Annotated in this window: 59 protein-coding genes, 2 tRNA genes and 1 rRNA gene (1 of these 62 running past the window's edge); 32 read left to right on the top strand and 30 right to left on the bottom strand. The window is 52.8% G+C overall.

What is annotated here, in order from left to right; genetic code table 11:
- A protein-coding gene (locus IGNI_RS00320; protein ID WP_052569713.1) for a hypothetical protein crosses the window boundary here: on the top strand, positions 1–532 show its 3' portion. The gene continues 5 nt to the left of window position 1, outside the view; only the last 532 of its 537 coding nucleotides appear in the window; the start codon falls outside the window, past its left edge; its stop codon occupies positions 530–532.
- A gap of 30 nt (positions 533–562) precedes the next feature.
- On the opposite strand, the gene IGNI_RS00315 is transcribed toward IGNI_RS00320, so the two are convergent.
- Positions 563–1,282 (bottom strand): peptidylprolyl isomerase, encoded by a 720-nt coding sequence (locus IGNI_RS00315; protein ID WP_011998094.1) that lies wholly within the window; start codon positions 1,280–1,282, stop codon positions 563–565.
- 46 nt (positions 1,283–1,328) lie between these two features.
- The gene (gene lysX / locus IGNI_RS00310; RefSeq protein WP_011998093.1) at positions 1,329–2,174 is read right to left on the bottom strand and encodes a lysine biosynthesis protein LysX; all 846 of its coding nucleotides are present in this window, start codon (positions 2,172–2,174) and stop codon (positions 1,329–1,331) included.
- Between the two features lie 264 nt (positions 2,175–2,438).
- On the opposite strand from lysX, the gene IGNI_RS00305 reads away from it, so the two are divergent.
- Positions 2,439–3,086, top strand: a complete 648-nt coding sequence (locus tag IGNI_RS00305; protein ID WP_274377267.1) for a mechanosensitive ion channel family protein — start codon at positions 2,439–2,441, stop codon at positions 3,084–3,086.
- On the opposite strand, the gene IGNI_RS00300 is transcribed toward IGNI_RS00305, so the two are convergent.
- Positions 3,070–3,801: a DUF432 domain-containing protein gene (locus IGNI_RS00300; protein ID WP_011998091.1), complete on the bottom strand. Its 732-nt coding sequence runs from the start codon at positions 3,799–3,801 to the stop codon at positions 3,070–3,072. The two genes, IGNI_RS00305 and IGNI_RS00300, sit on opposite strands and share 17 nt — an antisense overlap.
- Before the next feature lie 45 nt (positions 3,802–3,846).
- On the opposite strand from IGNI_RS00300, the gene IGNI_RS00295 reads away from it, so the two are divergent.
- Genes IGNI_RS00295 through IGNI_RS00285 form a run of 3 tightly spaced genes read left to right on the top strand, consistent with a single transcriptional unit; the run spans position 3,847 to position 6,962 of the window.
- Positions 3,847–4,293: a hypothetical protein gene (locus tag IGNI_RS00295; protein ID WP_052569711.1), complete on the top strand. Its 447-nt coding sequence runs from the start codon at positions 3,847–3,849 to the stop codon at positions 4,291–4,293.
- Between the two features lie 20 nt (positions 4,294–4,313).
- A complete protein-coding gene (locus IGNI_RS00290) occupies positions 4,314–6,074 on the top strand; it encodes a helicase C-terminal domain-containing protein (protein ID WP_011998089.1) in 1,761 nt (586 codons plus the stop codon).
- A 21-nt stretch (positions 6,075–6,095) separates the two neighbouring features.
- The gene (locus IGNI_RS00285; RefSeq protein ID WP_187145971.1) at positions 6,096–6,962 is read left to right on the top strand and encodes a CDP-alcohol phosphatidyltransferase family protein; all 867 of its coding nucleotides are present in this window, start codon (positions 6,096–6,098) and stop codon (positions 6,960–6,962) included.
- Here IGNI_RS00285 and IGNI_RS00280 read toward each other — a convergent pair.
- The 5 genes from IGNI_RS00280 to IGNI_RS00260 all read right to left on the bottom strand — a co-directional run bounded on the left by IGNI_RS00280 (position 6,934) and on the right by IGNI_RS00260 (position 11,141).
- Positions 6,934–8,091, bottom strand: coding sequence for a class I SAM-dependent rRNA methyltransferase (locus IGNI_RS00280; protein ID WP_011998087.1), 1,158 nt, complete (start codon positions 8,089–8,091; stop codon positions 6,934–6,936). The genes IGNI_RS00285 and IGNI_RS00280 overlap by 29 nt on opposite strands.
- Complete coding sequence (locus IGNI_RS00275) at positions 8,088–8,822, bottom strand: triphosphoribosyl-dephospho-CoA synthase (protein ID WP_011998086.1); 735 nt, start codon at positions 8,820–8,822, stop codon at positions 8,088–8,090. Before IGNI_RS00275 ends, IGNI_RS00280 begins: the two co-directional genes overlap by 4 nt.
- Positions 8,822–9,607 (bottom strand): hypothetical protein, encoded by a 786-nt coding sequence (locus tag IGNI_RS00270; RefSeq protein ID WP_011998085.1) that lies wholly within the window; start codon positions 9,605–9,607, stop codon positions 8,822–8,824. Before IGNI_RS00270 ends, IGNI_RS00275 begins: the two co-directional genes overlap by 1 nt.
- Positions 9,583–9,978, bottom strand: coding sequence for a hypothetical protein (locus tag IGNI_RS00265; RefSeq protein WP_011998084.1), 396 nt, complete (start codon positions 9,976–9,978; stop codon positions 9,583–9,585). The genes IGNI_RS00270 and IGNI_RS00265 overlap by 25 nt, the downstream gene beginning before the upstream one ends.
- 65 nt (positions 9,979–10,043) lie before the next feature.
- Positions 10,044–11,141 carry a cytochrome c biogenesis protein gene (locus IGNI_RS00260; protein ID WP_011998083.1) on the bottom strand — a complete coding sequence of 366 codons (1,098 nt, stop codon included), beginning with the start codon at positions 11,139–11,141 and terminating at the stop codon, positions 10,044–10,046.
- 67 nt (positions 11,142–11,208) lie between these two features.
- On the opposite strand from IGNI_RS00260, the gene IGNI_RS00255 reads away from it, so the two are divergent.
- Positions 11,209–11,631, top strand: a complete 423-nt coding sequence (locus IGNI_RS00255) for a PIN domain-containing protein (RefSeq protein ID WP_011998082.1) — start codon at positions 11,209–11,211, stop codon at positions 11,629–11,631.
- On the opposite strand, the gene IGNI_RS00250 is transcribed toward IGNI_RS00255, so the two are convergent.
- Entirely contained in the window at positions 11,580–13,622 is a 2,043-nt protein-coding gene (locus tag IGNI_RS00250; RefSeq protein ID WP_052569704.1) for a hypothetical protein, read from the bottom strand. The genes IGNI_RS00255 and IGNI_RS00250 overlap by 52 nt on opposite strands.
- 97 nt (positions 13,623–13,719) lie before the next feature.
- On the opposite strand from IGNI_RS00250, the gene pyrB reads away from it, so the two are divergent.
- Genes pyrB through IGNI_RS00235 form a run of 3 tightly spaced genes read left to right on the top strand, consistent with a single transcriptional unit; the run spans position 13,720 to position 15,781 of the window.
- The gene (pyrB, locus tag IGNI_RS00245) at positions 13,720–14,637 is read left to right on the top strand and encodes an aspartate carbamoyltransferase (RefSeq protein ID WP_011998080.1); all 918 of its coding nucleotides are present in this window, start codon (positions 13,720–13,722) and stop codon (positions 14,635–14,637) included.
- Between the two features lies 1 nt (position 14,638).
- The gene (gene pyrI, locus IGNI_RS00240; RefSeq protein WP_011998079.1) at positions 14,639–15,112 is read left to right on the top strand and encodes an aspartate carbamoyltransferase regulatory subunit; all 474 of its coding nucleotides are present in this window, start codon (positions 14,639–14,641) and stop codon (positions 15,110–15,112) included.
- Between the two features lie 6 nt (positions 15,113–15,118).
- The gene (locus tag IGNI_RS00235) at positions 15,119–15,781 is read left to right on the top strand and encodes a ferredoxin reductase domain-containing protein (protein WP_011998078.1); all 663 of its coding nucleotides are present in this window, start codon (positions 15,119–15,121) and stop codon (positions 15,779–15,781) included.
- A gap of 352 nt (positions 15,782–16,133) precedes the next feature.
- On the opposite strand, the gene IGNI_RS00230 is transcribed toward IGNI_RS00235, so the two are convergent.
- The 3 genes from IGNI_RS00230 to IGNI_RS00220 all read right to left on the bottom strand — a co-directional run bounded on the left by IGNI_RS00230 (position 16,134) and on the right by IGNI_RS00220 (position 18,507).
- Complete coding sequence (locus IGNI_RS00230) at positions 16,134–17,027, bottom strand: carbohydrate kinase family protein (protein ID WP_011998077.1); 894 nt, start codon at positions 17,025–17,027, stop codon at positions 16,134–16,136.
- Entirely contained in the window at positions 17,021–18,265 is a 1,245-nt protein-coding gene (gene ahcY, locus IGNI_RS00225; protein WP_011998076.1) for an adenosylhomocysteinase, read from the bottom strand. Before ahcY ends, IGNI_RS00230 begins: the two co-directional genes overlap by 7 nt.
- 74 nt (positions 18,266–18,339) lie before the next feature.
- Complete coding sequence (locus IGNI_RS00220; protein WP_011998075.1) at positions 18,340–18,507, bottom strand: chromatin protein Cren7; 168 nt, start codon at positions 18,505–18,507, stop codon at positions 18,340–18,342.
- Positions 18,508–18,748: 241 nt separating this feature from the next.
- Between IGNI_RS00220 and IGNI_RS00215 the strand changes: the two genes are divergently transcribed.
- The 5 genes from IGNI_RS00215 to IGNI_RS00195 all read left to right on the top strand — a co-directional run bounded on the left by IGNI_RS00215 (position 18,749) and on the right by IGNI_RS00195 (position 25,114).
- Complete coding sequence (locus tag IGNI_RS00215) at positions 18,749–20,563, top strand: ribosome biogenesis/translation initiation ATPase RLI (protein ID WP_011998074.1); 1,815 nt, start codon at positions 18,749–18,751, stop codon at positions 20,561–20,563.
- 5 nt (positions 20,564–20,568) lie between these two features.
- Positions 20,569–20,928, top strand: coding sequence for a hypothetical protein (locus tag IGNI_RS00210; RefSeq protein ID WP_011998073.1), 360 nt, complete (start codon positions 20,569–20,571; stop codon positions 20,926–20,928).
- A gap of 162 nt (positions 20,929–21,090) precedes the next feature.
- On the top strand, positions 21,091–23,031 hold the full coding sequence (locus IGNI_RS00205; RefSeq protein WP_052569702.1) for an anaerobic ribonucleoside triphosphate reductase: 1,941 nt from the start codon (positions 21,091–21,093) through the stop codon (positions 23,029–23,031).
- Between the two features lie 70 nt (positions 23,032–23,101).
- Complete coding sequence (locus IGNI_RS00200) at positions 23,102–23,761, top strand: hypothetical protein (protein WP_011998071.1); 660 nt, start codon at positions 23,102–23,104, stop codon at positions 23,759–23,761.
- Between the two features lie 138 nt (positions 23,762–23,899).
- Positions 23,900–25,114: a hypothetical protein gene (locus IGNI_RS00195; RefSeq protein ID WP_011998070.1), complete on the top strand. Its 1,215-nt coding sequence runs from the start codon at positions 23,900–23,902 to the stop codon at positions 25,112–25,114.
- Here the strand turns inward: IGNI_RS00195 and IGNI_RS00190 are convergent.
- Complete coding sequence (locus IGNI_RS00190; RefSeq protein WP_011998069.1) at positions 25,111–25,599, bottom strand: ASCH domain-containing protein; 489 nt, start codon at positions 25,597–25,599, stop codon at positions 25,111–25,113. The genes IGNI_RS00195 and IGNI_RS00190 overlap by 4 nt on opposite strands.
- The gene (locus IGNI_RS00185) at positions 25,596–25,985 is read right to left on the bottom strand and encodes a hypothetical protein (protein WP_187145970.1); all 390 of its coding nucleotides are present in this window, start codon (positions 25,983–25,985) and stop codon (positions 25,596–25,598) included. Before IGNI_RS00185 ends, IGNI_RS00190 begins: the two co-directional genes overlap by 4 nt.
- A gap of 81 nt (positions 25,986–26,066) precedes the next feature.
- Between IGNI_RS00185 and rrf the strand changes: the two genes are divergently transcribed.
- Together rrf and IGNI_RS00175 are read left to right on the top strand one after the other, a co-directional pair.
- Positions 26,067–26,173, top strand: a 5S ribosomal RNA gene (rrf, locus tag IGNI_RS00180).
- A 60-nt stretch (positions 26,174–26,233) separates the two neighbouring features.
- Positions 26,234–26,818 carry a hypothetical protein gene (locus tag IGNI_RS00175; RefSeq protein ID WP_011998067.1) on the top strand — a complete coding sequence of 195 codons (585 nt, stop codon included), beginning with the start codon at positions 26,234–26,236 and terminating at the stop codon, positions 26,816–26,818.
- Here the strand turns inward: IGNI_RS00175 and hisH are convergent.
- Complete coding sequence (hisH, locus tag IGNI_RS00170; protein ID WP_083756968.1) at positions 26,815–27,405, bottom strand: imidazole glycerol phosphate synthase subunit HisH; 591 nt, start codon at positions 27,403–27,405, stop codon at positions 26,815–26,817. The genes IGNI_RS00175 and hisH overlap by 4 nt on opposite strands.
- Positions 27,389–27,697 (bottom strand): phosphoribosyl-ATP diphosphatase, encoded by a 309-nt coding sequence (hisE, locus tag IGNI_RS00165; RefSeq protein WP_011998065.1) that lies wholly within the window; start codon positions 27,695–27,697, stop codon positions 27,389–27,391. Before hisE ends, hisH begins: the two co-directional genes overlap by 17 nt.
- A 139-nt stretch (positions 27,698–27,836) precedes the next feature.
- On the opposite strand from hisE, the gene IGNI_RS00160 reads away from it, so the two are divergent.
- Positions 27,837–28,076 carry a hypothetical protein gene (locus IGNI_RS00160; RefSeq protein WP_011998064.1) on the top strand — a complete coding sequence of 80 codons (240 nt, stop codon included), beginning with the start codon at positions 27,837–27,839 and terminating at the stop codon, positions 28,074–28,076.
- Between the two features lie 83 nt (positions 28,077–28,159).
- The gene (locus tag IGNI_RS00155; protein WP_011998063.1) at positions 28,160–28,492 is read left to right on the top strand and encodes a hypothetical protein; all 333 of its coding nucleotides are present in this window, start codon (positions 28,160–28,162) and stop codon (positions 28,490–28,492) included.
- Between the two features lie 41 nt (positions 28,493–28,533).
- Here IGNI_RS00155 and IGNI_RS00150 read toward each other — a convergent pair whose 3' ends face one another.
- The 4 genes from IGNI_RS00150 to IGNI_RS00135 form a co-directional block, all read right to left on the bottom strand.
- Entirely contained in the window at positions 28,534–28,950 is a 417-nt protein-coding gene (locus IGNI_RS00150) for a hypothetical protein (RefSeq protein ID WP_011998062.1), read from the bottom strand.
- A 539-nt stretch (positions 28,951–29,489) separates the two neighbouring features.
- Complete coding sequence (locus tag IGNI_RS00145) at positions 29,490–31,304, bottom strand: aldehyde ferredoxin oxidoreductase family protein (RefSeq protein ID WP_011998061.1); 1,815 nt, start codon at positions 31,302–31,304, stop codon at positions 29,490–29,492.
- Positions 31,305–31,338: 34 nt separating this feature from the next.
- Complete coding sequence (locus IGNI_RS00140; protein ID WP_011998060.1) at positions 31,339–31,713, bottom strand: hypothetical protein; 375 nt, start codon at positions 31,711–31,713, stop codon at positions 31,339–31,341.
- Between the two features lie 52 nt (positions 31,714–31,765).
- Complete coding sequence (locus IGNI_RS00135; protein WP_011998059.1) at positions 31,766–32,467, bottom strand: hypothetical protein; 702 nt, start codon at positions 32,465–32,467, stop codon at positions 31,766–31,768.
- Between the two features lie 181 nt (positions 32,468–32,648).
- Between IGNI_RS00135 and IGNI_RS00130 the strand changes: the two genes are divergently transcribed.
- A complete protein-coding gene (locus IGNI_RS00130; protein ID WP_052569693.1) occupies positions 32,649–33,134 on the top strand; it encodes a PUA domain-containing protein in 486 nt (161 codons plus the stop codon).
- On the opposite strand, the gene IGNI_RS00125 is transcribed toward IGNI_RS00130, so the two are convergent.
- Positions 33,115–34,269, bottom strand: a complete 1,155-nt coding sequence (locus IGNI_RS00125; RefSeq protein ID WP_011998057.1) for a nicotinate phosphoribosyltransferase — start codon at positions 34,267–34,269, stop codon at positions 33,115–33,117. The two genes, IGNI_RS00130 and IGNI_RS00125, sit on opposite strands and share 20 nt — an antisense overlap.
- Complete coding sequence (locus IGNI_RS00120) at positions 34,266–34,691, bottom strand: secondary thiamine-phosphate synthase enzyme YjbQ (RefSeq protein WP_011998056.1); 426 nt, start codon at positions 34,689–34,691, stop codon at positions 34,266–34,268. The genes IGNI_RS00125 and IGNI_RS00120 overlap by 4 nt, the downstream gene beginning before the upstream one ends.
- 57 nt (positions 34,692–34,748) lie before the next feature.
- On the opposite strand from IGNI_RS00120, the gene IGNI_RS07845 reads away from it, so the two are divergent.
- On the top strand, positions 34,749–35,459 hold the full coding sequence (locus IGNI_RS07845) for an ASCH domain-containing protein (protein WP_011998055.1): 711 nt from the start codon (positions 34,749–34,751) through the stop codon (positions 35,457–35,459).
- Here the strand turns inward: IGNI_RS07845 and IGNI_RS00110 are convergent.
- The 3 genes from IGNI_RS00110 to IGNI_RS00100 are packed head-to-tail and all read right to left on the bottom strand — an operon-like array spanning position 35,445 to position 41,836.
- Complete coding sequence (locus tag IGNI_RS00110; RefSeq protein WP_011998054.1) at positions 35,445–36,548, bottom strand: 3-dehydroquinate synthase; 1,104 nt, start codon at positions 36,546–36,548, stop codon at positions 35,445–35,447. The genes IGNI_RS07845 and IGNI_RS00110 overlap by 15 nt on opposite strands.
- Entirely contained in the window at positions 36,532–39,585 is a 3,054-nt protein-coding gene (locus IGNI_RS00105; RefSeq protein WP_011998053.1) for an MSCRAMM family protein, read from the bottom strand. Before IGNI_RS00105 ends, IGNI_RS00110 begins: the two co-directional genes overlap by 17 nt.
- Before the next feature lie 19 nt (positions 39,586–39,604).
- Complete coding sequence (locus IGNI_RS00100; RefSeq protein WP_011998052.1) at positions 39,605–41,836, bottom strand: hypothetical protein; 2,232 nt, start codon at positions 41,834–41,836, stop codon at positions 39,605–39,607.
- 74 nt (positions 41,837–41,910) lie between these two features.
- Here IGNI_RS00100 and IGNI_RS00095 point away from each other — a divergent pair, with 74 nt between their 5' ends.
- From IGNI_RS00095 to gatB, 3 genes are read left to right on the top strand one after another with little or no spacing between them, the layout of a single operon-like run.
- Positions 41,911–42,552, top strand: coding sequence for a hypothetical protein (locus IGNI_RS00095; RefSeq protein WP_148202178.1), 642 nt, complete (start codon positions 41,911–41,913; stop codon positions 42,550–42,552).
- Positions 42,531–42,935 carry an ArsR family transcriptional regulator gene (locus tag IGNI_RS00090; RefSeq protein WP_011998050.1) on the top strand — a complete coding sequence of 135 codons (405 nt, stop codon included), beginning with the start codon at positions 42,531–42,533 and terminating at the stop codon, positions 42,933–42,935. The genes IGNI_RS00095 and IGNI_RS00090 overlap by 22 nt, the downstream gene beginning before the upstream one ends.
- Positions 42,883–44,337 carry an Asp-tRNA(Asn)/Glu-tRNA(Gln) amidotransferase subunit GatB gene (gatB, locus tag IGNI_RS00085; RefSeq protein WP_011998049.1) on the top strand — a complete coding sequence of 485 codons (1,455 nt, stop codon included), beginning with the start codon at positions 42,883–42,885 and terminating at the stop codon, positions 44,335–44,337. Before IGNI_RS00090 ends, gatB begins: the two co-directional genes overlap by 53 nt.
- Positions 44,338–44,362: 25 nt before the next feature.
- Here gatB and IGNI_RS00080 read toward each other — a convergent pair whose 3' ends face one another.
- Both IGNI_RS00080 and IGNI_RS00075 read right to left on the bottom strand, forming a co-directional pair.
- Entirely contained in the window at positions 44,363–44,797 is a 435-nt protein-coding gene (locus IGNI_RS00080; protein WP_011998048.1) for an archease, read from the bottom strand.
- The gene (locus IGNI_RS00075) at positions 44,775–45,299 is read right to left on the bottom strand and encodes a MogA/MoaB family molybdenum cofactor biosynthesis protein (protein ID WP_011998047.1); all 525 of its coding nucleotides are present in this window, start codon (positions 45,297–45,299) and stop codon (positions 44,775–44,777) included. The genes IGNI_RS00080 and IGNI_RS00075 overlap by 23 nt, the downstream gene beginning before the upstream one ends.
- A gap of 25 nt (positions 45,300–45,324) precedes the next feature.
- Between IGNI_RS00075 and IGNI_RS00070 the strand changes: the two genes are divergently transcribed.
- The gene (locus tag IGNI_RS00070) at positions 45,325–45,756 is read left to right on the top strand and encodes a hypothetical protein (RefSeq protein WP_011998046.1); all 432 of its coding nucleotides are present in this window, start codon (positions 45,325–45,327) and stop codon (positions 45,754–45,756) included.
- Between the two features lie 10 nt (positions 45,757–45,766).
- Positions 45,767–47,725, top strand: a complete 1,959-nt coding sequence (locus IGNI_RS00065; RefSeq protein WP_011998045.1) for a beta-CASP ribonuclease aCPSF1 — start codon at positions 45,767–45,769, stop codon at positions 47,723–47,725.
- Positions 47,726–47,729: 4 nt separating this feature from the next.
- Here the strand turns inward: IGNI_RS00065 and IGNI_RS00060 are convergent, their stop codons facing one another.
- Positions 47,730–48,545: a WD40 repeat domain-containing protein gene (locus tag IGNI_RS00060; protein ID WP_011998044.1), complete on the bottom strand. Its 816-nt coding sequence runs from the start codon at positions 48,543–48,545 to the stop codon at positions 47,730–47,732.
- A 54-nt stretch (positions 48,546–48,599) separates the two neighbouring features.
- On the opposite strand from IGNI_RS00060, the gene IGNI_RS00055 reads away from it, so the two are divergent.
- Genes IGNI_RS00055 through IGNI_RS00045 form a run of 3 tightly spaced genes read left to right on the top strand, consistent with a single transcriptional unit; the run spans position 48,600 to position 51,734 of the window.
- On the top strand, positions 48,600–50,573 hold the full coding sequence (locus IGNI_RS00055; protein WP_011998043.1) for a DNA topoisomerase I: 1,974 nt from the start codon (positions 48,600–48,602) through the stop codon (positions 50,571–50,573).
- A gap of 38 nt (positions 50,574–50,611) precedes the next feature.
- Positions 50,612–50,992: a hypothetical protein gene (locus IGNI_RS00050; RefSeq protein WP_011998042.1), complete on the top strand. Its 381-nt coding sequence runs from the start codon at positions 50,612–50,614 to the stop codon at positions 50,990–50,992.
- 22 nt (positions 50,993–51,014) lie between these two features.
- The gene (locus IGNI_RS00045; protein WP_238374093.1) at positions 51,015–51,734 is read left to right on the top strand and encodes a radical SAM protein; all 720 of its coding nucleotides are present in this window, start codon (positions 51,015–51,017) and stop codon (positions 51,732–51,734) included.
- On the opposite strand, the gene IGNI_RS00040 is transcribed toward IGNI_RS00045, so the two are convergent.
- Positions 51,673–52,251 (bottom strand): hypothetical protein, encoded by a 579-nt coding sequence (locus IGNI_RS00040; RefSeq protein WP_187145969.1) that lies wholly within the window; start codon positions 52,249–52,251, stop codon positions 51,673–51,675. The two genes, IGNI_RS00045 and IGNI_RS00040, sit on opposite strands and share 62 nt — an antisense overlap.
- Before the next feature lie 19 nt (positions 52,252–52,270).
- Positions 52,271–52,347 (bottom strand) — tRNA-Ile (locus tag IGNI_RS00035).
- A gap of 71 nt (positions 52,348–52,418) precedes the next feature.
- Between IGNI_RS00035 and IGNI_RS00030 the strand changes: the two genes are divergently transcribed.
- From IGNI_RS00030 to infB, 4 genes are all read left to right on the top strand, one after another.
- Positions 52,419–52,841, top strand: a complete 423-nt coding sequence (locus tag IGNI_RS00030) for a hypothetical protein (protein WP_011998039.1) — start codon at positions 52,419–52,421, stop codon at positions 52,839–52,841.
- Positions 52,842–52,851: 10 nt separating this feature from the next.
- Entirely contained in the window at positions 52,852–54,153 is a 1,302-nt protein-coding gene (locus tag IGNI_RS00025; RefSeq protein ID WP_011998038.1) for an FAD-binding oxidoreductase, read from the top strand.
- Between the two features lie 33 nt (positions 54,154–54,186).
- A tRNA-Thr gene (locus tag IGNI_RS00020) sits at positions 54,187–54,277 on the top strand.
- A gap of 33 nt (positions 54,278–54,310) precedes the next feature.
- Positions 54,311–56,140, top strand: coding sequence for a translation initiation factor IF-2 (gene infB, locus IGNI_RS00015; protein ID WP_011998037.1), 1,830 nt, complete (start codon positions 54,311–54,313; stop codon positions 56,138–56,140).
- Positions 56,141–56,282 lie beyond the last annotated feature (142 nt).

The following is a 56,282-nucleotide window of genomic DNA, read 5'->3' as shown; positions in this document are numbered from 1 at the left end:
GACGATAGTGAGGATACCTTTGGATGTAATCTGCGTCAAGACCGGAGTCCTCTGTCCGAGCTGTCAGAGAAAGGTGGATGAAGGGATAGTAAAACCCATAGAAGTAGACATAATGAGGGTGCTACTGAATTTAGAAAACGAAATAAAGGAACTGAGAAACGCGACGTACGAGAAAACCTACCAAGTTGACAATACATTGATCGTAGTGATAAAAGTTGACAAAGCCTCCAACGAACTCGCTAAGAAGATCCGACAAGCGCTGGTCAAGGAGTTAGGCCGCGACTACCGAATAAGGGTGTTGTTAAAGAGCGAGGAGGACCCGAGGCAGTTAGTCTCCCAACTGTTGATCCCCCTGACAGTAAAGGGAATAAACATTATGTGGCTACCCGACGGGACGCAGAAGTACGTCGTTAACGTTAGAGGCCCTCTGAGGAGGCTGGCGATACCTAAGGAACAAGTGGAGAAGATTCTGGAAGAGATACTAGGCGCCCCGGTAGAAATACGAGTGGAGACACCGAGGAGAAGTTTTTAAATTACAAAAACGCGTGGATCGATCCTAGTCTTAGCTTTGTGTCCCCTCTGACTCTTGCTCCCCTTCGGGCTCCCCTTCGGGCCTCTTTATCGGTTCTACGAACTTCACTTCCTTGACCTCTGGTACCCACTTGAATATCTCGTCGGCCAACACTACCTTCACCGCTTGGATGTTGTCAGCCAATATATACTTGAGGGGCAATGTTATCGTGACTGCCCCATCCTCGTATTTCATCTCGGCCTCGGGCAACCTTCTCTTGATCAAGTACTCTACTTTGTCCTTGGGCTCTTTGACTATCTTTATTACCTTAACCCGGGCTTTGATGGTCTTCCCGGCATAGGGGTTGTTGAAGTCTACTCTAACCCTCCCCCCGTCGACGCTCCTAACTATGCCCAACTCGTTGCCTATTCTAACAACCATGCCAGGGTAAACGTTCTTCACGCCGGCCTTCTTAAACTCCCTCAAGCTGTATACCTTAACTTTCGCCGGGTCCCTCTCGCCGTACGCCTTGGAAGGCGGTATTTCTATTTCCTTCTCTTCGCCTTCCTTCATCTCGACGACTGCTTCCTCTAGCCCGGGGAGTAAGCTCCCCTCGCCGACAACCACTATTACTGGCTCATACTTCTCGCCCTCCTTGTAGATGCCGGCCTTCTTGGCCTCTTCTTCGGAGGTAGTAGTAATTACTTCTCCTGTATCAGCCAGTCTTAAGGTGTAATCTAAGACAACTATGTCGCCCTTGTTCAGGGTCACTCCCTTCCACCACTCAGCCCGCAGTTAAGTGGCCTATTTAAGGACCTCAACGTTTTACTAAAGACAAAGCATAGTCTATTATGGCTTCTCCCATATCAAAGCCTGTAACCTTGTATGTGTTTTTAAAGTCCACGTTGGAATTAACCTCAATCACTAAGTAGCCCCTCTCTGGATCTTCGACCACGTCCACGCCCAACACGCCGCCTCCCACAGCCCTAGCCGCCTTTATGGCAAGTTCCTCGAGCTCCTCGTCGACTTCTGCCTTCTCGGCCCTGCCCCCAAGGGCCGTGTTGGTCCTCCACTCCCTCTCGGAGATTCTATATATAGCTACTGGAACGGAGTCCCCTACTACGAACACTCTGATGTCTCTATTAGGCTTGTTTATATATTCTTGAAGGTAATGGACCTTGAACTGGGGCGAAGGCATGGCTTCCCTATGCTCTATTATGGCCTTTAGGGCGTCCTCGTCCTTTACTAAGGCTTGAAGCCTCCCCCAACTCCCCTGTAGGGGCTTAACGACTAGGGGAAAGCCTAACTCCCTAGCGGCCTCTAAGGCGCTCTCCAAGTCGTACGCGATGAACGTTCTGGGCCGAGGCACGTTCTCCTTATTGAGGGCCGAGTCTGTCAACACCTTATTATCGCACACCAGCTGTGTATGAAGAGAATTAACTACCGGAACGCCCATTGACTCCATGTGCGCGGTGAAGGAAATCGCCCTAGCGCTGCTCACAGCCCTTTGAACCACCACGTCCGGAAGTTCGCTGGAGACGCCTATTTCGAACGAACTATGTCTGAGAGGATACTCTATCACCTCGTGGCCCCTAGACCTCAACAGCTCGATTATGTGTTTCTCCTCCCACCTGGGATGGTCGTAGGCTATCCCCACCTTCATTCTTCATCCGCCACTTCGAATGACCATTTACTCTTTAAGCCTCGGTGCACGGCCTCGTCTCCTCACGAGTTCGGCTGAAACACGGGTCCTCATCGGCTTTTACGACCCTGGCACACGCGTCTCGTCGGAAGTAAAGCGTTGACGCCCGTGGACGTTCTGAGTATTGTAGTGTTGCTGTCGATATATCTAATCATCAGAAAAGTTGGAGAGGACAAGCTGAGTGAACTCTTGGTCAGAAGCTTAGGCGACGAAAACCTAGCGTTTATGGGCGTTCGCATAATAACGTACCTCATTTACGCACTTTTGATAATGGCTTTCTTGTCGGCAATAGGAGTCCCAATACAAAACTTGCTGATGGCAGGTGGTATATTAACCTTGGCTATTTCGTTCGCAGCTCAAACAGTAATATCAAACGCGATATCCGGCCTATTCCTAATGATTGAAAGACCCCTAAAAATAGGGGACTTTGTCGAGCTCAAGAATAGCGGCATCAGCGGGAAAGTCCAATCTTTCAACATATTTTCTACTATGCTACTCACCATAGACGGCGAGTTAGCGCGCATACCTAACTCAACCTTCTTCAATGACATTATAATCAATAAGACTGGAACTGTTGCAAGACGCCTCCAAGTACGGGTCGGCGTAAGCTATTCTGACGCGTTGAAGGCGTTAGACGTCTTTAGGAGTTACTTCTCCAAACACCCCGACGTCTTGCAAGTACCCGAGCCAGAGATATTCATCGAAGATTTCGGCGACTTCTACGTCCTAATAAGGCTTAACTTGTGGGTGCCCACGAAGAAGTGGTATGATATGTACAAATCAATCCGTGAGGAAATATTCAAGGTGTGCCAGAAGTACAACATTGAGATACCGTTCCCTATACACGTAGTCTACCTCAAAGACCAAAAATAGCCACCCACCTAGGAACCTTCCCCGTGTCCGGGACTTCCACGTAACCTTGCTTTCTGGGTGTGTCCCTCAGCCTTCTGATCGTAGCCACGCCCCTCTCTATCTCAACAGCTATCGGGGAGACGTCCACTTTGCCGCTGCCGGGTACGAAGAACAACTTGGGTAACAGAGTCGGAAAGACTATTCTCTTCACCTTTTCGACCCTTTGCGTATTGTTGAATATATAAACTTCCATTGGGGCTTCTTTCAATATAAGCCACGAACCCACTTTGGCCTTATAATAGCGGGCGAGTATCCCCCTCTCCGGACTTCCATAGAGGGCGTAGGTGACCTTGGAGAGCGGTATCCTGTCTACCTCATATTTGCGCTCCTCTACCCACTCCTTGCCCGTGCTAACATCCCTAAACATGAATCTCTTAATCATTACAACTCTGATAGCTATCGGTACGCCCACAGTAATCATGGTCTCGGAGTCCGGAGCTAACAGCAGTTCTCTTTCGAGATCCAAGTACAAGTAGTAGACGTTCTCACCGCCGTAGATGTCCGGGTAGAGCCGAAGCTCGTCCACCCCTCCGAGTATCTCTTCTACGCTCTCGCCCGTCTCCGAGGACTGTCTTCTATAGATACAGTTGCCCTCCTTACTACAACGCAACTCAACGGTCCACTCGCCCTCCTTTATTGAACTCCCGGGCGACAAGATACCGAAGTAGCGAAACACGGCCTTGACGACCTCATCCCTTAATCTAACCCCGGGGCGTATGTAGTGATGGGTAGCACGGGCTTGCCGCGAGAGGTCTCGAGAGTTAGTGGTCAGAAGGCCTTCGAGTTATTTGAAAAAGCTAAGACCGCCCTCGCAAGGGCTATGCTCTCGAGCAAGGTCGTCGACCCGGATAAAGTGACTGCGATACGCTATGACGATGATTCTGTGCTATGGATCTTTGAGTTAGAAAACGAAGATAAGGCCAAGGGCTTGGTGAACTGGGTCTACAACACATTGACAGCTCTCAAAGATATGATGGATATAGAGAAAGTGACGAAAACTAAAGTCGGGAATAAAGACGTTATAATGGTCTATACTACGTATCCCAACTTCAAAGAATCCTACCCCTCAGCCTTCTGGAGCTCCGGCAACAAGTTCTTCTGGCTGGAGAGCGGTCACGACACCGAGAGCTTCGAAGAGCTCCTCTGGGAGTTATTAGGCCGCAGCTGAGCCCCTCCGCGGATTTCCAGATGCTAAGGCCTTGGCAACAGTACTTCGTGAACCGTTCACTCGAAGAGCTGAAAGAGGGCAAGAAGGTCATTGCAATCAACTCCCCCACTGGAAGCGGTAAGACCCTAACTGCCCTCAAGATAATCGAAAGTGCTATAGAGCTCGGGATAGCTAAGAAGTCCTTGTTCGCAGTGAGGACAGTAACCCAGCTCCTCCCCCCGCTCAGGGACGTAGAGAGGTTCGGGTTACGTCTGAAGGCCGTCCCGCTGATAGGGAAGGAGAAGGCTTGTCCAGCCGGCTACGCCGGGGTGAACTTGTGCCCTCAGTGCTCTTGGAGGGACAGGGTAGGTGAGCCGCCCGCTTCGTGGACGGAGGTTTTCTCATGGATTGAGAGTACTATAAGGTCCTTCAAATGTCCCTACGTAACATTGAAGGAGCTCTCCAAGGACGCAGACTTAGTGGTGTTAAGTTACCAGTACCTCTCCCCGGACATCTTGCCTAAACTAGGAACGGACCTCAAGGAGGCCCTAATAGTCGTCGACGAGGCGCATAACTTGCTGAAGTTTGTAAGGGAGAGGAAGTTCAAGCTTGATAGAGCGATAGGCTTGCTGTCCTCCTACCCCAAACTCTTCAAGTCGCTAAACAGTACTGAGGGAGTGAAGGAGGTTGTCGAGGTTATGAAGACTTTTTCCACAACTATACTCTCGTTGATCAACGTGCTCAGGAGGTTGAAAGGTTTCAGTGTGGTGGAAAGGCCGCTGAGAGTAACTAACTTCTTCGAGGTGTCGACCTCAGAAATAAAGATAATAGTGGAAGCGCTAGAGAGGGCATTACCCAAATTAGTCTTAGAAGCCCACCCAGCCGCGGACTTGGCCGTACAGATTAGGGACGTCTTGGAAGCCTTCACGCTCTTAGAGAGCGGGCACGGGGCGGCTTACCTGGAGGGAGATTCCCTCGTTATCAGGGAACTTAAGCCTTGGATCTCCAAGTACGTCAATGAGAGCAAGGGGTTAATACTCCTCTCGGGAACCCTACACTCCAAACAGTTCCTCGAAACCGTTCTGTCGGCTGAAGTGGTTTACTTAGACTTGTTCGATAATGAGTATTTGAGGAATTCTTACTTTAACTTGTTTAACCCAAACAACGTAATGTATTTGTTTATTACCGACTACAGCAGCAAGTACAAGCTTAGGAACGACCCCGTAATGATGGAGAGGCGTAAGAGGATTGAACTAGCGTGCTACCGGATGGTCGCGAGGAGCGGAGGGACTTGCTTGATGGTTTACCCCTCTTACAGCGCGCTCTCCTTAGCTAAACCCCACTTGTCAGAGCTCTCCGAGAGGGGCGAAGTCAACGTGATAGTGAGCGAGAGGGGGTTGGGCCATAAGGTCTTAGAAGCGGCCAAGAGGGGCGCGTCACTCGTAGCCGCGGTCGCCGGGGATCAGTTGACTGAAGGAGTGGAATTAGTTGACGAAGGGGGCTCTAGCATAATAAGGGCGGTCGCCGTATTGGGTGCTCCCTTCCCGTCGCCCAGCCCTTACCTTGAGGACTTCTCAAAGGCGGTCTCAAAGGGAGACTGGAAGAAGACGTTGGAAAAGCTCTACGAGGAGGAAATGTTAGTCAAAGTAAAACAAGCCGTCGGGAGGTTGGTGAGGAGTCCCTCCGACAGCGGGGTCGTAATACTTGCAGACACGAGGTTCTTGAACTATAAGGAAGTCCTAGCTAAGTGGTACCCCAAGCGCTTCTTGAGCTCAAGCGAGTTATTAGAAATGGTCTCTTGAGGCCTTGAGGAGAGGGGATTGATGGAAAAACTGAGGGGTCGCACAGAAGGACTGCTCAAGCTCGCGGCTAGGCCCTTATCCAAACTCTCGCCAAACGTAATAACTTTGCTCAGCATACCCTTCGCAGCCACCTTCACTTACCTCGTCTGGAAAGGAATGGTCCTCGAAGCCCTCCCTTTCCTCTTGTTGTCAACGTTGTTCGACGCTTTAGACGGGGCAGTAGCCAGGCTGACGGGAAAGACTTCCAAAGCCGGGGCGTTCTTGGACTCGGCCGTAGACCGCCTAAACGACACCATAATCTTCTACTCGCTCCCCGCGCTCGGCGTCCCGTGGACTGTTACATACCTATGGATTACGGGCTCCATAATAATCTCGAGCGTAAGGGCCGCCGCCGAGAGCGAAGGCGTAGCGCTGGCGGGAAAGGGCATTATGGAAAGGGGCGACCGCTTACTCGCGCTCTTTTCTTTAATCTTAGTCTACTTGATAGAGCAACACTTTACCACTATGGAGAACTTTAGGTACGTACCCGCCGTAGCCGCGGGCATCACCGCGCTCATCTGGTTAACAATAGCGCAGAGGCTGTACTATAGCAACTCGTTGAGGTCATTCTGGGTCGGCTTTAACTTATCTGCAATAACGATTGTGCTGTTCTTCTACGGTTGGTGGGACCCCGTAGGGACCTTGGGCGTGAGCGGCGGACTGGCGCTCGTATACTTGATATTGAAAGTGACTGCCTTAGGCGAGAAGTTTCCGCTATCGAAGGCAGACTCTGTCATTGATTCCGCAGCTCTACTCTCGTTCATAGTAGGGAAGGGACTGGCGAGCTGGCTCTTGTGGTTCGTGAGGTGTTGTTACTATTTCAAAATACTGAGAGGGCGGCGAACTTGAGGTATTCCATGTAAGTGGAGCCGGGAGGAAATACGTGGTCCCTTGAAGCACCCCTAACCGCGAAGACTCTAGACTCCCTATTACTGAAGTAAGAGGCCTTAGCTATCGTCCACAAGAACATGTCCCTCGTAAACGGTTGAGAACAAGACGACAACATCACCACACTCGAGGGGTCCGCGAGCTTCAAAGCGTAAACGTAGAGCCTCATGTAGTCTCTCATCCCCTCCTCCAACTTTTCCTTGGTGGGGATGAACGCCGGTGGGTCGTAGCTCGCGACCTCTGTGGTTTCCCTCCTCTTGAGTCGAGCTCTCAGATAACTCCAGATGTCCTCCCTAACTACTCTCACCTTCCCCTCGTCGAAGTTGTTCAGCCTCAAGTTCTCCCTCAGAACCCTCAAAGCCCAAGGGTCCTCGTCCACGAAGGTTACTTCCCTCGCGCCGGCCTTCAAGGCGTGGAGGCCGAAGCCGCCGGTGTAGGAGAAGGCGTCCAAGAACTTAGAGCCGGAAGAGAACCTCTCCGCGTAAACCCGGTTCTCCCTCTGGTCCAAGTAGAGCCCGGTCTTCTGCCCCTCTATGCTCACCTTGAACTTCACCCCCTCCTCGTCCACCACGGTCTCCTTCTTGTTGCCTATCAAGAGGCCCTCCCTAGGGGGCAAGCCCACCTTGGCCCTGACCCTCTGGGAGCTCTTCTCGGCCACCGCCTCCGCCCCGGTCACGTCCTTCACTATCTTCGCTATGGTCATTATGTGCTTGTCTATAGCTAGGGAGGAGGACTGGAGGACGGCCAAATCCTTGTAGACGTCAACTATTAGGCCGGGGAAGGAGTCGCCGTCGCTGTTGACTAGCCTGTAGGCCTCCCAAGAGGCCGAGCCGTTCGCCTCCCTAGTCCTATAAGCCCTAATTAAGGCCTCTCGAATGGCGTCCTCCACCGATCCCGGGCACTCGTGCCAGAACAGCACTCTGAGCCTCACGGGGCCGGTCTCGTCCCAGAGGGCGCAGAGCTTCCCCCCTTCGCCTTCGACCTCAACGAGCTCGCCTACTTCGGCCTTCCCCTTAACGTGCTTTTGATATATTACCGGCCCGACTAGCTTAGCCTTCCTTATTGCCTCAGACGTCACTTCCACCTTCATCTCGCTTCCTCAGCCAGCGCCAGAAGTATTGAAACGGCTATTATGTCAGCGGCGGTCCCCGGGTTTATCCCTTTATCCTCGATGTACCAACTGTGGTAGCCCTCCTTGGCGGCCCTATTGAGCCCCAAGGCCACCCTGTAGCCGTGCTTGCGAGCCACCAAACTGTCTATAATGTTAGAAAGCACGAAGCGCTGCAGCCCTTCGAGCGTGCGCTTGGAATAACCCTCCCGAATTAGTCGGAGGGCGCCTTCCAAGCTTAACGGATATCCTTTAACTATCTCTCTAAACAAGTCGTCAAATTTCGACAAGTAGAGGAAGAGGTCCCAGAGGTTTCCCTCGAATGTCCACCACTCGTCGGCGTCGACGAAGCCTTCTACCTTCTTGTAGTGGCTTAAGCCGGTTTCCGAGAGGGACTTCAAGAAGAGCTGTGCGTCGTAAACCTTACTCGCCTTCAGATCTTCCAAAGCGCGCTTAGTCGCATCCAACCCCTTCGACAAGTGTCTCATTAGGGGTACCGCTAATATGACATAACCCGTAAGGGTACTCCGCTGAGCCCCCAAGGCCTCGCGGTAAACCAGTCCCAGCGGGGCGCCCCTTTGAGAGAGGCGACACGCCCACTGGAGCTCGAAGGCGTCCACTAGTATGTCGGGATATGAGAAGCTTCCGGCCCTCTCCGGACAGACGTTCCCGGGCTTACATATGCCGGCCTCCAGAGCTACTGCCAGGGACACTAAGGAGCAAGTATCTCTAACCTTCCTCCCGGAGGTAAGGATACTCTCACCCCGTCCGCCCTCACCTCTAGGATTCCTTCGATAACGACCTCATAACCCCTCGGGAGCTCCGCGTGCTGGAGACGCAAGCTCTCGACCACCGTTCCGTCGTGCAGCACTATTTGGGTGGGCGTATAGGGGTCTGAGCGAACGACGACGCCTCTCCTAATGACTTGGGCCACCGCTACGGGCCTCCTAGGAGACCTAGGCCCCTTAACAAGCCTTATGGAATAGGGTATTCCCTTCCAAACCCCCTCCAACACGGAATACTCCTTCCTCTTGCGCCTCGCCCTCGGGCCAAGGGCGTCCCACTTACCCTCGTAAGGGCCTATCTCGCCTTTAGCCTTGAGTTCCCTTAAGGTTTCTATAACGTCGTTGAAGCAGCTCTCGTCGTAAACGACTAAGTCGACGTCCCCTCCTCCCATTCCCAAAGCACGAGAGCCCGTCAGTCCGACCTCACACGGGAACAGGGAGGCGAAGTCTTTAGCCGCGGGGTCCGCCTCGAGCAAGTGTCTAGGGTCCACGAGCTCCGTCTCGCCTAGGGGGAGTAAGGGGACCGGTCTGGGAGCGCAGTCCGTAAGTTCTAAGGCGCTCCGAACTAAGTTATCCACTACGTCCTTCTCTAGCTTCCTCCCCTTAAGGTCATAACGGGGGTAAGCTATTACGCCTTCCTCACAGACGTCAACCCCTTTGACCACCCAGACGAAGCCCCGATACACCGCTAGGAAGCCTTCGAGCGGCGACATTCCGGCTCCTCAGGGTTAGGGACCTTTTTCCTTAGAAGCAAACAGTACCGCGTGGTCGGCGAAAAGTAAAGACAATCATAACAAGTGGGGGGCTCTTCCCCCTTCTTGGGGTCGTAGAACCTCTTTGCCTTGACTACCTCCTCGTTGACCATCTTTTCCAAAGGTTCGTCGCTTTCCGCTTCCTTGCCCGTCGGAGCTATTAGCTCCGTCTCTTTGGCTCCCTCTCTGTGCTTAAACTCCTCATAAATGGGACATCGCTCGTAGTTGCCGCTTAGGCACGGGTACTTCTTGTGGTTCACCTCGCTACCCAGCAGCTCGCAGATTACTTTCTTCCTGAAGATGCTCTTTACCTTAGCGTAAGGGCACACCATCCCTCATCACGCCCGTTGAGCGCCCCCTTGAAGGGGTCCCTAGGGCAGCGTTAGAAATACGTCCATTAATAGGCGATCTCTCTGGGCAACACGTAAGCTAAAATCAAGAAGCCTATAGCATAGATGAACAAGGTCCAAGGTATACAGAAGGGATTGAGGGCCACCGCCCTTTCGTTTTCAACCTTGACCAAGTGACCTAGCGCGGTAGGCCATAGCTCCCGACCCTCGTAGTTAACTGTAAGGTTACTCCCCTTAGCGAAGCCCGGCACGGTCACGAACTCTGGTTTGGGCAGGCCTTCGGTGTCCTTTACAACTACCTTTATCTTCTGTCCATTGTTGTTTATTACGAGCTCCAAGCTTCCCTTTATCTTAATTTTCTCTCCCTTGTATATTGCAGTCAACTCAGCAGTTCCGCTTTGGAGCTTGGCCTCCACGACCCTCCCAGTGAGCCCCCACGGGTAAGCGAGAGCCGCGCCGACGAGCAGTATCGCCGCTGTCGCTACAGCCGCCTTAAAGAACTCCCTCGAATATCCCATTCCTACGACAACCGGTATGAGAACCGCCTCTATAACCGTCAGCAGTACCTTAGCAAAGAAGAACTTCGACACTTGAGGTTGTGTTATGAAGCCTTTGGTAGCCTGTAGCGTCGGGTGTAAGGAGCCTTCCATCACGTAGGGCATTATGAAGCTTATGGGGACTGTCGCGAAGGCCGCGATTGAGTAAACTGCTGATATCGTCGCCCGGCGGTCCGGGTCTTGAACGCTCTTCCTGATCGCTACGTATACCAAGTACGCTATGAAGAGAATAAGTACGCCGGTCTCCCTAGGGTCCCAGTTCCAGAAGCTCCCCCAAGACTCTTGGGCCCAAGCGCTCCCCGTGGCTAACACCATGAAGGCGTATACCAGAGCAGTGTAGACGAAGAGCGCGGCGTACTTGTCATACTTCTTGTCTTGCGTAACTAAGTACAATATCGAAAGTATGAACGCTATGATGAAGAGGACGTATGTAGCCCACGCTATCGGCACGTGGAGGTAAACGTTCCTATATGCCATCGGGCTGCCCAGGGGGACTGCCGCGGGATAAGGCGCTCTCAACGCGATGTAAGAGCTAAGGATGCCATCTGCTACCATCAGTAGGGCCAATATGTAGACAAGCGCTTTCACGTTACGTACCCGCGCCCGTTTACTCACATGGAGTTTTTACCTTGTTGAGGTAGAGCCGTCGCGGGTCATGAGGGTCCTCGACGAGCGTGAGCTCGAGCGCCTCAAGAGGAGGCTAGTAATAGCCGATACGTCGGTACTATTACTCATAGCTGAGGGGATAGACGTTATAGGCCAGATAGAGGAAATGGGTGGTTTGTGCGCCGTCACGCCATCGGTCTTGCGAGAGCTGGAACGGATCTCCGAGGAGCAGAGCAAGAGAGGGAGGGCGGCGAGGCTCGTCCTTCCTATAGTCTTGGAGCAGTGTCCGATCCTCAACGCCAACCTCGAGAGGAGGACCGACGACGACATAGTTTCGATTGCCCTAAGGTATGGCTTAGCCGTGGCCACGGCTGACAAGGGACTTCGGAGGAGGCTGTTGAGAAAGGTGCCCACAATCTATTATCGCGAGGCGCAGAGGAGGCTGTACAGCGAAGACTTCTTCGCGTACTGAAGCAACCACTCCTCCAAGCCGACCTTACTGACCGGGGTGATCGGGGTCCCGTAGACCACATTGCCTTCATAATAGTCATTAATAAAAACGACGTTTTTAGGGTGAACGACCGCGTACCGGGTCCCGTTGGAGAGGACCTTACCCGAGTGGGTCTTATCTATAAGAAATATCACGGGTAACCCCCTCTCGTCCCTCAAGTAGCTTATCGGACACCTCATCTCTTTCCAGATAACGTTTACTGCCCTAGAAGCGTTAGCTTCCTTAAATATATCGTTCAACCTCTTCGATGTCTCCAATATCTTCATATTCAAGTAATATGGGGTGGCTCTGAACGCCTCATTCAAGACTTCGGTAACGTTCGTCCCGGGCGGGGCGCTGGCGTGACCGCTCAAGTACTCTTCGACGTCGTCGCTTATTACGACCAGCCAAGCAAAGGGCATCCTTTCGCTGACCAGCGCGAAGAGCCAAGGGACGTACTCGTAGAGCCTATACCGGTCGAGCGTGAAAGGGAACACTACGTAACTGAAGCCGTGGTCCTTGAGCCACTTCACCGTTTGTAGTGCGAGGGGATAAGTGTACTCCCAGTAAGCTGTGGCGCCGGGAAGGCGAGCGTAGTCGCCGCTCCTAAAGCCGTTGAAGGGGTTCAACCATATCCAGACGACCGCTCCTCTAGCGTTCACGAGCTCCCCGTGGACCCCCGCGACCCTTTGAACGTTGCCCCCGATCGTTACGCTGTTTAAAACGAGAATTAAGTATATTACATAAAGCAAAGCGAATCTCCTTATCCCTATCCTTTCTCTCAAGATATAGAATAATATCGTGACTATGATAAGATGATAGAGCACCAATGCGAAGAGGCCCACAAATCCCGAGAGGTTAGAGAGCCAGAGGCTAGACCTATACAGAATGACTATGCTCGTCCCCAACTCGTTCAACGCGTCTTCCGGTAAGTAACCGAGCACGGAGTAAGCGGTCCCTAAAAAGGCGTCCACTAGTGTGGCCAGCAAACCCATTAGGTACATAAAGCTCGATGGAACACCCAATATCATGAAGATAACTAACGGAACCAACAAGTTCTGAGGACTAACGACCTTACTGAAAAGGATGAAAGCAAAGGACGATATAACTAGAGATCTCGCGAATCTTCCCCTATACGAAATTATAAAGGAGTATATCATGGCTGAGGCGAGGGCTGCGGTGAGGACCAGAGACCCCCAACCGCTCCTAGGCACGGGCTTACCGAAACACGGCGCTACCAAGTTAGCTATGTGGAAAGTGGCCAAGTCGCCGGCTACAGTGATTAGAGGGATTCCCGTATACCCCAGCGAGGCTGGAGGCCTGCTCCCGTGAAATGTTAAGACGTTATCTATGAAACCTTGAGAAATGAAAGGCACTACTATCAGAGCGGCTAACGCGAAGCCTTTGATGAGGTCCTTGTAGAGCCTCAACCTCAAGGCGAGGCCGACCAAGGCCGGTATAACTATCCACGTCGTCTGCTTCGTCGTTATTGCCAACGCAAAGAATGCCCACCAATAGCGACCCTTGCCGTTCAACTTGTACAGTGCCTCGAGCAGCAAAGCGGCAGCTAGAACGTCTATCATCCCGTGGACGGCGGTGACGAAGAACACTAAGGGATTTTTTATGAATACGAGGCCGCTTCCCTTCCGGACCTCTTCTAGACGCTTCGCTATCCAGAAGGCCGAAAGCAATAATATTATCTTAAGTATTATTCTAAACGTCATCATATTTAGTAATCCTAACTCGTAAAGGAGGAAGGAGGGGACCGAAAGGGCTATTAAACCGAATGGAGGGTAAGCGTACCACTGCGGGTAAGTCACGGGGTTCGAATAGATCCACGGAGCCGTAGAGTTCACGTCGTACGGGCTGACGCCCATTAGCATGAGCAGAACGGAGTAATAGAAGACCGTGAAGTCGTAGTGGTGCTGGGTAAACAGAGATATCAGCAGATACGGTACCAGCCACTTCATCACTTCCCTCGGTTCCTTCGTGGAGATCTGAAGGGTCTTTGAAAGCTTGACGAAAAATCGCGTTTTTCTACCTCCCATCCCAAGGCAGTCCGGGCGTTAGTTGCCAGACGTCGTAGACGTCTTGGATTTAGATAAGAAAGACATGATCAAAATATTCGAACTCGCTGAGGACATAGAATATAAGAAACTTCATAAGTCGAAGTGGTGTGCCCTTGAAAACAAAACAGTGTCACTCCTTTTCGTCGAACCGTCCACTAGAACGAGACTTTCGTTCGAAGAGAGCGCCAAGAGGTTGTGTGCCCACACGCTCACAATAGTCGGCGAGGAAGCCAGTTCGTTCGTCAAAGGTGAGAGCCTATACGACACTATAAAAGTCTTAGACAAGATTAGCGACATAATAGTGATCAGACACAACTTGGACGGCTCTGCGAAGTACGCAAGCGAGGTCGCCGCAAACCCAGTAATTAACGCAGGCGACGGCAAGAACCAACACCCAACGCAGTCGCTCATAGACCTCTACGTAGTCAGAAAGAGGAAAGGGGGGCTCGAAGACCTTCGTTACGCTGTCGTGGGGGACCTTCGGTACGCTAGGACGGCGAGGAGCTTCCTGTTGGCGTTGACTAAGTTTAAACCTAGGTCAGTCTACCTAGTAGCCCCCGAAGTTCTCAAACCCTCAATCAAGTTCTTAGAAGAGTTAAAATCTATGGGTCTCAACGTTTTTGAAGTAGATAGGTTGGAGGATGTCATTCCTAACGTCGACGTAATATACGTAACCAGAATACAGAAGGAGAGGTTTCCGGACCCCTCAGAATACGAGAAGGTTAAAGGTAGCTACAAAATAACCTTAGACCTGATAAAGAGGGGGAAGGGGGACTTGATCGTCTTACACCCGCTCCCCCGTGTGGACGAGTTGGACGTGAGAATAGACTCGACCCCCCACGCAGCTTACTTCGACCAAGTGGCTGCTTCCGTGCCAGTGAGAATGGCAACGCTCGCTTGGAGTGCGGGGGTGGTCTGAGGTGAAGGAGCTAAAAGTAAGCAAGATCAACAACGGCACCGTAATAGACCACTTGCCTCCCGGAAGGGCACTAAAGGTCTTGAGGCTCCTCGGCATAGACGGTAGCGAAGGCTTTATGGTTCTCATAGCTATGAACGTCTACTCAAAGAAGTTGGGCGGGAGAAAAGACATAGTTAAAATAGAGAACGTTTACCTAAGCGACGAGCAGACCAAGGCGTTGGCCTTAATAGCGCCCACCGCGACGATTAACATAATAAGGAACGGAGAAGTAGTGGAGAAAAGAGGCGTCACGCTTCCCGACGTGGTCGAGGGTATCTTAACTTGTCCTAACAGTTCGTGTATTTCCCGGTCTAAGAGGGAGCCTATAAAGTCTAAGTTCTTGGTCGTCTCGAAGAGGCCGCTCAAACTGAAGTGTCACTACTGCGGAGAAATAATAGAAGAGAAAGAGGTCTCTAATTACATAAACTTGAGGTGACATAGCATGAGCTTCAAGGTAGAGGAGGTCTTGAGGAGTCGTAAGCTCGCGAAGGGAATCTACGAAACGTTCGTGAGCTATCATGGAGAAGCTCCCCCTCCCGGGACGTTCTTCATGGTGTGGGTTCCCGGCCACGAGGCGATTCCCCTTTCGGTGGCGGGCTACCGCGGCGACGCGGTTCGCTTCATAGTAGAAGTTAGGGGAAGGACCACTGCGGCCCTCTACACGGCCCATAAAGTAGGACTCCTAGGCCCCCTAGGCCGCCAAGCTCCCGTCCCTTCGGGCAAACCCCTCCTCGTGGGAGGCGGGGTAGGAATAGCTCCCTTACTTTACATGAAGGAGCTCTGGGGAGGTGAACTCCTCTTCGGTGCCAAGAGCGCCGAGAAGGTGCCGAAAATCGATGGAATAGACGAAGTGGCCACCGAAGACGGGAGTTTGGGGTTCAAGGGTACGGTTGTGGACCTCCTCAAGCTTCGCCCCCAGAAGAGGGACGTCTACGCTTGTGGCCCACCTTCTATGATTTCGTCACTCAAGGTACTGGCAAAAGAAATGGGGCTGAAGGGCTACTACAGTACCGAGAAGATGATAAAGTGTGGAATAGGCATATGCGGGTCGTGTGTCCTAGAGGGTAAGCTGCTCTGCAAGGAGCCGTGGCTTAGGTTGGGCTGAGGCCGGGAGACCTCGGACCCATCCGCCCACCAGCGCACAGCGGGCGTAAGGCCCGAGGTACTCGGGAGGTCAGCGAATGGAGGATTATTAATCTATCCCTTGGTTAAGGCGCCCAGAAGAGAGGATGATGTATACGCCATCGGCCGAAGGGTGAGGAGAGCTCGCCCCCTGATCAGCCTTTCTTGAGCTTGTAGTCGACTATTACGGCGACGACGGCTCCCACAAGCGCACCTAATACTATGGCCTTAACCAAATTGTCCGGGGTCGGCGGAAACGGGCCTCCCATCCCAGAGCTACCGCGCGACCGGCGTAACTTCGGGTTTTGAAAGGATCGGCCAGCAGCCCCTTCTCCTCACCCCTCAGGGGTCGGACTCTTCCTCATCTCCCTCACTCCGACCTTAGAGGCCGCGAGCTTCAAGCTCTGGACATCTAGCATTATCTGACCTCCGGGAACGGTTACCGCGAGCGCGCCGGCCGCGCTGGCAGCCTTGGCCGCCTTGATTATATCGCCTTCAGTGAGATACGTAACCAAGAAAGCCGCTGCGTACACATCGCCGGCCCCAGTAGTGTCTACTACTTCCACCTTCAAGCTCTCAACGTAATATGCCCTCCCCCCTCTGGTATATACCAGACTGCCCTTGCCACCAAGCGTAATAACGAGTGCCTCCCTCGGGAGGACTTCGGGCTCGGGGTACAGCCCCAACCTCATTGCTTCGGACTTATTTAAGAATAGAAAGTCAACCCTTCCCACGAGTCGCTTGACGGACTCGGTCTCTTCGAAAGCGTAAGTTCCGGGCGAGTAACTGAGTCTCTCAGTAGAGAGATACTTCTCCACAAAGGAGGGAGGCTTGGTAGCAACGTGGACTACGTCCGCACCGAACCTCTCGGGCAGCTCCTCTGGCCTTAGCGAGTGGGACACGCCCTTCAGCGAGTACATGACTTTTCCTTTCGGAGTGGAAGCGATGAACACCATCGACTGTTCGCCCTCTTTCAGAGGGCCGAAGACTTTGACTCCGGCCCTCTCAAGCTCCTCCACGACTTTTTTAGAGAAGGTGCCGGTCCCCACGGCGGCGTAGAGTTCTACGTCGGCCCCTAAGCTACGGGCGGCGACTGAGAAGTTGGCCCCGGAGCCTCCTGGGAGCACCCGCCAGTCCTTAGCTTCCCTCCCCTCATCTATTGAGGGGAGCTCGTCCAAGAAAGCTATTATATCTATGTTAATGTTTCCAATTACAACGATCCTTACCATGAGTTGAGGTACCTCACCTGTTCTTCCGTTAAGCTGTCTATTTTAATGCCCATTGCTTCCAGTTTACGCCTTGCCACTTCTTCGTCGATTTCGGCGGGAACCTTGTAAACCTTAGGCGCCAGTTCGCCAGCTTTCTCTAATAAGTACTTAAGGGAGAGGAACTGGTTAGCGAAACTCATGTCCATTACCTCGCTGGGGTGGCCTTCCGCCGCGACCAGGTTTACGAGACGTCCTTCAGCGAGCAAGTATATCCGCCTACCGTCCGGGAGCTTGTACTCGTCGACGTAAGGCCTTATCCTCCTCTTAGATATAGCTATCTCCTCAAGCGCCTTCACGTCGATTTCTACGTTGAAGTGGCCCGCGTTTGCGAGGATTGCGCCGTCCTTCATCTTGAGTATGTGTTCCTTTCTAATTACGTGTATATTACCGGTAGCCGTGACGAACAGGTCGCCTATCTTGGCTGCGTCGTCCATCCTCATAACGTCAAACCCGTCGTGAACGGCCTCGAGCGCCCTTAACGGGTTCACTTCAGTAACCACTACGCGCGCCCCCATGCCTCTAAGCCTCATAGCTATTCCTCTCCCTACCCATCCGTAGCCCGCGACCACTGCGACCTTGCCCGCCAACAAAATGTTAGTCGCCCTCAGTATACCGTCTATGGTGCTCTGACCGGTTCCATAGCGGTTATCGAAGAGGAACTTCGTAAACGCGTCGTTTACGGCTATCACTGGGTACTTCAAGACACCCTCTTTTTCCATAGCCTTTAGCCTTATTACTCCGGTCGTAGTCTCCTCAGTTCCACCAATGATCTTCTCAGCCAGTTTCGGATACTCCTTGTGTATGGTAGCGTGGAGGTCGCCGCCGTCGTCTATTACAAGGTCTGGGTCGCCCTCTTCGATGATTTTCTTAATAGCCCACCAGTACTCTTCTTCCGTCTCGCCCTTCCACGCATAGACGTTTATGCCTTCTTGTGCGAGGGCTGCCGCTACGTCGTCTTGTGTGCTCAGAGGGTTGCTGCCCGCTAGGTACACTTCAGCACCGCAAAACTTGAGGGACCGGACGAGGGCTGCAGTCTCCTTGGTAACGTGGAGTACTGCAGAGATCCTCTTACCTTCGAACACCTTCTTCTCCTCGCAGAGCTTCCTGAGGCCCACTACCACTGGCATGTGATTTTCTGCCCACTCGATCTTCAGCTTCCCTTGGTCGGCCAAGCTTATATCCTTGACTTTGAAGCCCATATACCGAAACCCTGGCCAAGTTTTGTTTAAAGGTGAAAAAAGGGTTATGTTGAGCGAGGATCGTTGGCGATCCCTTAGGCTGCCTCCTTCTTCGGAGGAGCTTCGCCCACCTTCGCCCTGAAGTAGTGCCCGTTGGGGCACCTGAAGAGGCCTATTATCACTCCTTTCCTTCCCTTGGGAGCCAACACCCAAGTCTTGATGGGCTCCTTAACCTCCGCGCCGCACTTAGGGCACTTGGGCATTTCCTCTCACCTCCCCTCTTCTCTTTCCCACTATTCCTTCTGGCTCACCGTGCTTATAAATTATTTCTTGAGACCTTTAAACTAGCATTACATGAATCCTTAAGATTCCTTAGGTTGTAGCATCAAAAAATCCTAAGCTCGAAATATTAGGCGATGTGAGTATTTTCCGTGACTTACGTGAGGTTAGAGCCCGCGCCCTCCATCGCCCAATTTTAAAAATGCTCCTTCGTGGGGCTCGAGTTTGGAGAGGACAGTGCCTAGGGTAGCAGTAATAGACAAGGAGTTGTGCAAGCCGGACAAGTGCAATTACGAGTGCATAAGATTCTGTCCAATAAATAAAACCGGGAGGAACAAAGCGATCGAGCTCGGAGAGGACGGGAAGCCGATAATACACGAACTAGTGTGTACTGGGTGCGGGATTTGCATCAAGAAGTGTCCGTTCCAAGCGATTCACATAGAGAACTTGCCAGAAGAGGTGGAAGAGAAGCTGGTCCACAGATACGGCAAGAACGGTTTCGCGCTCTACGGCTTACCGGTCCCCAAGAGGGGACAAGTCACGGGCATCATAGGGAGAAACGGCGCCGGCAAGTCCACTTCGCTGAAGATCTTGAGCGGTCTCTTGAAACCCAACCTAGGCAAGGAAGAGGCCTCTTGGGACGAGGTCCTAAAGAGATTCAGGGGGACCGAATTATTCAACTATTTGAAAGATTTGGCTAACGGGAAGATAAGGGTTGCGTACAAGTTACAGTACGTAGCGGAGGCCGCTAAGCTGCTGAAGGGGACGGTAGGCCAACTGCTCGCGCGGGTGGACGAGAGGGGGATCGCGAGGGAAGTAGCGCAAGCGCTAAACATAGCCCACCTATGGGAGAGGGACGTAAGGAAGCTCTCGGGCGGCGAGCTCCAGAGGTTCCTAATAGCAGCGGTCCTAAGTAAGGACGCTGACCTTTATGCGTTCGACGAACCCGCGGCTTACCTCGACGTAAAGGAGAGGATAAATATGGCCAGAGCGATTAAGAAGTTCGTCCCACCCAACCGATACGTGCTGATAATAGAACACGACTTGGCAATCCTAGATTACTTGTCCGACTTGGTTCACATCGTATACGGCGTGCCGGGGGTTTATGGAATAGTATCACAGCCCTATAGCACGAGGGTGGGGATAAACCATTACATAAGGGGGTTCTTGCCCAGCGAAAACATGAGGATAAGGGACAAGCCTATAACGTTTGTTAACCCAGAGCTCAGGGAGAAGGTAGTCTCAACTGAAGTATACTTGGAGTGGCCGTTCATGACAAAGAAGTTAGGCGACTTCGTCCTAGAGGTAAACCCTGGCGAGATTCATCGAGGGGAAATAATAGGTATATTGGGACCTAACGGAATAGGTAAATCTACCTTTATCAAACTAATAGCTGGCATCCTCAAGCCGGACAATGCCGACTTCGTGCTCCCGCAGTTGAGGCTCGCGTATAAGCCCCAGTACGTTACACACGAAATGTTCGGAAAAAACGAGACCGTTAAGGACGTCCTCAGAAAGGTTAGAAGCGACTTCTTGGACACCTCCAGTTGGTACTACGTCGAAGTGGTGAAGAGGCTCGGGTTGAATAGATTGTTGGAAAAGGAGGTTAAGCACTTGTCGGGCGGAGAGCTCCAGAAGCTCGCCGTGGCCGTTACTCTAGGAAAAGAGGCCGACCTATACTTGCTGGACGAGCCCTCCGCGTTCTTGGACGTCGAGGAGAGGCTCGCGGTGGGCGACGCAATAAGACACATCGTAGAGGGTTCCGGGGCGGCGGCCTTCGTCGTAGACCACGACTTGGTGATGATAGACCTAATAACGGATAGGGTAATGGTGTTCAAGGGCGAGCCCGGTAAGCACGGCGTCGCAGAGCCCCCAACCAGCTTGAGGAGGGGTATGAACGAGTTCCTAAAGGAGCTCGGAATAACCTTTAGGAGGGACCCGGAGACGGGGAGGCCTAGAGTAAACAAAGAAGGGAGTCGCTTGGACAGGATGCAGAAATCCATAGGCGAGTATTATTACACTCTGCCGGCGAGGGAGTAGCGGCCATGGGTGTAGATGAATACGTAGAAGCGTCCGAGAGACAAAGCGAACTGTTGGAAGAACTCAAGAAGATAATTAAGAGTCTAGAAGAAGCTCCAGCAGACTTCGAACTCAACCAGCGGATAAGGGAAATCTTAGATGAGCTCGGGGTCCTCAGAAAGAAGCTCCTAGAGCTCTCTAAGTTAGAGCCAGTAGGGGACGCCGCGCTCCTCCAAGAGTTCTACAAGCTGGTGGGCGTCTTCGACGAAAGGGACGCTTTAGAGGAGCTGTTGAAACTAGCCTTGAAAGGAAAGGTGGACGTCTCTCCGGACGAGATAGCTTCACACATCAAAGAGATCAAAAAGTTTGAAAAGAGCTTAGAATGAAATTAAATATGAGAGGGTTTAGCAAGACTTTCGACATTCTCAATCTTATCTCGAGAAGGCATTAAGCGTACTACTGCTACCTCTTTAGCCTAGTATCACGCAAGTAACGCACGCTATTTATTGATTCGTCCAAAGCATTCTAACACTAAACGGCGACCGCGAATGGCTAGGGTAGGCGACCACCTAACCACTCTCGGGTTTACAAACGTCAAGAAGCCTAGAAACGTACTCGAAGAAATGATGGGTAGGAGCGTCAACTCCAACGAGTACCAGGGTCCCAACAAACTGCTGCTAGAAGCGGCCGAGAGGTACCTCTGGGAACACGTAGTAGAGGACGTTATGCCCAAGGACATGATAAGCGCTCACAAAGAAGGTGTAGTGTACGTACACAAACTGCCCCAGAGCGTCTTCCTCCCCTACTGCAACGGCAACGACTACTCCAGAGTACTGAAGAAGGGCTTGAAGACCCCCACCATAGTGGCGGGCCCGGCGAGGCACTACCAAGTAGCGATGGCCCACGCTGCTAACTTCCTAGCTATGATGCAGCAGTACTGGACCGGCGCCCAAGCGTTCGGCAGCGTGGAGCTGTGGGTAGCGCCCTTCATAGCCAAGGAACACCTAAGCGACGAGGAAATAAGGCAAGGGATCCAGACGCTCTACTACGAACTCAACTTGCCGTGGAGACCCGGGATGCAAACGCCCTTCACGAACATCACTGTAACCTACACCGAAAGCAAGTACATGTTAGACCAACCCGTAATAATAGGTGGCGCCTCCACCGGAGACCTCTTGGGAGACTACTTAGACGAGGCCCGCAGGTGGCTCATCCAGCTGGGCAAGGTCCTCCAGAGGGGCGACTCGCTCCGGCAGCCGTTTACCTTCCCCATACCGACGTTAATGCCCACTGCCAAGGACTTCTACAACGACGCCGAACTCTTCGACGCCATCTTCGTGACTGCTGCAAAGATGGGAAGCTACTACTGGCTCAACACCAAGGTTATAGACCCTGACTCCGCGTTCGCGATGTGCTGCCGCTACGTAGTAAAGAAGGACGAAGTCAACAAGGCATTCATGGGAGGGTTGAGGCTGAAGAAGTTGGAAGATCAAAGGAAGGAAGAGCTAGAGAAGTTGGCAAAGGGCAGGCTGGGCGGAATGTGGGCCATACCCGACATAACTGGCAGCATCGGCGTGGTCACCGTTAACCTGCCCAGAATAGCCTTGGACGCCAGGGGAGATGTGGAGACCTTCTTCGAGATACTGGAAGAGAGAGTAGAGCTGGTGGCCAAGTGGCTGAGCTGGTGGAGGAACCACTACCTAAGGCTGATGAAGACGTATAGGAACTTCTACAGCATGGTGTGGGAATACAGCCCCGAGTGGACGAGAACCCACTTCAACACTATAGGGGCAATAGGGATGCCGGAGGCCGCGGCGATCCTATTAGGAGATCCCGAAGTGTGGACCAGCGAGGACGTAGGCGCGAAGGAGAAGGCAATAGAACTGGAGGACAAGATGATAAAGACTATGGCTGACATAGCCTCCAGATTAACCATCGAAATGGGCGAGCCGTTCAACGTTGAGGAAGTACCCGGAGAGACCGCCGCGGCAAAGTTGTTCTTAAACGACTTGAAGCATTACCCCGAAGTAAGGGAATACGTGCCCGAAGGGGTCGACATGTATTCCACCAGCGTAGTGCCCTATTACGACCACGGCATAACTCTATGGCAGAGGATAAAGTGGGAGGGCAAGGTCCAACAGAGGTTCACCGGAGGAGTAATGATGCACATATTCCTCGGCGAGCAGCCGGACCCGGAGGCGCTCGCGAAGCTAACCCAAAAGATCATGGACGCCGGAGTGGTCTACTGGAGCTATACGCCGGCCATAAGCGTCTGCGAGAACGGCCACAAGACTGTGGGCCTCTACACTAGGTGCCCGAGGTGCGGAGCCAAGACGGAGATATGGAGCAGAATAATAGGTTACTACAGGCCGGTGAGCAACTGGAACCCGTTCAGGCAGAAGGAGTTCCGCATGAGGACCCACTACGACAACAGCTTAAACAAGGGCAAGCTCGCTGTGTACAGCCTCGAGGACGGTAGGCCTATGTAACGAGGTAGCTCGTCATCCTTTAAATTATATTTTTATATTTTCTCCTGGTCCCCAGCCTCTGGGTAAGGGAATGCCTGCGGCCGGCGGAATCGGCGCGCTAGCCCTACTAGACCCAGCTACGCTGCTCCAGCTAGGCCTCATAGTAGGTATAGCTGAACTCGTAGTGGCGATACTAGCCTTCTGGCGAGCAAAAGTGCTAGGGCTCGACTGGCTAAGGCTCTTCGGCTTAGGCGTCCTACTGCTGTCACTTGCACAGCTCCTATGTAAGGTCATAGCGAGAGGGATCTTCCACTTGCCGTTCACGTATCCCGTAGGGGTACCCTTCAAGACGGCCGGCCTGATACTCGTGTTGTACTCTATGTTGAGAGCAATAGACCATCCAAAGACTAAGCTGCTGACATTGCTTGGTTTGGGAGCCGGCGTTTACTTCTTCGTAGGCTCGATGATAGCGTTCATGTACAGGCTGAGGTTCGAGTGGTGGAGCTTCCACGTCCCACACTTGCTCTTCCTAGTGGCGGGACCACTCATAATAGGCTACTACATCTTCAAAGCGTACCTAGAGACCCGCGACAGATCGGCACTGTTCTTCGCAGTGGGTCTGTGGATATACGCCGTGGCCAGCTTGGTGGTTATAGTCGGTGTCCAACTGACGCACATCAACGTAGCCTTGTCATACACGTTGATAGCGAGGGCTATAGCAATGATAATTATACTGCTAGGGACGGTCTGAGGCGGTCAACTTCATAAGCCTTTTTTCGTACGTCTCGCGACCCTGCCTCCCTCACGCCGCAAGGGGCGGCGGGTGAGGGGAGAGCCCGTCGGGCGCCTTACACCTTTAACCTTCCACATAAAAAGGCGCGGGTGGACCATGGCGAGCAGCACGAGAGGGGCCTTGATAAGGAGCGCACAGAGCATAGACATTGAATCTATGGGCAAGATAGTTAAGAGCTACCTCAAGTGCAGGATCCTAGAGAAGTCGTGCGGTGCGAATCACTTGTACGTGGGACCGCCCGGAATAGGTAAGAGCGAAACAGTCGTGGAGGCGGCCAAGGGCGCGGCCGAGGAAGCCGGCTTGAAGTTCTGGGAATACGAGAACTCTGCCGAGCCCGAGGACTATAACAAGGCGTTCGTTATGGTATTGTTTAGGCTAGACATGGTCAAGCCCGAGGACTTGAGCGGCTTCCCCCTTCCAGATAAGAATGATAAGAGCTTCGATTACGCGATACCTCGCTGGGCAAAAGTATTGAGGAAAGCCAAGGCGGGGCTGGTAATTCTGGACGAATTTACGAACATAAACGACGATACCGTACTTAGCGCTGCCTACGACATCGTTCTGTCAGAAAAGGTTAACTTGTATTACTTTAGGAAGCCTGTCATAGCCTTGGGTAACCCCCCCGAGTACAGCTCCATAGCCAGACCCTTACCGCTCCCGCTCTTGAACAGGTTGGCAGTCTTTAACGTTAAGGAACCATCTGTGGACATGTGGTGCAACTACATGCAGAAGCGCTACAACGACTCGTGGGCTAAGGAGGTCTGCGCGTTCCTCAAGTCCTTCAGAGACTACTTGATCAAGCTCCCAGAAGAGACGGAGCTCTTAGAGCCCTACCCCACGCCACGCTCTTGGTCGAGCTTAGCCTTGGCCTTGTATAACGCGTACCCGGACCTCTACGACGCTTTGCGGAGTGGTAACAAGGAGCTCAGAAAGGAGTTGACGACGTTGGTCAGTGCCTATGTCGGCCCAGAGGCCGCTCACGCCTTCGTGAGCTGGGCGTTCTCGAAGAGCATCTCTGTAGAGGAGCTAATAGAAAAGCCTGACCTAGTGTTACAGCTGAGCGAGGACCAGGCTGCCCTCGTGCTCCAAGCCTTGGCCCACTATTCGCACCCTCATTGGAAGTCGCGCACCACTAAAGTTGTAAAGCGTTTGTTGGAAGAGCCTGGAGGGACCAGGTACGTCGCGATGCTATTGAGGTTTATGGAACCTTCTAGGAGAAACGAATTTATAGACTATTTAAAGTCCAAGAACAAAATGTTACTATACGAAATTAAGAAGAAAATCGGAGGTAAGGAGTTGTTTGAGGATTAAGGTATCTCGGAAACCTCTCTGACGGGTTTAATTACCATCTCCCAGAGGGGGTCGCCGGTGCCGAGCAAAGTGTGGCTCATAGGGGGGAGCCAGCCGGGTATTATCATTCTTATCTCCTCCAATTTGGGCGGCCTCTTGTACACCTTAGGCTCCAACACCTCTAGGGCCATGGCCTTCTTCGCCCTAGCTATGTAAAGGTAGTCCTCTTCCCCTACGCCGGTCTTCTCCTCTCCCCCCTCTTCGATCAAGCGCCCCCAGACGAACTCGGGCCTGCCCTTGTAAACCTTCCCTACCCTGAACTCACCAACTATCGCCTTCACGTTGCCCGAAGCGTACATCACCACTAACATACCGCTGTAGAGGTTCAAGCCTATCCAAGTTCTCAGCTCGAACTTCTTCATGCCGCTGAGGATCCTCTGGGCGTACCTAGGCTTTATTGATAGCAGTACCACCGGGGTCTCCGGGTCCTCCAGAGGCTCTATCACCTCAGCCCCACCGCCGTTAGCGTAAAGTTGCCCAACTCATAAAACAAGTCCGAAGCGGGGAACGCGTTAGAAACGAACATCGCGGCCCTCCCTACAGCCCATACGAACTCTCCCAAACCGGCGGGCGGTGGGTTTGTAATTACGAAATACGTAAACATGACTAAAGTCCACCCAGCCAGTACTGAGGTAGGGGGCTCTACGCCTAAGAGGTTCCCCAGAGCTTCGAAAGTACAGTTGACGAGGGCGCCCAATATCGCTACTAGGGCGGACAGTATAGCGCCATAAGGTAGGAAGCCCAACGCGTTGAAGTCTACCAAACCCCAAGCTAGGGACAAGGCCGTCCACAACGTTAACAGTGCAACACCATAGCCGACGGACAAGACCAAACAATACTTCACCGAGGCCCGGCCTCCCTAACCAACACAAAGTTTAATAACAGCCCTGCGTGCTGGGACACGGCCCGGCCCGGCCACAGCGACCGGGCAACACCCGGACCCATTTCGAACCCGGAAGTTAAGCCGGTCGCGCGGGGTCCGGCAGTGGCGTCCGAGAGGCGCCGCAGCCGCCCCGTGCTGGGACCGGGCCTCTAACCGTTTAACTCCTCCCCCTCACAACCCTCTCGGGGCTACAAGGAGTGTGGGCCTCAGAGATCCTCCGGAGAATAGAAGTGAAGGAGGACATAGCGTCCATAAGGAGGGATTTAAACCTAAACGAGTACGAGTTCCGCGCCGCAATCAGGACGCTAAAGAGCTTGGGCCTCCCCTTAGTGAGGCGAGGCAAATACTACGAGATAGTGGAGAGGGAGCCGCAGAGGCTGTCGTACAAGGGCGTCGTAGACCTCTTAATAGTGATGAAGGAGACCGTCAAAGTGCTTAGGTTCCTCTACGGGGACGACGTCCGCTACCTCTGGCCCAACAAGGCCCTAAAGGGGAAAGAGGTCCTCATGGAAGTTTCAGAAGACGAAGTATTCCACAACCTCCCCTCGTACGTGTATTCCCTCATAACTGTCAGAGCTAACGCCTCCCTTAAGAGGAGGAGAAGGTTCTCAGAGGTCATCAAAACTCTGAACGCCTTGCTGTACGCTGAGGAAGTATCAGTGAGGCTAAAGAGGGGAGACGTGTTGAACGGAAAGATGACCAACATAGACATCGGCGGCTACGCCCGCATGGGCGCCCTCAGGCTGAGTCCGGAAGAGGTGGAAGAGGTCTTACCGCTCTAGCGCCTCGCATACGTGTAAAAGTTCTTCAGCAGTCGTACCCCGTTAACGTAGCTCTTCTCGGGGTGGAACTGGGTCGCGCAGACCTTCCCTGAACAGACAAGCGCCGTTATCTTGACTCCCTCATAATCGCTGACCGCTTCCTCCTCTTTCCTCCCCTCGTACTCTTTGTAGTAGCTATGGGCGAAGTAGAAGTACTCGCCGCTCAAGCCCTCGAGCAGAGGCGACTCCCCCACTACGGTGTTCCACCCCATATGCGGGACTTTGGGAACTCCTCTAAGCCTAATCACCTTTCCCTTCAAGATTCCGAGGCCCTTGAGCCCGCCCTCTTCGCTCTCTTCGTAAAGCAATTGCATGCCCAAACAGATCCCGAACTTGAAGTTGTCAACTTCTTTGATTACGTCAACTATACCTAACGAGGTCATGTTAGCAATGGCGGCCTTGTGGGAGCCCACTCCCGGCAACACTATTACGTCGCTTCCCTTCAAGACCTCTTTGTCGTTAGATACTACAACTCTGAAGCCCGCCCTCTCGAAACCTTTCTTAACGCTAAATAAGTTCCCTATTCCGTAGTTAACTATTGCCGCCAGCACCGCTCTTCGCCCTTGACCTCCTCTCTAGCTCCTTGATAACCTCAGCCCAGTCCACCCCTCTCAAGGCTAACAACACCATCAAGTGGTAGATTACGTCAGCGGCCTCGTAGATTACGGAATCCCGAGGCTCCGAGAGAGAGGCGACGATGAGTTCTACGCTCTCTTCGCCGAACTTCCTAGCAGCGAAGGGTAGACCTCTCTTCACAATCTCGGCTGTGTAGGAACCCTGAGGTTTTTCTTCTATCCTTTTCTTTATTACGAGCCACAATTCGGACAGGAAGTCGCTCACGTCAGACCTCCCGCGAGCACGGAGATAAAAGGTCCTTATTCAACCGCTGAGGTGGTGGCCCGTATCACTCCGTTGCTACGCGGAAAAGCTTACATTAACTTATAATTGAGAAGCGTGCACAAGGTCAGTGGGGATGTAAATGGAGAGAGTAAGAGACGCGTTAGTGAGGGAAGTAGTGGGCAAGAAGGTCGTGAACGACAAGCTCTACAAGTACACCTACTACACCTTGCCGCTTAACATATACATACCCAAGCACGTAGTGCACAAGTACGGAAGGGAATATATCGTTATAATAAACAGCGAGACCGGTGAGATAAGAGCGATGCCCAAGGCGCTCTACGAACAAAAGCGGAATAAACAGCGCGTCCAAGAGGAGTAGGAACGGGAATGACCTGAGAATCCGGGTAGGACCGCCAACGACATTTTGGGGATGACAAGAGGCCTGTATGGGGACCCCGACCCTTGAAGCCGGACTTCTTGAGACAAATATTCAACGTAGTGCTCGCGTCGCACCTACTAGACGAGAGGACTACGAAGGAGGCGCGGAAGCTGGTCTGGGCCGCGGAGAACAAGTACAAGTTCTCCTCGTTCGATAACCCGGACCCAACAGAAAACTTGAAGAAATACTTAGAGAGCAGCGACTTCGACGAGGTCCTAAGGTTATTGAAAAGAAAGAAGGAGGTAGTAGAAGACCTCGTCACTGCGATAGAGACGTACTATGGAACCCAGCTGGCGGAAATAGTGCGCCGCAAGCTAGCTGAGCTAACACAAGAAGGAAGCGAAAGCAGTTCGTAGACTATAGGCGGAGCTTCTCGAGCATAAGCTTCATTTTTCTTTTAGAATTCCTCGTCGAACTCTAACTCCTCTAGTTCTTCCTCCTCTTCCTCGCCCTCCACGTTTTCCAACACGTCTTCTATGAGTTCCTCGTCCTCTACCGTGGAGTATATATCCTCTACGTCGATCGCTGTATAAGTGCCATCTTCCAACTCCCTTATGCGTCCCTCTTCCAAGAGTTTCATCAACGACCTCCTGAGCCGGTCCTCACCGGCCGTTGCCGAGAACACCTCCTTCAGTTCTTTGAACTTCATCGGCTTCTCCTTGAGAATTTCCAGTAATAATTTTTCCAGTTCGCTGTCGTCCGGGGCCGCGAACACTTCTATCTCTTCGTCTTCGTATATTTTTTCAAGCTCCTCCATCACTTTCTTGTGAGTCTCCTCCACCACCTCTTCCCGGACTTCGTCTTCAGGAGCCAAAACTTCGGTCCCCCGTCATTAACTTCTCGTATCGCGCGCTTTATTAGCGATTCTTACAATCCCGTGTTACTAACCCCTACCCTTCCACTGGAACCCACTCTTTTCCCACCTAAGTTTTTCTCCAAACCTCTTTTTCCGTGATACTCCGGTGCTTAGTGGAGAGAACTTCCCCCGGTGCTTCCTCTGGAAAATCACTCTTACTGAAAACAACACAACAGTTTTGTCTAATAATCTATTCACATAGTTTGTAACAAAATAGTGTATTTCTATTGCATCTAAGCATCGATCCTTATAGGGCAAAATCAAGGAGAAACGTAATAAAACGTGACTGATTTCTATCTAATAGATTATGAAAAATTTTACAAGAGTGATGGTTGAAGTTTAGAGTAGCGCGGGAGAGGGGGAGGGGTGCTCGTTCCTTCTCCAGAAGAAACTACCCCTCCTTTACACGTGCGTATAACTTGAGGGAGGTCGAGGGCGTGCTTCTTACGCGAAAGCGTGTTGTGGGAAAAGAGTGGGTTCCAGTGGAAGGGTAGGGGTTAGTAATACTCGGGTTCTAGCTTTCTCAAGAGGAGTTCGGCGTCTTCCACTGCGAAGTGAAGGTCTAGCGACTTGAGGGTGGAAGGGAGGGGAACTCCTTCCCGAGGGCTCCAACCCCTCCTCTTGTAATACTCCCTCTTAGAGACCTCTAAGTCTTCCCATGAGATGAAGGCTTTGAGGCCGGCGTTGGGGCCCTTGGGCACGGGCTCCATCCAGCGGGGCGGGACGGTGTCGTCGTCGCTAGTATATCCGACCTTGAGTGCCCACAATCGCGCTAAGCTCTCCGTCCTTTGGGAGAGCTTCCTAAGCTCCTCCGTGTCGTAATCCAAGCCGTATACTACCTTCAACAGCTCGCTCCAGTCCGGAAAGTCGTAAGCCAAGAACACGCACGTACCCATGTGATCAGCTACGCTGGTCTTGTCCCTGTCGTACAATAAGGAGTCAAGCGCCTTTAGCGCGCTGTCCGTGGGAGGTCTATGGGGGCGGGGCCAGCCTCTCAAGTGGCTGGCCCCCACGTCTGCAGTGGCGTAGCTCAGCCCGAAGCCCAACAGTCCCCTGGGGTCCCAAGCGGGGGCCTCCAACCCTTTGACGTGGACTGCCCACTCCTTCCCGAAGCCCAGTATTTCGGAAGCCCTCTTGACCCCCTCCGCGAGGACTGCGCCTATGCCCTTTCTGTACGCTATTTCCTCTAGCAGCTTTCTTTGCTTCTCGCCGTCTCCCCACTTCATTACGCCGTTGAGCAACCCCTTCTCCTCGCTCTCTGCGGTCCAACCTATTACGTTGCCAGAGGATATGCTATCTAAGCCGAGATCGTTCACTATTTTGATCGCTTTGAGAACGTCCATTAGCTTGTATATCCCGTCTGCTGCGCCCAACATGCCCAAGTGTTCGTACTCGCTTTTGATACCTTCATCCTTTACCACTTTTGAACACTTTATGGGGCACATGTAACCGAAGACGGACTGGTCCTCTACTTCGTGAGGACCCTTCGCGAGCTTTACGACGTTCTCGCCCTTAAGCTCGCCTACGTCCCCCAGGTGAGGGTACTTGAAGTTGTAGTGCGGGGCCATACCTAACTTGTCGGCAGTCACCAAGCCGTTGTTTGTTCCGTACCTAGAGAAGCTGGAGCCCAACGCTTGGAACTTCTTGTATAGCTTGGTGGCCACTTCCCTCCACGCCTTCCTCCCCAGCGCCGGCTCTGGGAGGGGCTTGGCTGCCTTGACTACAACAGCCTTCAAGCCTTTGCTCGCCCAGATGGCCCCTATCCCTCCCCGCCCCGCGGCCCGGTGGTAGTCCACTATCACCGAGGCGTACCTAACCTTGTTCTCGGCGGCGGGTCCCACGACGGCTACGCTGCTCTTCTTTCCGTGTCTCTCCTTGAGTACCTTCGTCGCCTTTGAGGTGCTATGACCCCATATGTCGTCGGCACTTAGGATCTCGGTCCCCTCCTCAGTTACGTAGATGTAAACTGGCTCTTCGGACTTCCCAGTGATAACTATTGCATCGTAGCCGGCCATCCGGAGCTTGGGGCCTAACACCTCTCCCGCGTACGAGTCGTGAATCAGTCCGGTGAGAGGACTCACGGCACCGAAGCAAGTCTTCCCGGACGCCGGCGCGTAGCCGGCCAGCGCGCCGGCGGCGATCACAGCTACGTTTCGAGGCCCGTAGGGGTCTGCACAAGGCTGCGCGTACTTATATATAAAGTAAGTACAGAAACCCTTCCCTCCTAGGAATCTAGTATGAAGGTAATCGTCAACCTCTACTTCATCTATCCTAGTTCTAGAAAGGTCTATAAACAAGATTTTCCTTTCCAAAAACGCTTCCCGGGTACTGTCCCAATCACAGAGCTTATGTCGATGCCGTTACCCCTTCGGAGCTCCAAATTAGTTGGGCAGCCGCGGCGTAAACGTCTTCCACTATTACCGGCTCCGGAAGCTTCTCTCTCAAGAGCTCCGCCAGCCGCGCTAGGTTACACCAAGCGTCGGGGTCCTCCGGGATCACGCCCTTCAAGCCCACTGCGCAACTCCCGTTCCTGCTCCAAACGAGGAGCAGCGCCTCCTTAGGACAGTAGGTCGCGCTACCGCGCACTTCACAGTCCGACAGCGCGCCTACGAGGTCGTCCTCGCGGAGCTTTCTAACGCTCTTACCTTCTACGATCCACCAAGAGCCGTCGTAAGAGGACCTCATCACGACGACTGGCTGAGCGAGGGTGGGGTTACACAAAGCATATCCCGTTTTTACTCTAGTAAGTTTTAGAGACTAATTCAGAAAGGCGCTACGGTAATACTACGCCGTACTTCCTTTCTATCAGCGAGAGGATAGCCCTCACCACCTCTCTAGTCTCTTCGGAGACTTCAGGCTTCATTGCGACTTTTTCCAAGCACTCTAGGTCGTCGAGCTTGAGGGCTAGCACCCCTTCGACCCTCAGCGACTTCGGTAGCAAGTACTCACAAGTAGGAAGGGCGTTTCCGTTAGCTCTGCACTCGACGAACCTTACTAAAGCTTGGAAGTAGAAGAATTCGTTCATTAGAGCCATCTCACAGAACTCATCGTTTAAGTTCAGGCCAAACTTAAGGCAATACTTGTCCAAGGTCTCGGTTATTTTGCCTTGGGGCACTACGAACAACCTATTTACGGTATCTTCTATGTACTTGAAATCACTCGACAATTCTAGTATCTTCTCACGCGCCTCGCTAAAAGTTTTCGCTCCCAGAGCTTCCAAGATCCTAAGCTCCGTCGCCCGCGGGCCTTCTTGAAGTAGTGGTAAGTTACACGCGGAGGCCAGCTCGTTAAGGCTCTTATACGATATGCCCCTTAAGAGGAAGGCACTCTGAACGAGTCCCCCGCACTCTTTCAAGTCCTCACACTTGAGGTAGTCCTTCAACGCCTCCAGTGGTATAGAAGCTATGTGACATACTTCGGAGCCGTACCTCTCCAACTCCAAACACTCAACGCCTTTGGTGTGTGCGGCCTCCAACCCGAATCACACGGTGTACCCCATAAAGTTAAGGCTAAAAGTCGGCGCGTCAAGGTTCGGGCCGTTGTTAAGCCGTTATCGACTGGGGGTCGGTAGCCGGAGAAGAATACTTCTACATCAAGTCGTTCAGTCGCCCAACGGCTCTTCATCCCCAGAAGGGTTACACCCCACGGTTAAAGGCATGAGGTTGTTAAGGAGGCCCCTCTCGAAGAAGGAGAAAAAACTCCTCTTAAAGAAGGTGGAGGGCCTTCCTTGGGCTAGGTTCACCGTGGACCAAAAAGTAGAGGAAGTAAAAGTTCGTACTGAGACCGAGAAGGAGTACGTGGTTTACTTCGTTGAAGGGAAGCCCACGTTCTGGGTTAAGGACGACAAGTACCTTCCGGTCTTGTGCGGGAACGACGTTGAAGGGCCCTCAGTGGTGGTGGACAAGGGGGCGGTGCCCTACGTCACTAGGGGAGCGGACGTCATGAGGCCCGGAATAATCTCCTTTGAAGGTGACTTCAAAAAGGGAGACGTGGTGTTGGTAAGGTCAGAGAACTTAAAGTTTCCCATAGCCGTCGGGTTAGCCCTCTATGACAAGGAAGAGGCCGAAAAGATGGAAAGGGGTAAAGTAATTAAGAACTTACACTACTTGGGGGACGACTTGTTCAAGCTCTGCAAGTCTTGAGCTCTTCGAGCTGACGCAAGACGTAATCCCTAATCTCAGTTATCTTTGGTAGCTTCGTCACCACTTCGCCGCCCTCCATTACCTTGGTGAGGAGAGGGGTCCCTTTGCCCTCGGAGCCCCAGGGGAGGACTTCGTCTTTGAAGCAGCGGTCCCGGAAGAGCTGCTTGAAGCCCGGCAGCTTCCCCCTCTTCGACCTCGGGACCCACTTGTCCCCTTCGAGCACCTCCACTATGTCCGCTGACACGTCCACGCTCGGCGGGAACGCTATGCTGGTGCCGACCCCGAAGGCGTCTACGAGGTCCCTCAGCTCCTCTACCTTCTCTTCGTCGAGGCCTCCGCTGACTATTATGGGCACCTCGAGGCCGTGTAGCCTCAAAGTCCACTTGACCTCTTCCACTATTGCCCTCATGTTTCCCCTCCTAGAGCTCGGCGTGTCGAGCCTCACCCCCTTCAGCTTCTCTTTCAACACCCTTGCCGCCTTGAGCGCGCTCTCCCTCTCGTCACAGAAGGTGTCAACCAAGGCTATTCTTGGTACCTCCTCGGGCAAGGCCTCGTCGAAGGCCTTCCAAGCGCTCTCCTCGTCCCCGAATATTACAATTAATGCGTGGGGCATAGTTCCTTGGGGCTTCAAGCCTAAGAACTTCTCGCTCAGCGCGCCGGCCACCCCGTCCACTCCGCCTATAAAGGCCGCCCTGTCGGCGACCGGCTGTATGGCCGGGTGTAGCGCCCTCAACCCGAAGAACAAAACCTTCTTGTCTCCGGCGGCCAGCTTTATTCTAGCGGCCTTGGTGGCTATCGAGGTAGAGTGCCTTATTATTCCCAAGAGCGCGGTCTCCAGCTCGCCAAACTCCGAGTACTTGCCCTCGATCACCATGATGGGTTCCTTTCGGAAGAACAGCGTTCCCTCTGGCAGTGAGTAGACCGTGACGTCCCTCCCCCTTAGGACGTATAGCGCCTCTTCCAGGCCGGCGAAAACTCCCCACTCGTACCCCTTCGGGAGGCTGTAGGCGTGAAATTCCATTCTGACTTTCTTGTCTTTTCCGGACTTCTTGACTACTTCGACGGTCCTCTTGAAGTATATGTCTGTCGCGTTGCCGGAGAGTATGTCTTCTTCGGACGCTACGTAAAGCCTCATTTCCCTTCACCCATTACAGTAACGATTACCTTCCTAGAGTGGCGAGGGCCGTCGAGTTCGACCAAGAAGACGTTCTGCCAAGTCCCCCTTACCAGCCTGCCCCCGCTTACTGGGAAACAGCGCGATGGCCCTATTATAGATGCCAATATGTGTGCGTCCGCGTTGTCGTCTATCTTGTTGTGCTCCCAGCCCTTGTCCGGGGGGACCAATTCGGTTAGCGCCCTCAGTATGTCGGACATCAGTCCGTGTTCGTGTTCGTTTGCTATCACTGCTGCCGTGGCGTGGGGCACGAAGACCATGCACGTTCCCTCTTCTACCCCGGACTCGGCCACGGCCCTTTCGACTTCCCTAGTTATGTCGATTAGCTCCTTCCTCTTCGTAGAGGAGAAAGTTAAGATCTTCTGGTATACTTTGAAGGGCACCGAGCCCCGCCACCACTCAATATAAGCGCGAGTAAATACGTCTGACCCGAAAGGGCCTTGATAATCAGGAGGGCCGGAAGCGGGTTCGTAGTTCACCACTCCAAATACGCCTTGTGTTTGGACGTCAACGACGACGTCTGTAACTACGCTGTAGGGATATTTGACGAGGGAGACTCCTATTACGCGTGTCCGCTGGGCAAGATCTGTCAGCGCCCCACGGAGGGGTGGCTCGACCTCCTCCCGTTCTCCGTACTAATAACGCCTCGGGGAGCTGTGGTTACTGACGGGCGCACGTCGGCGGGCTTTTGGAAAGTGCCCGAGGCCGTTCACGTGGACTTCGTGGTGGGCGAGAGCCCTTACAGAGGCGATGCACCCTTTCAAGACGTTAGGCTCCTAGAGGAGGACGACCACATCGAACCCTTCGGCGCGGCGGTGCTCCGGTCGGACGATGTTCATCGGATGAAGTTGGAGGAGCGTTGGTTCGAACTGATCGCCTCTGGGGAAAAGGTGGTCGAGGGCAGGGTTTATGATGAAAAGAGGAAGAGGCTTCGCGTGGGTCACGTCATCCAGTTTAAGAGCGTTCAGTCGGGCAAGCTCTTGTACGCTAAAGTAAAGAAGTTGGTAATGTACAAGAATTTTAAAGAAATGTTGGAAAGCGAGGACAGAGTGTTGCCCGGGCTGAGCGTCGAGGAGGGACTCAAGGTCTACGAGAAGTACTACGGACCCGAAGCGGGCCCCGCGCTGGCCATAGGGTTAGAAGTCCTCTGACCAAAACACTTCTTCCATGATTTTGAACGTGGTCTCGACGAATTCGTCCAAGGGGACCAGCTCCAGCCTCCACCTTCCCACCCCCTCTAGTAAGGGTAACCTCAAGCGGTCGCCTACCCTCTTCTTGTCCTTCAGTATCATAGCTTTGTACTCTTCTATGGTCATCTTAGGAGCCTTAACTTGGGTTAACGAATAAGCCGAGAGCGCGCCCTCTAAGGCTTCGTAACAAGAGGAACACGCCCCTACCCTCTCGGCGTATAAGGTCTCGACGACCATTCCGAGGGCCACGGCTTCGCCGTGGAGCAGCTCGAACTTGGAGGCCGACTCGAGGGCGTGGCCTACGGTGTGGCCGAAGTTCAGCACCTCTCGGACTCCCTTTCGTTCTCTGGGGTCCTTCCTAACCACTTCGAGCTTTGTTTTGACACTTTCTGCAATAACTTTCGATACGTATTCGTCGTCTCTCGCCAAGATCTTCGAGCTGTTGTCTTTTAAGTACTTCAAGAACTCGGGATTCAAAGTGATTCCGTACTTTATTGCTTCTGCCATGCTGGATTTGAAGACTCTGTCCGGTAAGGTGTCCAGAAACCTCAAGTCATCAACTACTAACCACGGGTGGTAGAACGAGCCCAGTACGTTTTTAAAGCCTTCGAAGTTAACCGCAGTTTTTCCGCCCAGCGAGCTGTCTATCATGGCTAACAGCGTCGTGGGGAACTGGATCAACGGTATCCCCCTCATGTAGACGGAGGCAGCGAAGGAGGCTGTATCGCCTAAGCTGCCCCCGGCTATCACTCCTAGGGCACACCAGCGGTCGGCCTTCAGTTCCCAGAGCTTTCTAATAATGTTCAAGGCCACGCTCAGATCCTTCGCGGCCTCGCCGTCCTTGAGTATCTCCCAATGGGGGAAGACTGCGCTCGCCTCTTTGAGGACCCACCGTGCGCCCTTTGCCACCCCTTCGCCTACCACCGCGAGACACGGCTTAACGTTCTCCGGCAAGGCGCTCTCGACTTCTTTGAAGACGTTCCTCCCGATTATTACTTTGTAAGTGTGTTCTTCGGTGATTGGGACCTCCAATCTAGACGAGCTCCTCAAATATCTCCTCCTCCTCGCCTCCCCTACCCACGAACATCGAAGCCAAATACGCTCCGGCCGCGCCTACCAGTACGACTGCTATTAGTAGTACTGGGTTGCCCAGTATGGTCTCGATGATTGTTGGCGCAGGCTTTAGGTAAACTACTGGGAGTTGTCTCGTCAGAATCACCGAGGAGCGGTACTCTTGGTACCCTGGGGCCGTGATGACTATTTCTACCGGCTTACCCATGTAATAAGTATTGACGTTAATTATGGCCCTTCCCGTGGCGTCCGTCATTCCTTCTCCTATCAACAGCTTGTTCTGTCCGTAGTACAACTTTACCGTGGCCCTAACTACGGGCTTGTTCGTCCTTACGTCTAACACTGTCACGGCAACTGAGGTCTTAGTAGGGGTTAAGGGGACCTCCACTACGGCGTTCGTCGGTACTGTGAACGTGGCGCTCCCGGTGGCGGCCTTCTCCTTCGTCGCGGAGTAGCACGTCAGAGTGGCCATGTAAGTGCCTCTCGGAACCCTTATGGTGGCCTGGAGGGAGGGCTTAGTCATCCTGGGTAGCGGCAAGGGCTCGAAGAGGGGTCCGCCTTGAACTTGGCCCTCACAGTAGAATATGAACTCGTAGAGTAGCTTATCGTCCGTCTTTGCTTTAATCACTACGTTGAACGATTTGTGGGCTATTGTTAGTTGCAATACTTTAGTGTTTTCGGAAATAGTCACAGTCGTAGTCAAGGGCTCATAGCCCTTAGCTGATATTGTCAGCCTATACGTACCCGGCGGGACGCTCACGGTGTTGTTCTCGCTGGTTAAGCTGAACTCGAATTTCAAGCCTAACGCTTGGTTCACTAGAGTTATGTTAAATGCGGGCACTAAATTTTTGAGCTCGTCGAATACCATAATACGTACTTTGACCGTCTTTAGCTTTAGAGGTATGGTCAGAGTCATGCTTTTTGAGATGTTATAGGTCTCCTCGAAGGGCAAGTAGTTCTTAGCCAATACCTTTATGGAATATACGTCTGGGGGTAATGTGACCAAGACAGTCCCGGTGGCGGGGTTCTTAATCACTTTTGAAAGTCCGCTGGTAAGCGAAGTTATGGAGATCAACGACGGTATGACGAGCCTTCCCGTTAGTGAGTCTTTTATCACGAGCGTCAAGTTGTAAAGTATGGGATCTAGAGTTACTTCTTTCACTAAGGGTTTGTTACTGGGTACTACGTTGAGCGTTTCTGTATGAGGTTTATGTAAGGGTGCGCTTGCTCTTAGTGTATACGTCCCCGGAAGGAGCACGACCTCTGCTAGGCCGTTCTTGTCGGTTTTCTTCTCTAAAGCTATCCTACCTTGAATCGATACGGTCGCATTTGCTATGGGACCCTTAGGTATGAAGGGCGGAGCGCCCTTACTCATGACTTTGATCTTTACGTCAGTTCCCTTAATTATCATCTTTACTGCTATTGATTTATCGTTGTCTAGGACCAAATTCCTTATGACTACTGGTTTATAGTAGTCTTTAACTACCCTTATCATGTACGTGCCCTTTTCCAAGTGAAGGACCACAGTCCCGTTGGCGTCCGTTACTTGGGGGCCTAGCTGGAGCCTCTTTCCTCTTACGGTAACCCCACTGACGTAAACCAGTGCCCCTGGAAGCGGGTTGCCCGTCTGCTCGTCTACTACTTTTATCTTCAACTTGTATACGTAGGGTATGATCACGTCCGGGGTTATCTCCACTCTTATTACTGGAGGGTCGAAGTCTGTTCCGGGAGGAGGGGCCCCGACGAACAACACGACGCGTCCTATCTTACTCTTCACGTTTAACTCGTACGTGTCGCTGGGCAGCAAGACGGTCTTGGAGGGTTCTTGTATGCTCAACCTCAGCGTGTAGGCTTTATTGGGAGCAGAGAGGGGCTTTAAGTTCACTTCCACAGAGCTCTCTCCTGCGACCTCCACGAAGCGCTTGGTGAGCGCCACCTCTACGGCGCTGTGCGGAGAGGCTACGTCTTGGAAAGAGATCGGCCTGTAGGCCAGTTCCTCAGGGAAGCAGATGAAACTGGGTAAGGGGGTACAGAACATGTTTTCTGAGAACGTCGCGAACATGGGGTTACTATCCTTGGCTCTCAAAGAGAGTAGGAGATCGCCGCCTCCTTGGGGCTTGACGAGTAGGACGTAAGCCTCGTATCCAAGAGGTGAGCGAGAGAGGCCGAGGAGCTTGGCTAACGATGCTCCAAAGAGCGTGAACGTGACGTTTTCTGCCAGATCAACGTATTTTATGCCAACACTTCCTCCGAGGGTTAAGACGAGCGACGTATTAGATAGGTAGGCCTCGCGACCTAATTCTTTACAATTGAGTAGGCGGGGCCCTCCCCTCCAGACTATTTTGGCTAGCTTAGAACTGCGCTCAGACTTTAGGAGCACGAACGTAATGTTGTTTATAAATGACTCTTGGAAGCTCGTGACGTTAACTTTGCAAGCTCCCGCTAGCTTCCAAAGGGGGTAGAACGAGATCCCTCCTGGCTTTAATACGCCGAACGTTCCTCGGGGGAGGTCGTAGACCTTCAAGTTGGATGGACATACTTTCAGGAGCTTCCCAGAGCTCGAGAACCAAGAACACCTTTCGGATTTCCCCGCGGCCCTGAAGCCCTCGGCGTCGAAGTCGATCTTGTGTAAGACGTCCAAGGCGTTATTGGTTATTAATATGGATGAGTTAGTTACTATAATAACCCTCGTTTCGTTCTGTTGGAGGGCCCATACTACGTTGTCCAACTTCTTTGAAGACACTAAGGAGACCCCTCTGTCGGTGATAGTGTACTTGTTCAACTCCCCGTTCGCGTAGGTGAAGATGACGTTGGGTCGCGAGAACCAGAATTTCTCCGGACTTCCTATGGTACCGTCTAGGACCTTATATTCGTATGCGTTGGTGATTTTTACGGGCGTCAGATTAGAGAGCGATACTGAGTACTGCGAGGCGAACACAGAGAACGTCATCAGTATTAATAGCAATGCTAGCCTCATTACTTCCTTCCACGCGACTCCCGCCGCTTCCGCTTTCAAAAACCTTAGTCGTCAGCGCTTAACGGAACTTGTAAACGACAGCGACCCCCACGAATGGAAGAGTTCTGTTGTTCGAGAGGTAAAGTCTGTCCACCACTACCTCTTCCAGTTTCAAGTGCCTGAAGTCCACGTTCATGTTCAGCTTGCGTCCTAAGGAGTCGAGCACTGTAAAGCCCTTTTTCTTCAAGCCTAAGTATATCATCTTGTAGAGGTTCACTTCCTCTATGTCGTAGAGGGGACGCGAGGTCACTGCTTCTACACTTCTCAACAGTACCGAGCCCCTTTGGGGGGTCCTCACTAAGACGCCTCTCTGGGTGGGAACGACGTCGTTGGGGCTATCGACTATCAAGGTAACCCTACGCCCGTCCTCCGTCGTCCCGATCACGACGTACTTGAGCCTTATGTACTTGCTAAATATGGTGGTGTCGTCGAACCCCGCTATTCTGAACATCCATACAGACTTGGCGAAGTCTCCGGCTTGGGGTATTAAGATTACAGTTTTGTCTGAGAGGAGCGGAAAGACTTCGTAAGTGAATATGCATGTGTTCTCCTTCGGAAGGTAAAACTCGTTCAGAACCTTCAACAAGTCGTTCTCGTTGCCTATGAGCGCCTTCGCTACCTGGGCTATCTTTGTGGAGTTGAGAGTGGCCGGGTCGACCACGGTGGTTCTGTTAGCTACGGTACCTATCATGTAGCCGTAGTCCCACCACGCCAAGACGAACTTACACTTACTTTCGATCACTTTCATGGTGTCTGGGAATAGGGGGCTGTAGAAGGCGGTACCGGCGGAGAGGAAGGATGGCGGCGGATAGTTTAAAGCGTAATTGATCCCGGTGTAAGACCCACTTATCAAAAGTACCGCCGCGATTAACGCTATTGTGGACCAGAGGAGCTTTGCCAAGCTGCCCGTGTCGAGAGTTGTGCTCTTCAAAGCCCAATACAAGGCCAGCGCGCCGGCTATCGCGCTTAGGTAACCAACCGTCGTGAGCATGTAAACTGATACGTTTGTAAGGACTAAGTACGTAGCGAACACCCCCAAGGCTATTATAGGGAGGGCGTGTAGGAGCTCGTCCTTTTGACCCTTGAAGTAATAGTATACTGCAATCAGTAAGGCGAGAGGGGCGGCGAGGCCTATACCGAGGACGTTTATCAAGTCGTTGGGCGCAAAGACGTTAAATATGCCTTGGTGTTCTGCCACGCTCCTCGCCAGCGGGCTCTCTATCCTTCTAGTCCACGGCATTACCATCATTATGTACCTTGCGTTAAGATACGTCCTCAAAACGTAGGGGTGAGTAACTATCAGTATCATTGCAATTATTGAGGCTATCAACGTGACGCTCCAGAGCTTAAGCCTCTTCTCCTCGTCGAACTTCTTCAGCACCAAAAGCTCTGCCGCCGCGAAAACCATTGAGAGCGAGTAGAGAAGCAGTGTGAAGGCCCAAGTCTTGTGCATCCAAATAGTTGTTATCCATTTCGAGGTGACTAGGAAAGTTATTGTGGACGCGGCTAAGAATATGATGAGGTTTTTGAGAACGGCTTCGTTGTCCGTGAAGAACAATACTAGCATCGAGAAGATCAGAGTAACCGCCAAGAACGCTAGGAAGCCGCCCCAGAAGGCCGAAGCGAGCATTAGAGCGCCTCCCCCGAGGGCTCCGAGGAGCGCCGCTGCGGGTACGTCGAGGTTAGACCTCTTCAACAAGAGCGCCAGAGTCACTAAGAAGAGCGTTCCAAAGAACATACACGGCGCCATCTTCTCTACGAAACTCGAAATGCTCCTCTGCATGAAGGCGTATTGATATCCCGTCGACGTCGCCATCAAAACGGCGAGCGCTGGACCCCCTATGGTGTAGCCCAAGAGGGCCGACGCGGCCGTAGCTAACGTGCCGTAGAAGGCCGGGATTATCCCCACCCAGTCCACTAGCCTTAAGTTGAAAGCCTTCGCCACGGGATATAAGAGCGCCCCCGTGAAGGACAACCCCGGGGTTTCGGTCCTCCTAACGTCCCTTCCCTCCGGCCACCACCACAAGTGTCTAGTGTTCTCGGGCGTCAGTTGGTACCAGTAACCAACTCCCTTTTCGTAAAGAGTTTTGGAAAGCCAATACTCGAACATGCTGTCGTCGTACTGAAGCCAGATGCCATAACGAGAATACTTGAAGTACGGAATCAGCCTAACATAGAAGGATGATGCTATGATCAAGATGGTTACTATCAGAACGACTGTTTTCTTGTGTTCCTTTAAGATATATTTCAAATCTCACCCTCTCGGCCCTCCTTGAGAAAGCTTTTGTAGGTATGTTTCATCCCGGCGTCCTCGGAGCAAGCATAATGGCCATAGGCCCCCTCTCTAAGACAATCGCACAGATCTCCAAGTTAGAAGTCTGTAGGAACGCTTCCAGCTACTGGTCGTTCGTCATAACGCTGGTCCTCCTCCTCGACTTGTTGATAACGCCCAGCCTCGCCGAGGGTTCTAGCTTGGTCGGGATCCTCGTCTTCTTGGTCTTGAGGGTTCTCTTACTCTTCGCGCTGGCTGTAGACCGGGTGGCCGAGAACGTCTCGTACGCTATAAGGGTTAACTGGGAATTGGTCAAGCTCTTGGAGGATAAAGCTTCACTAAATAAACTCTATACTCTTACAACCGTTGGCCTCTTCCTAGTCGCAGCAACGCTTCTCGTTCTATCATACATATCCCTTGCCACCGGCATGTGGAACTTGACGACGCTGTCCCTCGTCATAGTGCTTATCATTTCAAATTCTTTGTTGTATTCGCTGATAATAAGACCTAAATCGATGGCCTTGGGAGCACTCTTCGCCTCTCTCGCATCTATTATAGACGTTATTGCGATGTACTTCATAGCTAAGAGACCTTCCGAACTAATAGTAAGCGGGGCCCTTTCAATATCTGACGTCTTTGTGATTTTAGGAATAAACGTCGTGGGGGTGACGTTGTGTCAAAGTGCAGAGAGCTAATAAAAGAGTTCGGCTCTCTCAAGGTGACCACCACTCGACTGGCGATACTGTTCTACCTTATGGTTAACAAGTGGAGCAAATTGGGCGACATTGCTAAACATTTGGGGTTAACGAAGTCGACAGTTTGGAAACACTTGAAGGAGATGCAAGAAGAGGGTTTAGTGAAAGTGAAGTACAGTTTAGGCCGCCACCCTCAGATGAACGTTGCCTTAACCGAGAAGGGCGCGAAGTTGGTGCTCCAATACGCTGGCCTACTGGAAAAAGTCATAGAGTGTCTAGAGGGCGAGGGAGAAAAGAGCGAGAAAGGGGAGAGCGAGGGCGTCGAAGGACATGAGGAAAGCGAAGATAGGTCTGGAAGTACACATTCAACTGACCAAACTTAAGACTAAGCTCTTCTGTTCTTGCCCTTCAGACTATAGGGACAAACCCCCAAACACCGTAGTCTGTCCAGTCTGTCTGGGCCTCCCTGGAGCCCTCCCGAAGCTCAACGAGGAGGCCGTGAAGATGGCCTTAACTCTCTGTTTGAGCTTAAATGGTAAAGTGAGTCGAAAGGTGGTGTTCGCGAGGAAACATTACTTCTACCCGGATTTGCCCAAGGGCTATCAGATTACCCAGTTCACGTCCCTAGGCTCCTCGCCCGTCTGCCAGGGCGGGCAATTGGTTATGAGGGTTGATGGAAGGGAGAAAGTCGTTCGAATTCGAAGGTTGCAGTTGGAAGAGGACCCCGGAAGGATAGTTTGGCCTCGTGGGAAGGCGTCGGAGTACGTGCTAGTGGATTACAACAGGTCTGGCATAGCTCTGATAGAGCTGGTCACCGAGCCAGACATGGAGACGCCCGAGGAGGCGAGAGCTTTCGTAGAGAAGCTGAGGAGCCTCGTGGAACACTTGGGGATATGTGATTGTGAGCTGGAGGGCGCTATGAGGGTAGACGCCAACGTGAGCGTAGAGGGCGGCGAGAGGGTCGAAATAAAGAACATAGGCTCTATTAAGGACGTGGAGAAGGCTTTAAAGTTCGAAATAACGCGGCAGAGCACATTGTTAGACCAAGGTGGGAGGGTGGAGAGGGAGACTAGGCATTGGGACGCGGAGCGGAGGGTGACCGTGGGCGCGCGGAGCAAGGAGTTGGAAGAAGAATATAGGTATATGCCGGAACCCAACATCCCGCCCTACTTAATTGAGGAGGGACTCCTCGAGCAAGCGAAAAGGGAGCTCCCCGAGCTCCCAGATCAAAGGATTAAGAGAATGATAAAGGAATACTCCTTGAGCGAGTACCTAGCTTCCGTTCTGGTCATAAGGGACAAGAGGTTGGCAGACCTGTTCGAAGAGGCCGCCAAGCTCTACACTAATTACAAGAGGCTAGCGAGCTTGTTGGTAGTTGACTACCTTAGGTGGGTAGAGGAGCTCGGCCTTCCTTTGGGGAAGTGTGTCAAACCCGAGTGGTTAGCTGAGCTCCTCTCCTACGTTGACCGAGGAAAGATCACGTTGGAGCAAGCTAGGGAAACGGTGCTGCCTTCCATGCTTAGAGAATGTAAGGAGCCCTCAAGGGTAATCGAGGAAAAGGGATTAGGTGTAGTTAGGGACGTGGATAAGATACTTAGTATCGTAAGGAAGGTTTTGAGAGAAAATCCGAAGGCGGTCGAGGATGCGAAGAAGAATCCTAAAGCTATAAACTTCTTAGTCGGACAAGTGATGAAGGCCTTGAGAGGGAAGGCGGACCCGCGTACGGTGCGCCAAATGATAGAAAGTGAGCTGGGGATGAGCGCTCGCCACGGATCTGACGGATGATGACGACCCGTGTTAGCGACCCCACTCATATGTCGACTACGAATTTAACCTTCCAACATTCACCTTCCTTCTTTATCTCCATTTCTGCATACGTCATTGCCTTAACTATGGTGCCGTACTCGTGCTTAGAGGGATCGAACTTCTCACCGCACGCCTTTCCATGAATCTTGACCTTCCCTTCCTCTTCCTTCAGCTCAAGTTCGAATTTCGAGAACACCATACCTTCTGCGTCGAAGTACAGTAGGAGGTCGTCTATCCACTTATATAATGCTTGCTCGAGGTCATCTGCCTCGTCGATCACCTCTCTACATTCTTTGGGCTCTACCTTCTTCACGTCAGTAATTATGTTGAAAACTCCCTTGGCTGCATTAGCGAACGCCTCTTCCAGAGTTTCTCCATAGCCTACCACAATGATGTCTGCAGTGTGTGGAAGGTATTCAAACTCCTTTGGGCATGCCATGGCGCAGTCCCCTCGCCTCCGCTACGGCGTGTCTCGCTACGGGCAAGAATAGTTGAAGGGCAGTCTCTACTGCGTCGGGGCTTCCCGGCGTGACCAATATGAGCAGTTTCGAGTAGACCCACAAGCCAGCCCTCGTGAGGATGGCTATGGATCCCCTCTTTTGAAACGTGATGTATCTGAAGAGCTCGCCGAAGCCCGGCACCTCCTTGTCGGCCACTCGGTCGACGACGTCTACCGTTAGGTCGTTGGGTCCCAATCCCGTGCCCCCCACAAATACGATCACGTCTACTGGCGATTCCTTGGCTTCTTCGAGGACGTTGAGGATGGCTCCTTTATCGTTGGGTATGAGTGAGAAATACGTTACCTCGTGGCCACTCTCAGTAATAATCTTTTTGGCCAACTTGCCGCTGACGTCCTCTCTGCGCCCTTCATAAACTGCATCCGAGACTACTACTATGCCGAAGCGGACCCTTTCCGGCCCGAAGCGTTCGTGCTCGTGCATCTTATCGCTCTCCGAGGTGGCTCGGATGATGGAAGAAAATGAAGTTCACGAGGCCGAAATAGTGGCTGAGGAAGACGAGGAGAGGGTCGAAGACGACGAGGTGGTTATCGCTTATCCCCAGAGCGACGTTAAGATGGACGAGGAGGAAGCTCTAATAATAGCGTATGACTCGCTCAAATGGCTCTCTAAATTAGAGAAGTTGGAGAAAATACTGCGCGAAGAACTCGTGGTTAAGCCTTGGATGTCGGATGTAATAAATGACGAGCTAAGGGAAGTGAGGAGAGAGGTCGAAAGGACTCTATGGAGGCTAGGCCGGGCCCTGAGCTCAGTTAAACTGGAAGGGGAGGTGCCTCAAGAACTAATTAACCGTGCTAGGGAGGCGGCACGCGGATCCGAGCCTAAGGGGCCTACGAGGCCTTGGCTCATAGTGGAGCTTCTCAGAAGGTATAAGGTATAGGTGAACGATCATGAGTAAGGTCGACGACAACCTGGTAAACTTGGCCGATAAGATAAAGTCACTATTACCTAAGGAACTTGAGATCGTAAAGATAGAGTACGAAGGTCCGGAGGTGGTGGTCTATGCTAAGAACCTGCTCCCTGTCTACGAAGATCCAGAAATGATTAGGAAGGTCGCGAGGGCGGTGCGCAAAAAGATAGTAGTTAAGCCCGACGAGAGCGCACGCAAGCCTAGGAAAGAGGCTGCCGAGCTGATAAACAAGATAGTCGGGGAGGGCGGCGAGATCGTCGAGCTTCAGTTCGAGCCTTCCACCGGCGAAGTGATCATAATAACCAACAAACCCGGGTACGTGGTGGGCAAGGGAGGTCACAGGCTTAGGAAAATCCTCACCGCGACGGGCTGGAAGCCCGTAGTCATGCGGAACCCCCCGCTGAAGTCTAACGTGATCAGTACGATTCGCGCATTCTATCGAGAGAACACAAAGCGTCGACTTGAAGCTCTGCTAGAAATAGGAAACAGGATTCACAGACCCCTCTTGTTCAAGACCAATTATGTTAGGATAACTGCATTAGGGGCGTTCAAAGAGGTCGGTCGTTCGGCTATATTGCTAGAAACGAAAGAATCCAAGGTACTGTTGGACTTCGGCGCCAACGTGGGTTCTTACGACCCTCAGAAGCACTTCCCGAAGGTCGAGGAGGTCCCCATAGATGAGTTAGACGCGGTAATAGTCACCCACGCCCACTTGGACCACTGCGGACTCGTTCCGTGGCTCTACAAGTACGGTTATAGGGGGCCGGTCTACGTCACCCAGCCCACTAGGGACCTAATGTACTTAGTACAGAAGGACTACATTGAGGTAGCTCGGAAAGAAGGGAAGCCGGTCCCCTATACTGAGAGCGACATCAACAGCATGTTGCTCCGAACGATCGCTTTGAACTACGGAGAGGTAACTGACGTAGCTCCGGACATTAAGTTGACCTTCTACAACGCCGGGCACATCTTGGGAAGCGCTATGGCGCACCTCCACGTAGGCGAGGGGCTGTTCAACTTAGTTTACACTGGTGATTTCAAGTATGGCTACACAAGACTCTTAGACAAGGCTAACACTCAATTCCCCAGGGTAGAGGCCGTAATAATGGAGAGTACCTACGGGACACAAGACCTCCCCCCGAGGGAGCTCGCAGAAAGGCTACTCATAGATATAATAAACAAAACAATAGAGAAGGGAGGCTTCGTACTCATCCCCGTGCTCGCAGTGGGGAGGGCCCAAGAGATACTGCTGTTGCTGGTTGACGCCGTTCAGAACAAGCTGATCAAGAGTCCGGAAGGAGGTGCGGTGCCTATATACCTAGACGGCATGGTGTACGAGGCTACAGCCATACACGCGGCCTACCCGGAGTGGCTGGCGAAAAGCGTTAAGGAGAGAATAATCAAAGGCGAGAACCCCTTCCTAGCGGACTTCGTCCACAAGGTGGAGTCCGTTTCGATAGAGGGCGGCATATCGAGGGAGGAGGTACTGGAGTCCGAACCGGGAGTGATACTAGCTACTTCCGGCATGTTGACGGGAGGTCCGTCCTTAGAGTACTTCCGGAAGCTCGCGCCGGACCCCAAGAACTCTATAGTGTTCGTCGCTTACCAAGCTGCCGGCACCTTGGGCCGAACGTTGAAGGAGGGCGCCGACAGAGTCGAGATAGCAATCAACGAGGACGGCAAGTCCAAGCTCTACCAACTAGAAGTTAGGAGTCACGTGTTCTCGGTAGAGGGCTTCTCGGGACACAGCAGCCGTTCTGAGCTGATAAACTGGGTCAAGTCGGTAACCCCGCGGCCCAAGAATATAATACTAAACCACGGCGAGCCCAGCAGGATAGAGGGCCTAGCTAGGGTCCTCAGCAGGACGGTGGCCAGGGGAATGAAGATATACACGCCTAACATCAGGGACAGTATTGTCTTCGTGGAGAACGACATATGAGACGTTATCGTTCCCCTAGCTCGTCCCCCTCCTCTTCGTAGAGCTCAGTCCGCCCCCAGCCCGAGACCGCTAGGCGCCCGTCCCTCCAGTCGCCGCTCTCGACCCCGCGGGGCCCCTTTCCGGCTAGGACCTCATTTCCGTGTTCGTCGTATAGCGACAGAACGCCGTCCCAACTGCCTACGTAAAGTCCCTTGCAGCCCTCCCTCCAAGCCACCAGCCGGACGTCCAAGTACCCTCCTTTGCTCCACACTACCTCCAAGTCCTCGTCTAGTACAAATACCCCTCCGGGCTCGAAAGTGCCCACTGCTACTAAACCTCCGCAAGGCCTGACTGTGTTTACGTTTTCTGCCATTTTAACTCTCTTTATGAAATTTAAGTCGCTATCGAAGAGGTACAAATGACCGTCAAAGCTTGCGGCCAAGACCTTGTCGGACCACCAGCTTACGTCATATACATGCCCTCCCACGTTAGTTTTCTTGACTATTGTGCCATCAGATATGAGGTAGAGGGCTCCGCAGCACCCCCCTGCAACCGCCTTTCCGTCTTTGTAGTCTAACGAGAAGAGCCCGAAGTCAGTATTTACTTCATTAATTTCGTTGTTGTCGACAATAATTAACCTCTTGTCTTCAGCGGCCATGAGTAACGCGTCTCCCGTCTTCTTGACGGAATATATGGGGGCGTCGTGTGTAAAAATGATTGTGGCCTTCCCTTCGTCGTCGACTGAGACTACCCTGTTCTCGTTCGCCAACAAGACTTGGTCTTCAATTATCTTGGTATCGTATATGTGGCCGGGGAGTTCTACGATCCACTTCCTCTTCAAAGCTTGCGGCCCGTCGAGTTATAATCAAAGGGCTAATACAGTTGCGGAGAACGCATGAAAGGCCATATACTAGTAATCGCAGAGAAGCCTAAGGCGGCCGAGAAAATAGCGAACGCTCTCGGCAAACCTATAGTCAAAAGGAAATATGGCGTCCCTTATTGGGAACTAACAAACGGCAAGAAGATAGTCGTGGTACCGGCGGCCGGACACCTGTTCGGCCTAGCCCCTCTGGGCAAGGGCTTCCCCGTCTTCGACTACGAATGGCGTCCTCTTTACGAAATCGAGAAGGGAGCCTCCCACACGAAGAAATACATAGCTTTGATCAGCAGCCTCAGTCCCGGTTCGAGCCTCTACGTTAACGCGTGTGACTATGACGTGGAAGGTTCCGTTATAGGGTATATAATAATAGAAAGGTTCGGGGACCCCCGCCGCAGCAAGAGGATGGTTTTCCACGCCTTAACTCCGGACGAGATACGTAGGGCGTGGAACAGCCTGAGGCCGCTCGACTGGGAGATGATAAACGCGGGGTTGGCGAGACATGAGCTGGACTGGATCTGGGGGATCAACGTCTCTCGAGCTCTGATGCACGCTTACAGGGTGGCCACCGGCAAGAGCAAGAGTTTGTCAGCCGGAAGGGTTCAGAGCCCCACCTTAAAGGAGGTGGTGGAGAGGGAGCTCGCCGTCCAGTGCTTCGTCCCGGAGCCCTATTTTTCGGTCTCACTGAGCGCTAAGGGAGTCTCCCTCGAACCCACACTTAAGTTCGAAACAAAGGACGAGGCAGACCACTTTATTTCAAACTGCCTCGGAAAAGTAGTTGACGTCATCGTAAATGACGAAAGGCTATCACCTCCACACCCCTTCAACTTGCCGGACCTCCAAATGGAGGCCGCGAGGCTCTACGGCTTCTCGCCTTCGAAGACTCAGAGCATCGCCGAAGAGCTTTACCTCGACGCCTACATTTCCTACCCGAGGACGAATAGCCAAAAATATCCCAAGGATTTGGATTACGCGAACATACTAAAGGGCATTGCCTCAGTTCCTCAATACCGCCCCTTGACCAAGGCCCTCTTCAAGGAAACCAGGGGACGTTTCTCTCCGAACAACGGACCCAAGGACGACCCGGCCCACCCGGCGATCTACCCTACGGGGAAGCCCCCGAAGAACTTGAGTCCAGACCACATGAAGGTATACGACTTAATAGTGAGGAGGTTCATGGCAACCCTCGCTTCCGAAAGCGTTTATGAAGTAACCAAAGTGGTGATAGAGGTTAACGGTCAGACCTTCAAAGCCGTGGGTAGGAGGGTCAAGTGGAAGGGTTGGACGCTATACTATCCCTTCTCGGCTCCTCAAGAAAAGAGCTTGCCGAGCTTTACTAAAGGGGAGAGCCTCCAAGTCAAGTGCACCAGGAGGTTGCAGTACACAAAGCCCCCAGAGCGGTACACCAAGGCGAAGATAGTCAAGTGGATGGAAAGGGTTGGAATAGGGACCGAGGCGACTAGGGCCAGAATAGTGGAGACCTTGTTCAAGAGGGGGTATCTAAAGAATGTTGGTTCGAAAGTATACGCGACCGACCTGGGGATAGGCGTGGCGTTGGTGCTCAGCAAATTCTTTCCCGAAATAGTTAGCGTTGAACTAACTAGGAGGTTCGAAGAAGATATGAAAAAGATTATGATGGGCGTGGAACGTAAGGAAAAGATAGTTGAGGAGGCTAAGAAGTTCATGAGAATGATATTGGCCAAGTATAAACCTCACATGAGAGAGGTGGGCGAATACCTTGCTTACTCTCTGGGTGAAATGGAGCCTCCGGGGAGGTGTGCGGTTTGTTGGAGGGTGGCCGAGGAGGACGGGCTCTGCGTCGTACACAAGAGAGCTAGGGACGAGCTCTACGCGAAGTACCCCGTCTGGAGGAGGAGGTTGGGGTTAAGCTTTGAAGAGTACCTAAAGAAGGTAACGACTTTAAAGCAAGCGGGGACGGCGGCCAAGGAGGTCGCAAAGGCGTTACTGTCGGAACCTACGTTTAAAGGTTAAATAATTGCGATGCGAAGGACGCTTCAGGGAGCGCGCTTTTGAGTAGCGGGTTAACGTTCCAAGGCAGAGCGGTTCCGGAGGAAGGTCAAGCCAGCGGCGAGCAAAGGTTGGGCATAACCAAGATTACGAGGATAAGGTTGTTTGGAAGGTGGTTCCCTGCACTCTTCTGGGCGAGGTTATTGGATGAGATCCGGATCCTAGTTGGCGACGACAGGTTGGTATCCATAAGAAGCTTCAGGACTCCAAGAGGAGTAATTCTCACCGACGTGGACATAGCTGGAGAGTTGGACCCCGATACTCGACTCGAGCTTGAGAAGAAAGTGCTGGAAGTAATGGACGAAACCAAGGTAAACCCCAGAAGGTTCCTAAAGATAGAGGTCCGCGAGAGGCCGGCCACCCTAGCGGTCAGCCAAGACTGAGGCCATGTACGATCCGGTAGAGTTGGGCAAGAAGGTCGCCTCGTCCGTCTGTAGAGGGGAGGAGAGGCTCTACTATAGGTTCCGGGGGACGAGGTTCTACGGCGGCATCTCGACTGCTGACGTTGTCGGTTGTAATCTGAGGTGCGCTTTTTGTTGGAGCTGGAAGGCTACCAGAGGGATACCGAGGACGGCGAAGTTCTACTCTCCTAGCGAAGTAGCTGAGAAGTTGATAAGGATCGCCCGAGAGAGGGGCTTTGAGCTAGCAAGGGTGAGCGGAGGCGAACCCACGCTTTGTCCGACCCACCTCTTGAAAGTTATCGATTTGGTGAACGAAGCCGGCCTAACCTTTGTGTTAGAAACCAACGGAATATTGATAGGTTATGACAAGTCTCTGGCCAAAGATTTAGTCAAGAGGAAAGTGTTCGTGAGGGTCTCGATAAAGGCCCCGACGCCCGAGGCCTTCTCGAGGGTTACGGGGGCCAAGAAGGAGGCCTTTGAGCTCCAAATAAGGGCGTTGAAAAATTTGATCGAGGAGGGGGTCGATCCTAAGATGGTTAGGGCTGCGGTGGTTTTGGGCTACGGGACCCCCCAAGAGTACGCCGATCTGATCAAGAGGCTCGAGGAAATACATCCGTTGCTTGGCGACGTGGAGTTCGAGGTTTTGACGTTGTACCCCCCAATCATGGAGCGGTTGAAGCGACTCGGCCTCCTTCCGAGCGTTTATCGGGCGCCCTCAAGGTGACCCTGCTCGCTTCGTAGAAGGTCACGCTCCCGTTCCTGTCTACGACTGCTATTATCGCCTTGAGGTCGTTGGCCCTAACCTCCTCTACCCACTCGAGGAGCTGTGCGATGGAGATCTTTATGCCTTCCTCTAAGACCAAGTACTCTGCCCACCACTTGTTCTTCCTTATTTCTATCAGCGTTCCTTCCCTCCTCCCTTCGGGTAACACCTTCCTCCCCTTCCTTCTGAGCTTGTAGTATGTCGTAAACATGGACCAGAACGCGTTGGCCAAGTAACACCCCTTCCTCTCTTTAATGCACCACGTCTTCACGATCTCGATTATTCTCGAGAGGGCTTCCTTGAAGTCTTTTATCTCTTCGTCGTCTATTAGTACTTTCGCCTCCCCCTCGAGGACTAGGTATAACGTCTCCAGGGGGTGGAGGAAGAGTAGGTCGCCCTTGCGTATCCCTACGACCGAGGACGGCACGACGCCCGTTGGGATGCCTAACCCTTCTTCCGTAATTCTGACCTCTATCAAACGCATCACCGTGAAGGGGTGGTGGGCCCGCGGGGATTCGAACCCCGGACCACCGGGTTATGAGCCCGGCGCTCTGCCTGGCTGAGCTACGGGCCCGCAGGCCTCCGGTGATGGGGAGTAGGGATACCGTTAAAAAGTTTTTTTCTCACGGTCCCGGAGGGGGCCACGTGCCGTTTTTCATAAAGTTTAAGGAATATTCGTTAAAGCTGGACGTTAGTGGGAACGCCCTGATCGTGGCAGATTCAATAGTGTTGGACGCGCGGAGCGTGACCTTGCCTAAGGACAGCGAAGTCCGTTACTCCGAGCCTACCGTGAAGACCAGGGCGTTTTACGCGTTTTACGCTCGTCTGCCCACGTTGACGCGACCCCCTGCCGTAGATATGGTAGCCAACGACCGGAGGGTTTACCGGGGCTTCGAGATAAGGGCCGTTGACTTGGACGTTCAGCAGTACCTAACCGTAGTTACGCCCGGCAGCTTCCTTTACGATTACGTGATAATAACTCCGAATAAGATGGGAATATACATGAATTCCAAGAGAGAAGGATACCTCGAGGAAACGTCTAAGAGTAAGATACTCTACCTCGTCTGAGGAAGCGCCCATGGCTTGCCCTCCCCTCGACGTGCTCTGTATAGACGACGAGAGCTTGTTGAGGGCTTACCTTACCGACGCCTCGCCGCTCCGCGGGAACCTCCCACAAGCCGTCTTGTTCCCCTCGGACGCAGCCGAGGTGGCGAAAGTAATTAGGTGGGCTAACAAGGAGAAGGTGGCAGTTTACCCCTATGGCGGGGGCTCGAGCCTCGTGGGCTCCCCCTTGCCTTTCGACGGGATAGTCGTAGACACTTCGCTCTTGCTGGACTTGGAGGTTTTTGAGAAGGATAAGTTAGTCCTAGCGGGAGCTGGCTGGAGGCTCTCAGAGCTGAACCATGTTTTAAGAAGATACGGCCTTTGGTTCCCCGTGGACCCCGGCAGCGTGGAGTGGGCTACGGTAGGCGGCGTAGTAGCCACCAACGCCGGCGGGATAAGGGCCGTCAAGTACGGTTTGACTTCTGACCACGTGAGGGCGCTCGAGTTCGTTACGCCCGTCGGAGAGGTCGTGTGGAGCGGGGCGTGGGCTAAGAAGAGCAGCACGTGGTTGAGGGTCCACCAACTCTTGGTGGGATCGGAGGGCACTCTAGGCATAGTAACCAAGGCCTTGCTCACGCTCTCGAGGGTTCCCGAGAGGAGGGAAGCTGTCTTGTTGCTATTTGAAGAGGCAGAGGAGATGGGCGAAGCGGTCTTGGATATCCTAGAGTTAGCGCCATCTGCGCTGGAATTCATGGATCCCAAGACAGTGAGGGCGGTAAATTCTAGAACTGATATGTCCTTGAAAATGCCGGAGAAATACTTATTGTTAGTTGAGTTCGACGATGAGCGCTCCTCTGAAAAGACGAAGCTAATCTTGGATAAGTATGAAGGTATCAAGGAAGATCCAGAGACGTTGTGGAAGTACCGCAAGCTGGCCGGTCCTTCCCTCACGCTCGTGAAGGGTTCTAGATCAGACTGGGACGTCGCGGTTCCGGTTAGCCTCTTGCCAGAAGCGATAAAGTTCGTTTATGAGAACGCTCGCGACTGGGAGGTGGCCGTCTTCGGACACGCCGGCGACGGCAACTTGCACGTAAACTTGCTTCACCCTCCGGGAGAGGAGTGGGTTAGAAAGGCTATCGAAAAAGCCAAGGAGATCATCTGCGAAATGAGTAAAAGGTACAAGGCCACAGTTAGCGGCGAACACGGGATAGGGCTCCTCAAGCTGGCCTTGCTAGGCTGCGAGGTCGACGAGCCGGCTTTGGAGCTGTGGAAGGCGATCAAGAAGGCCCTTGATCCCAACCTAATATTAAACCCTGGCAAGAAGATACCGCTGTAAAATATTTAATGGACTCTTCAGACCAGCCGGCGGGCCGCCGTAGCTCAGCCCGGCAGAGCGCCGGCCTCGTACGGCCCTCCGAGAGAGCCGGTGGTCGCGGGTTCAAATCCCGCCGGCGGCTCCACATCTTAATCCCTCTTCGCCCCGACTTGCAGAGGTGTTGAACTTGAGCGCGGAGCAGAGGCCTAGGCTGAGGCAACCTATCGTAGCCGTACTGGGTCACGTGGACCACGGAAAGACTACGCTGTTGGACAAGATAAGGGGTACCGTAGTAGCCTTGAAGGAGCCCGGCCAGATAACCCAACACATAGGCGCTAGCCTAGTTCCCACAGACGTCATAGAGAAAGTTACGGAACCGCTAAAGAAGATAATCCCTACGGTAAAGCTGGAACTCCCCGGGCTGCTGTTCATTGACACCCCAGGCCACGAGATATTCTCGAACTTGAGGAGAAGGGGCGGCGCGGTCGCGGACTTGGCGATACTCGTCGTTGACTTAAACGAGGGCTTTCAGCCGCAGACGTACGAAGCCGTGGAGATCCTCAAGCAGAGGCGAGTTCCGTTCGTGGTAGCGGCGAACAAAATAGACCGGATACCCGGCTGGAGGTCCTACCCCGACCAACCATTCTTGATTAGCTATAGAAAGCAGAGCGAGGAGGTGAGGGAGAGACTAGACAACAAGATATACGAAATTATGGGGGAGCTGGCAAAGCTCGGCTTTGACAGTGAACGATTCGATAGGATAACTAACTTCACTAGACAGATAGCGATAGTCCCGATATCCGCTAAGACCGGTGAGGGGATACCGGAGCTGTTAGCGGTGCTCGCTGGCTTGGCCCAGAGGTACATGAAGGGGAGGCTTAAGTACGTAGAGGGCCCGGCCAAGGGAGTTATTATGGAAGTTAAGGAGGAGCCGGGTTACGGCTCTACCATAGACACGATAATTTATGATGGCATAATAAGGCAAGGAGATACTATAGTCGTCGGCGGAATAGAAGGACCCATCGTGACTAAGGTGAGGGCCCTACTCGTCCCTGCCCCCTTGACCGAGATGAGGGCCACTAAGAGGTTCGAACCCGTGGAGGAGGTGAGCGCCGCAGCGGGCGTGAAGATAGTGGCGCCCGGCTTGGAGAAGGCGGTGGCCGGCGCACCGGTCTACGTCGTGGACAGCCCGGAGAAGCTTGAAGAGCTGAAAGAACAAGTAAAGAGAGAAGTAGAAGAGGTAATGATAGAGACGGATAAGGAAGGCGTGATAGTTAAGGCAGACACCCTCGGAACTCTCGAGGCGTTGGTACAGTTCTTGAAGAACAGGGGCATACCGGTTAGAATGGCCAGGGTTGGGCCTGTCACTAAGAGAGACATAGTAGAGGCTATGACTGTCAAGAGTAAGAACAAAGAATATGGAGTGATACTAGCGTTCAACGTTAAAGTTTTGCCAGAAGCAAAGGAACTGGCGGAGAAGGAGGGCATAAAGATATTCCAGCACAACGTGATATACAGACTAATAGAGGAATTCGAGGAGTGGTTGAAGGCCCTCCGCGAGGAGGAGAAGAGAAAGGTCTTGGAAACCCTCGTGAGACCCGGGAAGATAAGGATACTCCCCGGCTTCGTGTTTAGAAGGAGTGACCCGGCGATAGTAGGCGTCGAGGTTCTGGGAGGCGTGATAAAACCGAAGTACCCGCTGATGAAGGAGGACGGCTCTAGGGTTGGCAGCATACTCCAGATCCAAGATAAGGGCCAGAGCGTCCCCGAGGCGAGGGCTGGTCAACAAGTAGCTATTTCAATAAAGGGAAGGGTCATGGTCGGGCGACACATACACGAGGGCGACGTGTTGTACACGGACGTCCCGGCGGAGCACGCCAAGCTCTGGTTGACGAAGTTCAAGAACGAGCTCAGCGACGACGAGAAGTTCGTCTTACAAGAGATAATAAAAATTAAGAGGAAACAGAACCCGCTCTACGGAGTGGTGCTGCCTTCGCCCAGCTCTTAAACGGTTCGTTTCTCCCTCTCCGGGATGAGGAGTAAGGGAGTCAGGAGATCTCGTTTAGAAATGACCGGAAACGGAACAGCCGACCGGATGAGGAAGTTTGAAAGGGGCGACGTAAGGGTGAGCGGAGGCCGGGCTCCGACGC

The organism is Ignicoccus hospitalis KIN4/I, from assembly GCF_000017945.1.
GTDB classification, from domain to species: domain Archaea; phylum Thermoproteota; class Thermoprotei_A; order Sulfolobales; family Ignicoccaceae; genus Ignicoccus; species Ignicoccus hospitalis.
Note: the sequence above shows the minus strand (reverse complement) of the source record. Positions and strands in the feature narration are given on the sequence as shown.

Bases quoted from the DNA above. Each gene is read 5' to 3' on its own strand.
- lysX (WP_011998093.1), bottom strand. From the start codon at position 2,174: ATGAAGGTGGGGATAGCCTACGACCATCCCAGGTGGGAGGAGAAACAC.
- IGNI_RS00305 (WP_274377267.1), top strand. From the start codon at position 2,439: ATGGGCGTTCGCATAATAACGTACCTCATTTACGCACTTTTGATAATG.
- IGNI_RS00290 (WP_011998089.1), top strand. From the start codon at position 4,314: ATGCTAAGGCCTTGGCAACAGTACTTCGTGAACCGTTCACTCGAAGAG.
- IGNI_RS00285 (WP_187145971.1), top strand. From the start codon at position 6,096: ATGGAAAAACTGAGGGGTCGCACAGAAGGACTGCTCAAGCTCGCGGCT.
- IGNI_RS00280 (WP_011998087.1), bottom strand. From the start codon at position 8,091: ATGAAGGTGGAAGTGACGTCTGAGGCAATAAGGAAGGCTAAGCTAGTC.
- IGNI_RS00270 (WP_011998085.1), bottom strand. From the start codon at position 9,607: ATGTCGCCGCTCGAAGGCTTCCTAGCGGTGTATCGGGGCTTCGTCTGG.
- IGNI_RS00265 (WP_011998084.1), bottom strand. From the start codon at position 9,978: ATGGTGTGCCCTTACGCTAAGGTAAAGAGCATCTTCAGGAAGAAAGTA.
- IGNI_RS00255 (WP_011998082.1), top strand. From the start codon at position 11,209: ATGAGGGTCCTCGACGAGCGTGAGCTCGAGCGCCTCAAGAGGAGGCTA.
- IGNI_RS00235 (WP_011998078.1), top strand. From the start codon at position 15,119: ATGAGCTTCAAGGTAGAGGAGGTCTTGAGGAGTCGTAAGCTCGCGAAG.
- IGNI_RS00230 (WP_011998077.1), bottom strand. From the start codon at position 17,027: ATGGTAAGGATCGTTGTAATTGGAAACATTAACATAGATATAATAGCT.
- ahcY (WP_011998076.1), bottom strand. From the start codon at position 18,265: ATGGGCTTCAAAGTCAAGGATATAAGCTTGGCCGACCAAGGGAAGCTG.
- IGNI_RS00220 (WP_011998075.1), bottom strand. From the start codon at position 18,507: ATGCCCAAGTGCCCTAAGTGCGGCGCGGAGGTTAAGGAGCCCATCAAG.
- IGNI_RS00210 (WP_011998073.1), top strand. From the start codon at position 20,569: ATGGGTGTAGATGAATACGTAGAAGCGTCCGAGAGACAAAGCGAACTG.
- IGNI_RS00205 (WP_052569702.1), top strand. From the start codon at position 21,091: ATGGCTAGGGTAGGCGACCACCTAACCACTCTCGGGTTTACAAACGTC.
- IGNI_RS00200 (WP_011998071.1), top strand. From the start codon at position 23,102: ATGCCTGCGGCCGGCGGAATCGGCGCGCTAGCCCTACTAGACCCAGCT.
- IGNI_RS00195 (WP_011998070.1), top strand. From the start codon at position 23,900: ATGGCGAGCAGCACGAGAGGGGCCTTGATAAGGAGCGCACAGAGCATA.
- IGNI_RS00160 (WP_011998064.1), top strand. From the start codon at position 27,837: ATGGAGAGAGTAAGAGACGCGTTAGTGAGGGAAGTAGTGGGCAAGAAG.
- IGNI_RS00130 (WP_052569693.1), top strand. From the start codon at position 32,649: ATGAGGTTGTTAAGGAGGCCCCTCTCGAAGAAGGAGAAAAAACTCCTC.
- IGNI_RS00125 (WP_011998057.1), bottom strand. From the start codon at position 34,269: ATGAGGCTTTACGTAGCGTCCGAAGAAGACATACTCTCCGGCAACGCG.
- IGNI_RS00095 (WP_148202178.1), top strand. From the start codon at position 41,911: ATGGCCATAGGCCCCCTCTCTAAGACAATCGCACAGATCTCCAAGTTA.
- gatB (WP_011998049.1), top strand. From the start codon at position 42,883: ATGAGGAAAGCGAAGATAGGTCTGGAAGTACACATTCAACTGACCAAA.
- IGNI_RS00080 (WP_011998048.1), bottom strand. From the start codon at position 44,797: ATGGCATGCCCAAAGGAGTTTGAATACCTTCCACACACTGCAGACATC.
- IGNI_RS00075 (WP_011998047.1), bottom strand. From the start codon at position 45,299: ATGCACGAGCACGAACGCTTCGGGCCGGAAAGGGTCCGCTTCGGCATA.
- IGNI_RS00070 (WP_011998046.1), top strand. From the start codon at position 45,325: ATGATGGAAGAAAATGAAGTTCACGAGGCCGAAATAGTGGCTGAGGAA.
- IGNI_RS00065 (WP_011998045.1), top strand. From the start codon at position 45,767: ATGAGTAAGGTCGACGACAACCTGGTAAACTTGGCCGATAAGATAAAG.
- IGNI_RS00055 (WP_011998043.1), top strand. From the start codon at position 48,600: ATGAAAGGCCATATACTAGTAATCGCAGAGAAGCCTAAGGCGGCCGAG.
- IGNI_RS00025 (WP_011998038.1), top strand. From the start codon at position 52,852: ATGGCTTGCCCTCCCCTCGACGTGCTCTGTATAGACGACGAGAGCTTG.